Source organism: Paenibacillus sp. FSL H8-0261, assembly GCF_045040645.1.
Lineage (GTDB): Bacteria > Bacillota > Bacilli > Paenibacillales > Paenibacillaceae > Paenibacillus_AQ.
This window is the reverse complement of record NZ_CP150297.1, coordinates 1,384,116-1,441,786: the sequence shown is the minus strand read 5'-3', so window position 1 is coordinate 1,441,786 and position 57,671 is coordinate 1,384,116. Positions and strand designations below refer to the sequence as shown.

General features: G+C 44.4%; 55 protein-coding genes and 1 riboswitch (2 of these 56 cut by a window edge). Of the genes, 13 read left to right on the top strand and 42 right to left on the bottom strand.

What is annotated here, in order from left to right; genetic code table 11:
• Positions 1-2,823, bottom strand: partial view of an ATP-binding protein gene (locus MHI27_RS06345; RefSeq protein WP_405176697.1) — the 5' portion only. It extends 303 nt beyond the left edge of the window; the window shows 2,823 of its 3,126 coding nt (coding positions 1-2,823); it begins with the start codon at positions 2,821-2,823; its stop codon lies off the left edge, out of view.
• Positions 2,824-3,262: 439 nt separating this feature from the next.
• Between MHI27_RS06345 and MHI27_RS06340 the strand changes: the two genes are divergently transcribed.
• A complete protein-coding gene (locus MHI27_RS06340; protein WP_405175852.1) occupies positions 3,263-4,042 on the top strand; it encodes an alpha/beta fold hydrolase in 780 nt (259 codons plus the stop codon).
• Positions 4,043-4,201: 159 nt separating this feature from the next.
• Here the strand turns inward: MHI27_RS06340 and MHI27_RS06335 are convergent, their stop codons facing one another.
• The 10 genes from MHI27_RS06335 to MHI27_RS06290 all read right to left on the bottom strand — a co-directional run bounded on the left by MHI27_RS06335 (position 4,202) and on the right by MHI27_RS06290 (position 12,703).
• A complete protein-coding gene (locus MHI27_RS06335; RefSeq protein WP_405176696.1) occupies positions 4,202-5,167 on the bottom strand; it encodes an NAD(P)H-dependent flavin oxidoreductase in 966 nt (321 codons plus the stop codon).
• Between the two features lie 6 nt (positions 5,168-5,173).
• Positions 5,174-5,977 (bottom strand): energy-coupling factor transporter transmembrane component T family protein, encoded by an 804-nt coding sequence (locus tag MHI27_RS06330; protein WP_405175851.1) that lies wholly within the window; start codon positions 5,975-5,977, stop codon positions 5,174-5,176.
• On the bottom strand, positions 5,970-6,827 hold the full coding sequence (locus tag MHI27_RS06325) for an ATP-binding cassette domain-containing protein (RefSeq protein ID WP_076284109.1): 858 nt from the start codon (positions 6,825-6,827) through the stop codon (positions 5,970-5,972). Before MHI27_RS06325 ends, MHI27_RS06330 begins: the two co-directional genes overlap by 8 nt.
• Positions 6,812-7,612, bottom strand: coding sequence for an energy-coupling factor transporter ATPase (locus tag MHI27_RS06320; RefSeq protein ID WP_405175850.1), 801 nt, complete (start codon positions 7,610-7,612; stop codon positions 6,812-6,814). The genes MHI27_RS06325 and MHI27_RS06320 overlap by 16 nt, the downstream gene beginning before the upstream one ends.
• A complete protein-coding gene (locus MHI27_RS06315; protein ID WP_405175849.1) occupies positions 7,613-8,434 on the bottom strand; it encodes an SDR family NAD(P)-dependent oxidoreductase in 822 nt (273 codons plus the stop codon).
• A 2-nt stretch (positions 8,435-8,436) separates the two neighbouring features.
• A complete protein-coding gene (locus MHI27_RS06310) occupies positions 8,437-8,778 on the bottom strand; it encodes a MaoC family dehydratase (protein ID WP_076284106.1) in 342 nt (113 codons plus the stop codon).
• Positions 8,753-9,154, bottom strand: coding sequence for a MaoC family dehydratase N-terminal domain-containing protein (locus tag MHI27_RS06305; RefSeq protein ID WP_405175848.1), 402 nt, complete (start codon positions 9,152-9,154; stop codon positions 8,753-8,755). Before MHI27_RS06305 ends, MHI27_RS06310 begins: the two co-directional genes overlap by 26 nt.
• Positions 9,151-10,302: a thiolase family protein gene (locus MHI27_RS06300; RefSeq protein WP_339245715.1), complete on the bottom strand. Its 1,152-nt coding sequence runs from the start codon at positions 10,300-10,302 to the stop codon at positions 9,151-9,153. The genes MHI27_RS06305 and MHI27_RS06300 overlap by 4 nt, the downstream gene beginning before the upstream one ends.
• Positions 10,299-11,780 (bottom strand): AMP-binding protein, encoded by a 1,482-nt coding sequence (locus MHI27_RS06295; RefSeq protein ID WP_405175847.1) that lies wholly within the window; start codon positions 11,778-11,780, stop codon positions 10,299-10,301. Before MHI27_RS06295 ends, MHI27_RS06300 begins: the two co-directional genes overlap by 4 nt.
• 209 nt (positions 11,781-11,989) lie before the next feature.
• Positions 11,990-12,703 carry a queuosine precursor transporter gene (locus MHI27_RS06290; protein WP_042185630.1) on the bottom strand — a complete coding sequence of 238 codons (714 nt, stop codon included), beginning with the start codon at positions 12,701-12,703 and terminating at the stop codon, positions 11,990-11,992.
• 10 nt (positions 12,704-12,713) lie between these two features.
• A riboswitch (PreQ1 riboswitch) is annotated at positions 12,714-12,759 on the bottom strand.
• 343 nt (positions 12,760-13,102) lie between these two features.
• On the opposite strand from MHI27_RS06290, the gene MHI27_RS06285 reads away from it, so the two are divergent.
• Positions 13,103-14,791 (top strand): methyl-accepting chemotaxis protein, encoded by a 1,689-nt coding sequence (locus MHI27_RS06285; protein WP_042185629.1) that lies wholly within the window; start codon positions 13,103-13,105, stop codon positions 14,789-14,791.
• Positions 14,792-14,849: 58 nt separating this feature from the next.
• Here the strand turns inward: MHI27_RS06285 and MHI27_RS06280 are convergent, their stop codons facing one another.
• The 8 genes from MHI27_RS06280 to MHI27_RS06245 all read right to left on the bottom strand — a co-directional run bounded on the left by MHI27_RS06280 (position 14,850) and on the right by MHI27_RS06245 (position 22,099).
• A complete protein-coding gene (locus MHI27_RS06280) occupies positions 14,850-15,176 on the bottom strand; it encodes a YnfA family protein (RefSeq protein ID WP_042185628.1) in 327 nt (108 codons plus the stop codon).
• A 190-nt stretch (positions 15,177-15,366) separates the two neighbouring features.
• Positions 15,367-16,182, bottom strand: a complete 816-nt coding sequence (cobS, locus tag MHI27_RS06275; RefSeq protein ID WP_341061356.1) for an adenosylcobinamide-GDP ribazoletransferase — start codon at positions 16,180-16,182, stop codon at positions 15,367-15,369.
• On the bottom strand, positions 16,179-16,727 hold the full coding sequence (gene cobU / locus MHI27_RS06270) for a bifunctional adenosylcobinamide kinase/adenosylcobinamide-phosphate guanylyltransferase (RefSeq protein WP_405175846.1): 549 nt from the start codon (positions 16,725-16,727) through the stop codon (positions 16,179-16,181). The genes cobS and cobU overlap by 4 nt, the downstream gene beginning before the upstream one ends.
• Positions 16,724-17,785 carry a nicotinate-nucleotide--dimethylbenzimidazole phosphoribosyltransferase gene (gene cobT, locus MHI27_RS06265; RefSeq protein WP_405175845.1) on the bottom strand — a complete coding sequence of 354 codons (1,062 nt, stop codon included), beginning with the start codon at positions 17,783-17,785 and terminating at the stop codon, positions 16,724-16,726. The genes cobU and cobT overlap by 4 nt, the downstream gene beginning before the upstream one ends.
• A 92-nt stretch (positions 17,786-17,877) precedes the next feature.
• Positions 17,878-19,041 carry an aminotransferase class I/II-fold pyridoxal phosphate-dependent enzyme gene (locus tag MHI27_RS06260; RefSeq protein ID WP_042185624.1) on the bottom strand — a complete coding sequence of 388 codons (1,164 nt, stop codon included), beginning with the start codon at positions 19,039-19,041 and terminating at the stop codon, positions 17,878-17,880.
• On the bottom strand, positions 19,034-19,966 hold the full coding sequence (locus MHI27_RS06255; protein ID WP_076284158.1) for a D-alanine--D-alanine ligase: 933 nt from the start codon (positions 19,964-19,966) through the stop codon (positions 19,034-19,036). Before MHI27_RS06255 ends, MHI27_RS06260 begins: the two co-directional genes overlap by 8 nt.
• Before the next feature lie 19 nt (positions 19,967-19,985).
• Complete coding sequence (locus MHI27_RS06250; RefSeq protein WP_405175844.1) at positions 19,986-21,437, bottom strand: PLP-dependent aminotransferase family protein; 1,452 nt, start codon at positions 21,435-21,437, stop codon at positions 19,986-19,988.
• 125 nt (positions 21,438-21,562) lie between these two features.
• The gene (locus MHI27_RS06245; protein WP_405175843.1) at positions 21,563-22,099 is read right to left on the bottom strand and encodes an AAA family ATPase; all 537 of its coding nucleotides are present in this window, start codon (positions 22,097-22,099) and stop codon (positions 21,563-21,565) included.
• A gap of 166 nt (positions 22,100-22,265) precedes the next feature.
• Here MHI27_RS06245 and catA point away from each other — a divergent pair, with 166 nt between their 5' ends.
• A complete protein-coding gene (catA, locus tag MHI27_RS06240; protein WP_405175842.1) occupies positions 22,266-22,925 on the top strand; it encodes a type A chloramphenicol O-acetyltransferase in 660 nt (219 codons plus the stop codon).
• Between the two features lie 106 nt (positions 22,926-23,031).
• Here the strand turns inward: catA and MHI27_RS06235 are convergent, their stop codons facing one another.
• The 6 genes from MHI27_RS06235 to MHI27_RS06210 form a co-directional block, all read right to left on the bottom strand.
• Positions 23,032-23,718 (bottom strand): histidine phosphatase family protein, encoded by a 687-nt coding sequence (locus MHI27_RS06235; RefSeq protein WP_405175841.1) that lies wholly within the window; start codon positions 23,716-23,718, stop codon positions 23,032-23,034.
• Positions 23,697-24,656, bottom strand: coding sequence for an adenosylcobinamide-phosphate synthase CbiB (gene cbiB, locus MHI27_RS06230; RefSeq protein WP_405175840.1), 960 nt, complete (start codon positions 24,654-24,656; stop codon positions 23,697-23,699). The genes MHI27_RS06235 and cbiB overlap by 22 nt, the downstream gene beginning before the upstream one ends.
• A 49-nt stretch (positions 24,657-24,705) precedes the next feature.
• The gene (locus tag MHI27_RS06225) at positions 24,706-25,485 is read right to left on the bottom strand and encodes an adenosylcobinamide amidohydrolase (RefSeq protein ID WP_405175839.1); all 780 of its coding nucleotides are present in this window, start codon (positions 25,483-25,485) and stop codon (positions 24,706-24,708) included.
• A 646-nt stretch (positions 25,486-26,131) separates the two neighbouring features.
• Positions 26,132-27,220, bottom strand: coding sequence for a pyridoxal phosphate-dependent aminotransferase (locus MHI27_RS06220; RefSeq protein ID WP_405175838.1), 1,089 nt, complete (start codon positions 27,218-27,220; stop codon positions 26,132-26,134).
• 260 nt (positions 27,221-27,480) lie between these two features.
• Positions 27,481-28,227, bottom strand: coding sequence for a type I methionyl aminopeptidase (gene map, locus MHI27_RS06215; protein ID WP_076284095.1), 747 nt, complete (start codon positions 28,225-28,227; stop codon positions 27,481-27,483).
• 7 nt (positions 28,228-28,234) lie between these two features.
• Positions 28,235-28,819 carry a TetR/AcrR family transcriptional regulator gene (locus MHI27_RS06210; RefSeq protein ID WP_076298271.1) on the bottom strand — a complete coding sequence of 195 codons (585 nt, stop codon included), beginning with the start codon at positions 28,817-28,819 and terminating at the stop codon, positions 28,235-28,237.
• Positions 28,820-29,100: 281 nt separating this feature from the next.
• Between MHI27_RS06210 and MHI27_RS06205 the strand changes: the two genes are divergently transcribed.
• Positions 29,101-30,102 carry a lipoate--protein ligase gene (locus tag MHI27_RS06205; RefSeq protein WP_042185606.1) on the top strand — a complete coding sequence of 334 codons (1,002 nt, stop codon included), beginning with the start codon at positions 29,101-29,103 and terminating at the stop codon, positions 30,100-30,102.
• A gap of 84 nt (positions 30,103-30,186) precedes the next feature.
• Here MHI27_RS06205 and MHI27_RS06200 read toward each other — a convergent pair whose 3' ends face one another.
• Positions 30,187-30,900, bottom strand: a complete 714-nt coding sequence (locus MHI27_RS06200) for a metal-dependent hydrolase (RefSeq protein ID WP_405175837.1) — start codon at positions 30,898-30,900, stop codon at positions 30,187-30,189.
• Between the two features lie 229 nt (positions 30,901-31,129).
• Between MHI27_RS06200 and MHI27_RS06195 the strand changes: the two genes are divergently transcribed.
• The gene (locus MHI27_RS06195; RefSeq protein WP_405175836.1) at positions 31,130-32,077 is read left to right on the top strand and encodes a DMT family transporter; all 948 of its coding nucleotides are present in this window, start codon (positions 31,130-31,132) and stop codon (positions 32,075-32,077) included.
• Between the two features lie 12 nt (positions 32,078-32,089).
• A complete protein-coding gene (locus tag MHI27_RS06190; RefSeq protein ID WP_042124947.1) occupies positions 32,090-32,893 on the top strand; it encodes a Cof-type HAD-IIB family hydrolase in 804 nt (267 codons plus the stop codon).
• Positions 32,894-33,172: 279 nt separating this feature from the next.
• Here the strand turns inward: MHI27_RS06190 and MHI27_RS06185 are convergent, their stop codons facing one another.
• On the bottom strand, positions 33,173-34,978 hold the full coding sequence (locus MHI27_RS06185) for an ABC transporter ATP-binding protein (RefSeq protein WP_405175835.1): 1,806 nt from the start codon (positions 34,976-34,978) through the stop codon (positions 33,173-33,175).
• Between the two features lie 282 nt (positions 34,979-35,260).
• On the opposite strand from MHI27_RS06185, the gene MHI27_RS06180 reads away from it, so the two are divergent.
• On the top strand, positions 35,261-36,478 hold the full coding sequence (locus MHI27_RS06180; protein ID WP_042185600.1) for a sugar efflux transporter: 1,218 nt from the start codon (positions 35,261-35,263) through the stop codon (positions 36,476-36,478).
• A gap of 29 nt (positions 36,479-36,507) precedes the next feature.
• Here the strand turns inward: MHI27_RS06180 and MHI27_RS06175 are convergent, their stop codons facing one another.
• The 5 genes from MHI27_RS06175 to cysT all read right to left on the bottom strand — a co-directional run bounded on the left by MHI27_RS06175 (position 36,508) and on the right by cysT (position 41,576).
• Positions 36,508-37,299, bottom strand: a complete 792-nt coding sequence (locus tag MHI27_RS06175) for an MBL fold metallo-hydrolase (protein ID WP_405175834.1) — start codon at positions 37,297-37,299, stop codon at positions 36,508-36,510.
• Between the two features lie 209 nt (positions 37,300-37,508).
• Positions 37,509-38,576: a sulfate ABC transporter substrate-binding protein gene (locus MHI27_RS06170; protein ID WP_405175833.1), complete on the bottom strand. Its 1,068-nt coding sequence runs from the start codon at positions 38,574-38,576 to the stop codon at positions 37,509-37,511.
• A gap of 324 nt (positions 38,577-38,900) precedes the next feature.
• Positions 38,901-39,965, bottom strand: coding sequence for a sulfate/molybdate ABC transporter ATP-binding protein (locus tag MHI27_RS06165; protein WP_042124940.1), 1,065 nt, complete (start codon positions 39,963-39,965; stop codon positions 38,901-38,903).
• Position 39,966: 1 nt separating this feature from the next.
• A complete protein-coding gene (locus MHI27_RS06160; RefSeq protein WP_042185594.1) occupies positions 39,967-40,764 on the bottom strand; it encodes a sulfate ABC transporter permease subunit in 798 nt (265 codons plus the stop codon).
• Positions 40,761-41,576 (bottom strand): sulfate ABC transporter permease subunit CysT, encoded by an 816-nt coding sequence (gene cysT, locus MHI27_RS06155; protein ID WP_405175832.1) that lies wholly within the window; start codon positions 41,574-41,576, stop codon positions 40,761-40,763. The genes MHI27_RS06160 and cysT overlap by 4 nt, the downstream gene beginning before the upstream one ends.
• A gap of 206 nt (positions 41,577-41,782) precedes the next feature.
• On the opposite strand from cysT, the gene MHI27_RS06150 reads away from it, so the two are divergent.
• On the top strand, positions 41,783-42,184 hold the full coding sequence (locus MHI27_RS06150; RefSeq protein ID WP_405175831.1) for a secondary thiamine-phosphate synthase enzyme YjbQ: 402 nt from the start codon (positions 41,783-41,785) through the stop codon (positions 42,182-42,184).
• Positions 42,185-42,325: 141 nt separating this feature from the next.
• Here the strand turns inward: MHI27_RS06150 and MHI27_RS06145 are convergent, their stop codons facing one another.
• The 3 genes from MHI27_RS06145 to MHI27_RS06135 form a co-directional block, all read right to left on the bottom strand.
• Complete coding sequence (locus MHI27_RS06145; protein ID WP_076284085.1) at positions 42,326-42,907, bottom strand: TetR/AcrR family transcriptional regulator; 582 nt, start codon at positions 42,905-42,907, stop codon at positions 42,326-42,328.
• Positions 42,908-42,911: 4 nt separating this feature from the next.
• Positions 42,912-43,544 carry a YigZ family protein gene (locus MHI27_RS06140; RefSeq protein ID WP_042185585.1) on the bottom strand — a complete coding sequence of 211 codons (633 nt, stop codon included), beginning with the start codon at positions 43,542-43,544 and terminating at the stop codon, positions 42,912-42,914.
• A gap of 131 nt (positions 43,545-43,675) precedes the next feature.
• Positions 43,676-45,031, bottom strand: a complete 1,356-nt coding sequence (locus MHI27_RS06135; RefSeq protein WP_042185583.1) for a glucose-6-phosphate isomerase — start codon at positions 45,029-45,031, stop codon at positions 43,676-43,678.
• Positions 45,032-45,265: 234 nt separating this feature from the next.
• Here MHI27_RS06135 and MHI27_RS06130 point away from each other — a divergent pair, with 234 nt between their 5' ends.
• A complete protein-coding gene (locus tag MHI27_RS06130; protein ID WP_042185580.1) occupies positions 45,266-46,165 on the top strand; it encodes an NAD(P)-dependent oxidoreductase in 900 nt (299 codons plus the stop codon).
• A 190-nt stretch (positions 46,166-46,355) separates the two neighbouring features.
• Here MHI27_RS06130 and MHI27_RS06125 read toward each other — a convergent pair whose 3' ends face one another.
• Both MHI27_RS06125 and tkt read right to left on the bottom strand, forming a co-directional pair.
• Positions 46,356-46,673, bottom strand: coding sequence for a pyrimidine/purine nucleoside phosphorylase (locus MHI27_RS06125; RefSeq protein WP_042185578.1), 318 nt, complete (start codon positions 46,671-46,673; stop codon positions 46,356-46,358).
• Positions 46,674-46,706: 33 nt separating this feature from the next.
• Complete coding sequence (gene tkt, locus MHI27_RS06120; RefSeq protein WP_042185576.1) at positions 46,707-48,749, bottom strand: transketolase; 2,043 nt, start codon at positions 48,747-48,749, stop codon at positions 46,707-46,709.
• Positions 48,750-49,051: 302 nt separating this feature from the next.
• On the opposite strand from tkt, the gene MHI27_RS06115 reads away from it, so the two are divergent.
• A complete protein-coding gene (locus MHI27_RS06115) occupies positions 49,052-49,684 on the top strand; it encodes a hypothetical protein (RefSeq protein WP_042124922.1) in 633 nt (210 codons plus the stop codon).
• Between the two features lie 66 nt (positions 49,685-49,750).
• On the opposite strand, the gene MHI27_RS06110 is transcribed toward MHI27_RS06115, so the two are convergent.
• The 3 genes from MHI27_RS06110 to MHI27_RS06100 all read right to left on the bottom strand — a co-directional run bounded on the left by MHI27_RS06110 (position 49,751) and on the right by MHI27_RS06100 (position 53,134).
• Positions 49,751-50,530: a GNAT family N-acetyltransferase gene (locus tag MHI27_RS06110; RefSeq protein WP_405175830.1), complete on the bottom strand. Its 780-nt coding sequence runs from the start codon at positions 50,528-50,530 to the stop codon at positions 49,751-49,753.
• 529 nt (positions 50,531-51,059) lie between these two features.
• Positions 51,060-51,959: a formyltetrahydrofolate deformylase gene (gene purU, locus MHI27_RS06105; RefSeq protein ID WP_042193405.1), complete on the bottom strand. Its 900-nt coding sequence runs from the start codon at positions 51,957-51,959 to the stop codon at positions 51,060-51,062.
• A gap of 65 nt (positions 51,960-52,024) precedes the next feature.
• Positions 52,025-53,134, bottom strand: a complete 1,110-nt coding sequence (locus MHI27_RS06100; RefSeq protein WP_076284067.1) for a deoxyribonuclease IV — start codon at positions 53,132-53,134, stop codon at positions 52,025-52,027.
• 172 nt (positions 53,135-53,306) lie between these two features.
• Here MHI27_RS06100 and MHI27_RS06095 point away from each other — a divergent pair, with 172 nt between their 5' ends.
• Positions 53,307-53,771: a DUF2621 domain-containing protein gene (locus tag MHI27_RS06095; RefSeq protein WP_042124904.1), complete on the top strand. Its 465-nt coding sequence runs from the start codon at positions 53,307-53,309 to the stop codon at positions 53,769-53,771.
• A 40-nt stretch (positions 53,772-53,811) separates the two neighbouring features.
• A complete protein-coding gene (locus MHI27_RS06090) occupies positions 53,812-54,726 on the top strand; it encodes a TIGR01777 family oxidoreductase (RefSeq protein ID WP_405175829.1) in 915 nt (304 codons plus the stop codon).
• Positions 54,727-54,873: 147 nt separating this feature from the next.
• Here the strand turns inward: MHI27_RS06090 and MHI27_RS06085 are convergent, their stop codons facing one another.
• Together MHI27_RS06085 and MHI27_RS06080 are read right to left on the bottom strand one after the other, a co-directional pair.
• A complete protein-coding gene (locus tag MHI27_RS06085) occupies positions 54,874-55,473 on the bottom strand; it encodes an SLATT domain-containing protein (protein ID WP_405175828.1) in 600 nt (199 codons plus the stop codon).
• A gap of 14 nt (positions 55,474-55,487) precedes the next feature.
• Positions 55,488-56,840: a reverse transcriptase domain-containing protein gene (locus MHI27_RS06080; RefSeq protein WP_405175827.1), complete on the bottom strand. Its 1,353-nt coding sequence runs from the start codon at positions 56,838-56,840 to the stop codon at positions 55,488-55,490.
• 260 nt (positions 56,841-57,100) lie between these two features.
• Between MHI27_RS06080 and MHI27_RS06075 the strand changes: the two genes are divergently transcribed.
• Positions 57,101-57,671: the 5' portion of a PolC-type DNA polymerase III gene (locus MHI27_RS06075; protein ID WP_405175826.1), read on the top strand. The gene runs 26 nt beyond the window's last position; 571 of the gene's 597 nt are visible here — the first part of the coding sequence; it begins with the start codon at positions 57,101-57,103; its stop codon lies beyond the right edge, outside the window.

The following is a 57,671-nucleotide window of genomic DNA, read 5'->3' as shown; positions in this document are numbered from 1 at the left end:
ATTTTCAACGAGAGGCTGGATCGTAAGAAATGGGACTTTTATGTCCCCACAGTCATCTGTCTCCCAAATAACCTGTAACCTTTCTTCAAACCGAACCTTTTCAATATATAGATAAGAACGTACTAGACTTAACTCCTCTTCTATCGGAACAAGCCTATCCATGTTTTGAAATTCAAATTTATTCCTCAGAAAATTGCTGAATTCATCGAGCAAAATACGCATCTTATCCAAATTAATATCACTTAAAGCTGTTACAGCATTCAACGCATTAAATATAAAATGAGGCTGGATTTGCGCTTGCAGCCATGCAGCTTCTAATCGCAGTTGTTCTCGAACCGATTGTTTAATCGTAGCTAACGCCTCAATCCGCGATTTTATTTCTATTGCTTCCACTGGCTTCGTCACATAATCGTTTGCCCCCGCTATAAAGCCGCTCTGAATATCTTTCGGTTGGCTTCTTGCGGTAAGGAGCAATACAGGGAGCTCCGTGAGTGTAAACCGCTCACGAATCATTCGTGTCAGCTCATAACCGGACATCTGTGGCATCATGATATCGGAGATGACCAGATCCCATTCCTTAGTGTCCAGTACAGCTAATGCCTCTTTACCACTCGTTACCATCGTTAAATCATATTCGTCTGGTGGTAGTATGGCTTCAAGTACTTGAAGGTTGACAGGATCATCATCAACAACTAATAGAATCGGACGTTCACGATTCATTTCTATTAAAGTTGTTTGATTCGTAGCTGGCGGAATCTTCACTTTTTCCATATACACTGAGGAGGCTATTTCTTGAATCGGCATGGATTGTAATGGTTCAAATGAGTTGGTCAAATCATTCTCTTCCTCCTCTTCCAAACCTGCTAGCCTTAATGAAAATGTGAATTTTGAGCCCTCTCCTAAAACAGAGGACACTACTAACGTACCTCCATGAAGCTCAACCAGTTGCTTGCTTATACTTAAACCCAACCCAAAGCCACCATCAATCATAGTCTCACTCGTGCTGGCTTGCTCGTACGGACGGAATAGGCGCTTAAGCATGTTCTCATCCATTCCGATCCCGGTATCAGCAATAACGATATAGGCTCGTCCATCTTTTACAAAAGCTTGAATCGAAATGACCCCATCATTCGTATATTTCACAGCATTATGAAGTAAATTGAAAACGATTTGAACAACCCGGTTCTCATCCGCATTTACTGGAGGAAAATCTTCAGGAATTTGATTTGCAATTTTTACAGACTTCACATCTGCATTTAATTGCAGCATATCAAGTACTCCGGTCACAATTGGCTGAATATATATGACTCTTTTGTGTATGCGCGGATTGCCTTCCCGTAAACTCATCACATCAATTAAATCGTCTAATATCAATGTCATTCGACGTCCTACAGATAAACCTGTTTCAAGCTCTTTGATACTCCTTTCCTGCAACAAATGCCGCTCCCGTTTTAAAACGGATTGTGACATATTAAGAATACTATGAAGCGGATTTTTAAATTCATGAGAAGTATTTGCTAGGAATTGATCTTTATGGTCATTCATCCTTTGCAATGTTGTCGCAAGCTCTTTCGTGTTCGCATGCATGATAAAATAATCTTTAAACCATACAGAGGCTAAACAAGCTATCGCAATAATCAAATCGAACGGATAATAGACAAGACTCAAACCGCTATCCAGCAAGATTAACGACCAAAGAGCATAGTTCATCAACGCAAGAAAAGAGAAAAGGAGTAAAAGATTGCTCTTTAAATCTTTAATTACTTTTTTAAACATCGTAATCAGCGTTATAACTGCAGCAGTACCACCTAATACATAATAAATAGGGAAGAGCATGATCACCTGAGTTGGATTTAAAAACAACGTGATGCCGGCAGTCCCTAGATTCATTATTTTATAGACAGGGTACATCCTACGCCAATATGGAAGCTCGCGATGATTCGTACACTGGAGCAAAGCATAGGCTGCAATAACGAAAGCAATATTAGTCAGCCTAAAATCCCAATCAATTCCAATGTAAAATAACTGATGGAACAACTTCTCATCCGTACTAAAGACACTCGTGATCGTTACACATAATGCAAGCAAACTAAAATAAAGCAGCTTCTTTTCCTTATTTCCTATTAAATACAAAATAAGTGCATAGACAGCGTGCATAATAAAAATAATTGCTGCTAAAAACTGCATAAAAATGGAAGCCTTCATCTCTCTGGCAATGGCTTCTTCTGAACCGAATTTTATGGATCGGACAATGCCCCCGCTTCGACTATCCACATAATTTGCCGCCTGAATCACGAGTTCGATTACACCGTTGTCATCTGCTGTAAAGGTTGTAGAATAAGGTAGATCCTTCGAAATATATTCATCCTTTGTTGTCGCCACCTGTCCGGATTTAGTAAGTAATCGACCGTTTACATATAATTCTGATGCAGTGCGTACACTGGGTACACGAATACTATAATTAAGATGCTTCGCCGGGTCTACATAAAGAAGCAAACGATAAGAGCCATACCCGTATGGAGATGGCTTGTCAGCATGCAAAACTTCACTCCATCCTCCCGGTACCTGAATGTGTCTTGGCGCATTATCGCCTAACAATTGTTGCCGACTACCATCTATCAACCATTGCGAGGGATAAAACTCCCATTCCCCATCAAGTAAGTGAATGCTGCCATCTTCTGCATTCCAATTGCGTAAATCGAATTGCCCATTATGAATTGACGCCTGTTTGGGATATTGAAACGCTTCCATCCATAAAATGCGAAAACCGGTTAAAATAACTAATATGAAAACTAGCAATAATATTATATAGCTCTTTTTCATTTGATATTTGGATGAGTGAGTTTCCACGAAGTATTTCTCCCCTAGTCATTTTCTTCTAAGACATTTAAATAAGCACTCTCCATAATTTACCACAGTTAATATAGGAGAAACAGACGATAAAGACATCTTGATGTCTATTATATAGAAATACCGACTTGGAATTTCGCGAGTTTGTTGTTCACAAGAAAACTATAGCATGTTCTTTTCAACTAAACTGCCAGTTAGTTGAACAAATAAAAAAAACGGCTGCCTAAGCAACCGCTATTCCACTAACGTACCCCGTGAGCTCAATGATCTGAAGAAATTGTTTCACTCAAGCTACTCCTCAGAAATCTCTACGTACTATCTTAACCCAATTTGACGCTGAAATTAGGCATTAACCTTGCCTAGGGCGAATATCTTAACGGGGAAATACATTAAAAAAAATGAGGCGATACACTTGGGATACTTCGTTACTGTGGAACCGGGCGTAAAAGTATTTATAGAGGACATCAATCCGAAGGGAAATAAAACGATACTTTTTATTCATGGCTGGCCGCTAAACCATAACCAGTTCGAATATCAATTCAATTTCCTTCCTAAGCTCGGATATCGTTGTATCGGAATGGACTGGAGAGGATATGGCAATTCGGATAAACCATTCGATGGTTACGGTTTCGATAGATTAGCAGATGATCTTCGTATGGTCATCGAAGCGTTACAACTAAAAAACATAACACTGGCAGGACACTCTACCGGAGGAGCGATCTCAATTCGTTATATGGCTCGTTATAAAGGGTACGGGGTATCTAAACTCGTCCTGATCGACGCTGCGTCTCCATCAAGCGTTCCAAAAGAATTTACGAATAAAATCATCGAAGAGACAAACAATGACCGTCCGAAAATGCTGCAAAACCAAACGGAGATTTTTTTCTTTCAGTACATTTCTGAAGCGAAATCCGAATGGTTCTTTCTAATGGGTTTACAAGCTGCGAATTGGTCGACCTCCGCCATTATGGTCACGCTAAGAGACGAGAATGTTTACAACGATCTTGGACAAATCGATGTGCCCACATTAATTATTCATGGAATTCATGATAAAGTCGTTCCGTTTACCCAAGCTAAGGAAACAAATAAACTGATTAAAAATTCGCAATTAGTTCCATTCCAATACAGCGGCCATTGCCCTTTTTTGGAGGAGCGTGATAGATTCAACCAACTATTATCTTCTTTTGCATAACGCCTCGGATTAGCCGCACCATCGCTCCCAATAATATAGTCCGATAATGCCCGATGATTGAGCAAACCTGCCCGTTAGCTTAATAAAGCAGCGTCAATCTAATACCTAGCTTTCAGTTCATTAATTCATCTTTTGGATACAACTGCTCTGCTGACATCTTCACGCCTGCATTCCCCACATCCCGCGAATCGACTCTGCCTCTTTGACCATCCTGCCGACTAGTTCCGAGACCGTAGGGATATCATGGATCATCCCTGTCACTTGGCCTGCCCAGCCGATGCCCTCTTCTTTGATGTCATCATAAATCCAGAGTTTGTTGGCAGCGCCACTGATGTATTCTTTTAAGGCCTCATAGGTCGGTGTTACACGCTCAATCTCGAGAATTTTATCTATGAAGTCACTACGCAACACTCGCGCGGGCGCTCCGATAGAGCGTTTGATTACGACTGTATCTGACTCGGAGCTTTCTACCAGGGCTTTTTTATAAGAAGCAGCCGCATGAACACATTCAACCGTAGCAACGAATCGTGTGCCCATTTCAATTCCCTCAGCCCCCAGTGCATGGGCCGCCATCCATCCACGGCCATCCCCGATCCCGCCTGAAGCAATCACAGGAATATCAACCGCATCAACTACTTGAGGAACGAGCACCATAGTCCCTACATCATCACGTCCCAAGTGGCCTCCTCCCTCCTGCCCAACAACAATAACCGCAGAAGCGCCTAATTGTTCAGCTTTTTGGGCTTGTCTGCGTGAAGAGACGAGCACGAGCGTTTTAATATCAGTCTGCTGTAGCATTTCCAGTATAGGGGCCGGATTCCCACCGGTGAGACTCACCACGGGAACCTTCTCGTCGATGGCGACCTGCACCCGATCTTCATAACCAATACCATGCACACCGATGGCAAAATTAACGCCAAAAGGCTTGTCCGTCAAAGTACGTACCCGTTCTATTTCTGAACGTAAAGCCTCTGCGCTCGGAAGACTCATCGCTGTGACCTGACCCATTCCACCAGCATTCGAAACGGCAGCTGCGAGGTCTGCATAACCTAAATAAGCAAGCCCACCTTGAATAATAGGATACTCTATGTGTAATAACTCCGTAATACGGGTGTTCCATTTCATCTTCATCTACACCTTTCCTATCTTTAACCACAGCAGAATCACAGCAAATAAAAGAGCAATTCCCCCTGCCAGATAATCCATTTTCTGAAATTGCAAAACCCTATAAGAAGTTCTTCCTTTACCATTTCCATAAGCACGCGCATCAATCGCATAGCTCAGCTGTTCAGCACGTTGAATCGTCGTGAAGAGCAAAGGAATAATGATCGAGACATAAGCAAATATCCGTTTAGGCAGTGATAATGCTGTAAGGTCATAACCTCTAGCCTTTTGTGCGAGCAGAATACGATCCAGCTCCTCCTTGATGGTAGGAATAAACCGGATAGCAATCACTATCATTAAGGAGAATTGTTCTACGGGTACCCCCATTTTGGATAGAGGTGCAAGTAGCTTTTCAAGACCATATGCTAAGTCTAGCGGTTTAGTCGTTAACGTTAATACTGAGGCTAATAAGATGAGCAATATAATACGCCAAACAAAACGTAATCCTGTTCGCAGTCCCTCTTCAGTTACCTCAATAAAGGACCACGACCAGAGGATCGTTCCTTTGGTGAACACAGCATTATACAGAAGGGTAAACAGCAAAACAAATAATAACGGCCGCAGCCCCCGCCAGAAGAAATGAATAGGAACCTTCGACAGCAGCAAAATTCCGAATACAAAAACAGTTGCAACTGCATAGCTAAGCCATGTTCCAAGCATCAGAAAGCTAAGCATGAGAATCACGATACTAACAAGCTTTATACGAGGATCTAAACGATGGAAAATCGAATGCGTCTCCACATATTGACCCACTATTACGGAATCAGCCATGTTGACGCCCCCTCGAATGCCAAATTGGCTGAACAGCATCGAAGATATCCTGCTCTTTACAGCTAGCAACCTCTATTTTTTGGCCAGATAGTTCCTCTACTAGCTTCAAAAGCTGTACGGGTTCAGGCATGGACAAGCCCAGCTCCACCAATAATTCTTCCTTTTCCATAAATAGTGTTCTGGGGTCAAAATGTCCTTCTAGCTGACCTTTATGGAAAACCAAAACCTCATCCGAGTACTCAGCAACATCCTCCATCTGATGCGAAACGAAGAGAATGGTGCGCTGATTTTGTTGCTGCCAAGTCTTCAGTAGCTTCAGCAAAGATACTTGGCTAGCTGGATCTAGCCCCGCTGTCGGTTCATCCAAAATTAGCAGCTTCGGATTCGTCATCAGCACGGAGGCAATGGCCACACGGCGCTTTTCTCCACCGCTTAATTGGAATGGATTTAAGGGGAGAATGCCCTCTGACAGACCCACTTGCGGTAAAATCCTTTCAATCGCCTCCGTGATTTGCTGGCGTGAAGCACCCTGCAGATTCAGAGCAAAAGAAAGCTCCTTTTGCACCGTAGTTTCGAATAGCTGATGCTCCGGATATTGAAAAACAAAGCCCAGCTCCGGGACCACCTTTAATTGTCCTTTGGCATCTCTGGGAGCAGGCTGCTGATCAATCCAATACTCTCCTTTTACGGTGGGAATCAAGCCCTTCAGCACTTTGACAAAGGTAGACTTTCCTGCACCCGTTGGACCGATAATCGAAATCCATTTGCCCGCAGTTATGGTGCAGTTTATATCGTGCAAAGCCATATGATCAGCATAGTTTACACTTAAATTATCTAATTGGTAGACCATTGTGATCGAATTATCCCCTTCCAATCGGCTGTTGGCGGCGCTGCTGAATGGAGCAATGCATGTACACGCACGGCAAAAGGCAGTTGTAATTGATAGTCCGCAACAGGCATCGTTTCAAAAAAAGCCAGTGGAGCACCATCATACTCAAGTCGCCCTTGATGCAGGAGTAATAAACGTTCTGCTGAAAGCACTTCCTCCATATGGTGAGTGATCTGAATAATGGTCAGCCCTTGACGATGCAGCTCTTGCATAATGGCAAGCACCTGCTGCCTTCCCTGAGGATCAAGCATAGAGGTGGCTTCGTCAAAAATAATGACTTGCGGGCGCATCGCCAATATAGCCGCAATAGCGACACGTTGCTTCTGACCTCCAGAGAGCTGATGTGGCATAGCGTCCAGGTAATCCTCCATATGAACAGCCTGCAAGGCATGCTCCAATCGACTGCGCATTTCCTCCCTTGGCACACGAACGTTCTCCAAACCAAAAAGCACCTCATCCATAACGGTTGTGGTGATAAATTGATCCTCTGGATTCTGAAAAACAAAGCCAATTTGCTGATGAATATCTGCAAGATCAGCTGGCTTTGTGGTGTCTAGGCCCTTAAACTGTACAGCCCCTTTTCGCGGTAGAAGCAGTCCGTCCATGAGCTTTGCAATGGTGGATTTGCCAGAGCCATTCGCGCCAACAATCGCCACAAACTCTCCTGCTTCTATCGTAAAGCTGATATCCTCTAGGACAGGCTGACCCTTTTTATAATAAAAATGAACTTGATCGAAGGTAAGCATTTATTCACTCCCCTTTTGACGATGCCAAGCAGCGAAAAATGCCCCAATGCTGTTCTCGGAAAATGCAGGTGCAGGCTTCTCCCATTTCGTCACTTTTGATCCATTCACAGCAAAGATTTCACCGGTTAAATCCGCGTCAGACTCACTCAATAATGCAGTCACAAAGGAAGCAATATCCTCCGGGCCACCTATTCGCCAAAAGTCTGGGAACGGTTCATTACGACTGGCATGTTTCGCTTTCAAATGATCAATGACAGGTCTGGTCATATCTGTTAAAGCGGCTGGCGAAATCGCATTGACTCTAATTTGATCACGTTTAAGCTCCGCTGCTAGTGTCCACGTCATTCCAAGTATTCCAGCTTTGGCTGCACTATAATTCACCTGACCCACAGAACCTGTTAGTCCAGCCGTAGAGGTCATCAACAGGATATCGCCACCTGTCTGGCGCATATATGGAAGTACGCGTTGAATGCTATAGTAGGTGCCATTTAGATGTACATCCAACACAGCCTTCCACTCTTCATCCGTCATCCGTAGACATTTCTGATCCTGCAAATTCCCAGCGTTAGCTATCAATACCTCAATACGGTCATACCGTGTAATAACCTCATCCACCATTGCAGTGACCGCAACTGGATCTGCTACATTAGCAGAGTATCCTGATGCCTCACCACCCGCCTGACGAATCTCGTGGACAACCTCATCGATTAAGACTTGTTTTGTACCATTTACAACCACTACATAACCGGACTTGCCGAGCTGCACGGCAATACTACGCCCGATCCCTCTGGTTGCTCCAGTAATTAAGGCTACTTTGTTCATCACTACACCTCTTTCACTGAAAAAGCTCCCGAAGCAATAACATCGCCTGCTTCTGTTGTAAGGGTCACTTTAACCAGGCAGTCATCCTCCGAAAAATCAAAAATCACGACATTATCGACCTCTATAGGCTTATGAAATTTCATATCATATTGAGTGATCCACTGTGCCTGATGCTCCTCGATATATAAGGATTGGGCTAATCCCATTAGATACATCCCATGCGCAATGGGCCGCTTAAATCCAGCCTCAGTTGCAGCATCCTCATCTAGATGAATAGCGGCCAGATCTTGGGAAGCTGCTGCATATTGCCGGATAGCCTCAGCCGTTATGCATTTTCTCATCATGATCATCACCTACCCGAATTAACACCGTTTCTGCGGTGACTATAAGCTCGCCTTCACATTTACAAACCAGCGTATGTGTGTAAAAGGTCAGCTTGCCCTGCCGGCCATCTTTTTGCACCTTGCTCGTTAATGCTAATTCACAATCTAACGTCATCCCTGCCGTAATCGGAGCTTGATATGAGAATTTCTGAGTGCCGTGAAGCAAGGGCTCTCCCCTGCTAAGCCAAGGAATATCGAAGACCTGCCAAAAAATAATAGGCATCGTAGAAGGAGCAATCAGATTGCCATTAGTCGTCTGCACGGGTGCCTCAATACTCTGTGCGTAATCCGATATCCACTCTGCAGTCATAAGAATCTGAAGTCGGACACTGTTCATTCCGTAACCTCCACAAGCGTTGCCAGCCCCAACCCGCCGCCAATGCCCAAAGTGGCAAGTCCCCTTTGATAAGGCGTATGCTGCATTTCAGCACATAAGCGAGTCATTAAAATCGCTCCGGACGCCCCATATGGATGACCGATAGCTAATGCGCCTCCTCCAAGATTGACCTTTTCCTGTGGGATCTGAAGCTCATTCAGTGAGGCTAGAACTTGCGAAGCAAAGGCTTCATTAAACTCTACGATATCTAAATCTGCTATGGTCAGCTGTTGACGATGTAACACCTTTTGAACAGCTGGAACTGGGCCCATACCTAAATAATTCGGATCTACACCTGCTGCTTGCGCATCTACGACACGCAGGATAGGTTTAAGCTTGAGTTGCCGACATTTCTCACGGGACATCATTAATAGAAGCGCCCCACCATCATTAATAGGACAGGCATTTCCAGCGGTGACAGTACCCTTTTCTTCAAAGATTGAAGGTAGCTTTCGCAGCTTGTCCAGGCTCGTATTAGCCCTTGGACATTCGTCGGTGTTCACCCACTCCCCCTCAACCAGAAGAGGTACAATCTCCTGCTGAAACCTACCACTTTGCTGAGCATGAACGGCCTTCTGATGGCTTTTCAAGGCATATTGATCCTGCTCTTCTCGCGAAATCCCATACTTCCGCGCTACATTTTCCGCAGCAATTCCCATATCCGGATCACCGTAAGCGCTAGGTGTAAAATGAGCACGGGTATATAGCTGCGGAACCCCCATCAAGGTTTGGGGCTTAGCCATTTTCCAAGGGGCACGACTCGTGCTCTCAACACCGCCCGCTAAATAAATCTCACCAGCGCCGCTTTGAATAAGCCGTGCTGCTATATTAATGGCCTCTAGCCCAGAACCGCACTGCCGATCCACAGTAACGCCCGGAACCGAAACAGGCAGTCCCGCTTCAAGCGCAGCTACCCGGGCAATATTTCCACCCGGACCGACCACATTTCCAATAATCACATCATCGATCATATCGACGGGCAGGTTCGTCTCTGCCACAATATGCTGAATAAGCGGCGCCAGTAATGCTTCCGGCTCAAATGTACTTAATAAGCCGCCCATCCTGCCAATCGGTGTACGTTTTGCCATAACAATTACTGCTTCTATCATACCATCGCTCTTTTCACATAGTCTTTCATCGCTTGCCGGGCAATTTTGCCACTGCTTGTATAGATAAACTCATCAACTGTCAGCAGTTGCTTCGGCGCTTTGTAACTTGCTAAATACTGGCGACAATAATTCTTTATTTCGTCTATAGATAAATGCTTTGCACCATTCCATTTCACGAGGACTGCCAGCTGTTCTCCCCAATAATCGTCAGGGACGCCAAGCACCATTACTTCTTGTATTTCCGGAAGATGCTCCAGTACTCGCTCTATTTCCTCTGGATAAACGTTCAGCCCACCGGAGATGATTCTATTTTTCAAGCGACCCGCCAGATATAAATAACCAGCTTCATCCTGATAAACATAATCCTCCAACACAAGCCATCCCTCTCGAAAAGCTGCTGCGGTCTCCTTCGGCAATTGATGGTAGCCTAGAAATATCATATCACTTCGCACATATAACTGCCCAATCTCCCCCGTAGGGACTTCACGGAACTCTTCATCACGAATGGAAATTTGCACTCCGGGATAGGGCTTGCCTACAGAGTTCGGATTATGCTCTTCCAGAACATCCAAATAACTAATATAACTCGCTTCTGAGGAACCATAGGATTCATAGAGACGCGTTCCAGCGAACACTTCTATGCCCTTTTTTTTGGACAACTCCGACCACTTTGCACCTGAGCTAATAATCGCATCAATCTGCGTCTGCCCAGGAACAGCCTGCTGCATCATGGATTCAAGCATTGTCGGTACAACAAACAACACCACACCCGGAATCTGCTTGCACAGCTCTAACACCTGTGTGGCGCTAAATTTTTGCGTAATATGAAAGTTTGCTCCACCATACAGACTCTGCATTACAGCGAACAAGGACAGCGAATGCACAAACGGACCCGGTGCTAAAACATCCTTCATAGAGTCTAATTCAAAGGCAGCACTCGATACCTCAAAGCTCTTTAACCACGATAAATGGGTACGCATATATCCTTTGGGTAGCCCCGTTGTGCCTGAAGTAAAACCGATAAATAATAACTCGTTCGTCTCTTCCAATTCAGCTTCTGGCTTCTGAGCTTTCAACCACTGATCATAGGAACCTGTTCGTTCATTTGAAAAAGTCAGCGTTGGGATGGCTAGGTCCTTGAAGACCAAATTCTTTACAGCTTCCGGCTCGGCAAAAATCATTGTCGGCTGGCACTGCTCTATAATAACCTGCAGTTCATTTGCACTCCACTTGGGATCTAAAGGAATGGGAACACAGCCTGCATAAATAGCCCCCAAGAAAACCTCGACAAATTCAATGCGATTCGTAGATAAAATAGCGATTTTGTCATGCCTAAGGCCCTTTTGCTGTAGACCATTGGCAATTCTCCGCATCGCTTGCACTAATGTTGCATAGGTATGAGTTGCTTGGTCATGGGTTAAGGCAATGCTGTCGGGCTGTTCTGCTGCATGACGCAGTATAGGAACTACTAGATTCATCCTTCACCACACCTATTCGTAATTTCTGTGACTACCGATTATGTACTCTCTCTTCGCTCGGGATACAATTAGAATGGCTACGATAGCTTATTTTAGCTTTATATTAATTTTATGTACATATTTATATGGAACGATTAAGCCCTCTTACGACTAAAAAAATCAAACAGCGCGCATCGATTATGATCGGTACGCGCTGGCTGTATTGTTGTTTATTCCTTCTTATGAGCGGATGATGGTATTCCATCTTCAGCAAAAGTAAAAGTTCGGGCGATATATAAGATAGGTGTGCTTACTGCGGTTAGTAAGAATTTCGCTAGATACGTTGTAAGCAAAATTTCAAACCACACACTCCAGTTATACAACCCAGCAAATGCAATGGTACAGAAGATTAGTGTATCCACAAAGGAGCTAACCATCGTACTGCCGTTGGAACGAATCCACAACTGACTTGAGGTGCTGTAATATTTGCGAATCCAGGAGTACAACCGAACGTCTAGGAACTGACTAATGAAGTAAGCAGTTAGACTACCCAACGCTAGTCGAGGCATCAGACCAAAGATCGTCTCCAAAGAAGACTGAGCAATATCGGTCTCTTGCGGCTTAAATACTAGTACCATTTGCATAATGACTGTCGTCATAAGCAAGGTGAAGAAGCCAAACCAAACCGCTTTACGTGCTTCTGCTCTTCCATACTTCTCATTAAGCAAATCGCTGGTCATATACAAAGTGACATACATCGTATTTCCGAGTGTCATCACGATATCAAATGGCATAGCAATCGTCTTAGCTACCTGAATGTTTGCAATTACAGTAGCGATACCTACCCAGGCATACATTCCACTTTTGCCGAACAGGCGGTAACAGAGTAGAAAAAAAGCAAAATTGACAATAACAAATAAAACTCCCCACATCAAATTAAACATATTGCTTAAACTCCTCCTAGTTTTGTTTACGCGGGATGGTTACGAACCGCGGCTTACATTAAGTTTTGGAACAAAACATTAATACTCTATCACACTGTCGTCAAACAATCCATAAAAATAAACAATTTATGAAATGGGTATTTATACCCATTTTTATTAACTAAAAATAAAAGTGTCAGTAATAATTCATCTTTTTCAGAAAAATATGCTATATAAACTAAAACTTTCACTATTCATCCAGAGGTTAATTCTATAGAATAGTATCAAACACTTCATTCCCGATCCATTTAGTTGATATATTACATAACTATGGAATATATTGCAGGTTGCCAGTCACTAGCAGTCGGTAGGGATATAAAGAAATGGGGCTTCGCTGCCCATAAAAAGGGGGAGAACAATATGTTTCGTTTCAAGCAGTCGATCAGTCGCAGATTTACGCGTTTATTATTTGTAGTTCTATTACTCACGTCTCTTTTGTTAAGTACCAGCTTCTACTTTATATCAACCAGTATTTTCAACAGCTATGTCATGCCACAAATCAATCAAATTCTAACTGCAGCTGCTCAGGACGTATATAAGAATATAAATACAATGCATGCTCAGCAAGCACTAAAGAAGAACGAACAAGCAGCCACCAATCTTGAATTCTATTTTCAGGATAAGAGAAAGCAGCATGGGGTTGAGACTATTTTTCTACTCAATCTAAAAGGTAAGGAAGCTGAGGTTCTGTCCGTAGATCATGATGCAAAATTAAAGCCGGAGGAAATTGTTAAGGTATCCTCTGCAATGCAGCAAGCTCTTAAAGGAAAGAGTGGACTAAGCGATACATACAAGGACTCGCATGGTGTACATAAGTCAGCTTATATCGGAATTCCCGGAAGTACGATGGTTATCGGAATCAGCAGTGATGTAAGCTTTATTCAAGAAAAAACAGACAGTATTCTGTGGACCAGCGCGGGGATCACTCTGCTAACGCTGATTATAGGCTCAACTGGTGCCTGGTTTATGAGCATGCGGATCACTCGTCCTATCTCAAAGCTTGCAGCTTACAGTGCCCGTCTTGCAGAGGGAGATTTCACAGAGGAATTAACGGTTAAAGGCAGTGATGAGGTAGCTCAACTGTCCAGAAGCTTCCAAGCGATGACCCTGCGCCTAAAAGAAATGATTGGACATGTACTCGTCACCTCAAATACTGTGGTCACCGATTCCAATTCTTTAAGAGAACGTGTTGAGGTCCTAAATGAAATGGCAGACCACTCTAGTACATCTGTTGTAGAAATTGGTAAAGGTAGTACGACCATCGCGAGCAGCGCTCTAGATAATTCAAAAGCTATGGAAGAAATCAATTTCGGCATTCAGCATATTGCTTCAGCAGCCACCGAAGTCACTGAGCAGATCAGTGAAGCTTCCGCTGAAGCGATTGGCGGTAATGAGATTGCCCAAAGTGCCGTTCTGCAAATGCGCCATGTTGAACGTGCCTCCCTGCAGTCGCTGGAGCAATTACAAGTTATGAATGAACGTTCAGTAATGATCGGAGAAGTCGTTCATAGTATTACTGAAATTACGAAGCAAATCCAAATGCTGTCGCTCAATGCTTCGATCGAAGCAGCACGTGCAGGAGAACATGGACGCGGCTTTGCCGTGGTTGCCGGAGAAGTACGCAAGCTTTCCGAACAATCCCGTAATGCGAATGAGCAGATTCGTGATTTCCTACTCGGACTTCAGGAAGATATGAATCGCTCCGTTACTGAGATGAACCATGTGAATTCTGAGGTAGCCTCCGGGGTAGGCAAGGTGGCAGAAGCGGGCGATGCCTTCAATCACCTTCTGATTCTGATCCAAAGCATCAATCAGAATATTCAATCCGTATCTGCGGCGACGCAGCAAATCTCAGCAAGTACAGAAGAAGTTAGTGCTTCCGTTGAGGAAACCGCACAAATCACTTCAAGATCCCAAGAAAGTGCGGACACACTATCCGAGAACTCCGAGCGCCAACGTATAGAGCTTGAAGGACATGCAGTAACCGTGCAGCATCTATATGAGCAGGCTAAGAAGCTTCAGGAAGCTGTGCAACAATTTAAGATCTAAAGCTTAGGCTTAAATAAAAACAACCCGTTCACACGAAAGTGTTGAACGGGTTGTTTTGTTAGTGTCTCGGCGCCCAAAGAATGACCGAAACGCCGATCACACAAATAACAGCACCAACCCAGTCATATACATCGGGTGTTTTCTTGTCTACTAGCCAGCCCCATAACACAGCGAGCACGATAAACACCCCGCCGTAGGCTGCGTACACTCTTCCGAAGGACGGAAACTTCTGCAACGTAGGGATGATGCCATAGCTTATCAGAATCAAAGAACCTACCAAACCGTACCAGAGAGGTCTTGATTCTCTTAGCCATAACCATACTAAGTATCCGCCTCCGATCTCAGCAAGGCCGGCAATTACAAATAGTAGAATGGCAGCAACCATGTCATCCCTCTTTCCTATTAAACTCTAAAAATATCAAATGATTCGCAAAATATGATACAACGTCATCACGGTTAGCAAGTATGTGTACAAGCAAGCATCCGGGCCACCAAACAACTGGACCCACAAGCATCAGCAGTGGATATAAACAGATTGAGCCAGCTGGCTACTATGCGTCACCCGCAGGAGCCACTCACATGAAATTGTGCTGGAGCAGCACTAGTACTAGTAGGAGCACAGCCTCTAGCAGCTCATTCAGCGCGCCATACACATCGCCGGTGAGCCCGCCGAGCCGGCTGCTAATCCGCCGCGCAGCAACGGTGCCGCTGGCCAAGGCCGCAGCTGGCAGCAGTAACGCTGCCGCCAGCTGCAGCGGCCACGCGGCTATGCCCGCGCCGAGCGCCAGAGGCGCACCGGCTGCGGCAAGCGAGAGCAGCGCGGCTATCGCCAGCGCGCGCCGCTCATGCGAGGGAGCGAGGCCGGCGAAGCTCGCGGCCAGCCCCTCGTTCCCGCGGGCAATGGGATAACGCACCATTGCCCGCACCATATACCAGCGGCTCCAGATCGCTGGCAGCAAGAGCAGTGGCAGCTCGTAATAGGCGTAGCCTTCGATTAATGCTGCCACTAAAGAGGCCTTTAACAGCAAGAGCAGCACGCAGGCGAGCACACCCATCGCACCCACACGGCTGTCCTTCATAATCTCCAGGATCCGTTCCCTCGGTCGGTAGCTTAGCAGACCATCCGCAGTGTCCATCCAGCCATCGAGGTGCAGACCTCCGGTGAGTCCTACCCATAGAATGAGGGTAATGACAGCGGCTGGCCAAGCTGGTAAAATCAATCCCGTCAAAGCTGCCCCAGCAGCTACGCAAAGTCCGATAGCTGCACCCACCACAGGATAGAACAGCACACTTCGGCGCAGCAGCTCAGGAGAAAATCCAGGGTCACTCTTTACAGGAAACCGGGACAAAAACTGAAAGGCAGCCGCGGCAGCATCCCTGCGCTCCCTCATAAACGATACTCCCTGCTCTTGAGTTCAATTGGAATGCCCGCAGTCACTAAAAAAACCTGCTCGCATTGCCGAGCAAGCAGCGAGTTCATACGTCCTGCCAGATCACGGTACAATCGGCCAAACGCATACTCCGGAACAATACCGTCTCCAACCTCATTAGTGACCAAAATGAGGTTTCCTTGAAATGTGCGTACACTGTCTTCAAGTCTTGTAATCTCGCTCTCAATCAACTCTTGCCTATCCGTAAATCCTTCCATGGCTAGCAGTACATTCGATAACCACAACGTTAGACAATCTACGAGAACCGCCTTTTCACCAGATAAACGCTTAAGAAGATCTGGCAAATCATAAGGCTCCTCTAACGTCTCCCAAGCATATCCGCTTTGCGAGCGCTGTTGCTGATGCAGTGCAATCCGTTCATTCATTTCATCATCAAACGCTTGTCCGGTTGCAACATAGAAGGCCTGATCTGCCAGTGACGACATCAGTTTTTCTGCAAAACCACTTTTCCCGCTACGCGCCCCTCCCGTTACAAGAATACTCATTGTTTCCCAGCTCCAGAGATGCCTGCACTTTCAAAGGTGGCCATTTCGCTCAAAATGCGGCATATCGCCTCAATTAAATGAAGGGACAATACGCCTCCAGTTCCTTCACCCAAACGAAGACCCAGGTTAAACAACGGTTCAAGTCCAAGCCGCTCCAGCATCAGCTTATGTCCTTGTTCTCCTGATAGATGGGAGCCTATCATATAAGCAATAGATTCTGGCGCAAGCGCCTTCGCTACAAGAGCTGCCGCGCCCGAAATAAAACCATCCAAAATGACAGGTACCCTGGCAGCAGCTGCGCCAAGAATCAGACCCGTCAAACCGGCGATTTCCAGTCCCCCTACTTTGGACAATACATCCAGCGGATCTGCCCGATTCGGCTGATTCACCTTTAAAGCGCGTTCCACAACTGCAATCTTATGTAGTAAACGTTCATCATCAATTCCCGTTCCTCTTCCAACGGCTACTTCAGGTGGTATTCCTTTTAGAGCACACAGAATAGCTGCGCTAGCCGTCGTATTCCCTATGCCCATTTCACCTGTAATAAAAATCTCTGTCCCGTTCTCAATCGCTTCTTGTGCGATTCTTATACCTACAAGCACAGCATTCATCGCTTCTTCACGACTCATCGCAGGTCCCACGGCTATATTATCCGTTCCTCGGCGCACTTTACAATCAATCAGATCCTCATGACTAAGGTCGCCGTTAACACCGATATCTACGAACTTTACCTCAGCCCCAGCTTGACGTGCCAGTACATTCACAGCCGCTCCTCCGCTGAGAAAATTATAGGCCATCTGCATTGTGACTTCCTGTGGAAACGCGCTAACTCCCTCGCAGCATACACCGTGATCGGCAGCCATAACAACTACCGTTCGTTTGGTGAAACTAGGCTGCTCCGTACCCGAAATTCCGGCGAGCTTAACGGCCAGCGTCTCCAATTGTCCCAGGCTGCCCGGTGGTTTAGTTAGAATGTTCAAGCGGTGCTCCGCCTTTAGGAAAGACTGTTCATCCGCTGGTGTGATTCGTTTAATTACTTCTTGAATAGATGAAATCATATTTTAACCTCCAATTAAAGATATCCGTATAACCTATTCTATCTTATCTACACATAAAAGCCCCCATCTATGATAGATGGGGACCACTAGAATTACAACTTCACTTTCATAAATCCTTCGATTCTCTCCAGCGCTTCCGTCAATTTTTGTAGGGATGCTGCATAAGAGCAGCGAATATACCCTTCTCCACCCGCTCCAAACACATGCCCCGGAACCGCAGCAACACCAACCTCCTTGAGCAGCTGCAAAGCGAAAACTTCTGACTTCATTCCGGTATTAGCGATGGAAGGAAAGACATAAAATGCACCCTCCGGCTCGTGGCACGGTAAACCAATAGATCGAAATCCACTAACCAGCAGCTTTCTTCGCTCATCAAAGCATCGTTTCATGTGATCCTTATGCTCCATACCGTTCCGCAGTGATTCAATGGCAGCGATTTGACCTAGTATTGGAGCACACATCGCAGTGTACTGATGGATTTTGAGCATCGCAGCAATTAATTCCTGATCACCACAAGCATAGCCTACTCTCCAGCCAGTCATCGCAAAGGCTTTGGAGAAGCCACTAATGACAATCGTTCGTTCCAACATCCCAGGAAGAGAGGCAATACTTACATGCTGACTATCATAGGTTAGCTCGGCATAGATTTCATCTGAAATGACAAGTAAGTTATTCTCTTTTACAATCTGTGCAATGGGTAGCCAATCCTCGTAAGTCATTACTGCTCCTGTAGGATTAGTCGGAAAATTCACCATAAGAATCTTGGAACGCGGGGTAATCACCTGCCGCAACGCTTCAGGAGTAAGTTTAAAACCCTGCTCGGCTGAAGATTCAACCTCTACCGTAATCCCACCGTTCAAATGAGTAATCGGCGAATACGCAATATAGCTCGGAGAAGGGACGATAATCTCATCCCCGGGTGTAATAAAGGCCCGCAGAGCCAAATCCACGGCTTCACTGCTTCCCACTGTAACCATAATCTCGTTAGTTGGCTCATAGCGGAGATTGAAGCTTGTGTGCAGATAAGAGGCGATCTCTTCTCTAAGCTCCAGCAAGCCGGAATTTGGTGTATACATCGTCTCCCCATTATTCAAAGCACGAATACAGGCAGCTCTTACATGCTCCGGTGTAACGAAATCAGGCTCGCCTACACCAAGCGATATAATATCCTGATTCCCTGTACTTAGGTCAAAAAAAGCCCGAATCCCCGAGGGAGCAATCTCCCGTACACGCGGAGTAATCCATTCATTATGCATGACTGAGCACCTCTTCTTTCGGACTCTTTTCTGTTAGGGAAAGGGAAATGATCTCGTCCAGCAGTCCGCTGAAGCTGTAACCTGCCGCTTGCGCGCTTTTTGGTAAAAGACTCGCCTTCGTCATGCCCGGTAATGTGTTCACCTCCAGCACATATGGAATACCATCCTTAATGAGCATATCCACCCTTGCGTACACGCTGCATTTTAGTGCTTTGTAGCAAGTTAAGGCTGCATCACGTACTCGCTCATACACCTCAGCTGGTAGATCAATGACTCGTTCGTCTGCCCCGCCATCTTCGTATTTCGCACTGTAATCGAACCACTCCGCATGCGCCGAGGTGATTCCCAAAACGGGCAGCATCTCTCCATTTAGAATAGAGCAAGTGATTTCCTGGCCTTGAATGTAGCTCTCGATCAGAATCGACTGATCACAGGCAAAAGCCTTCTGTACTGCGCTCAACAGCTCCTCGCTACTGCTCACCTTTTCCATACCGATACTCGAACCGCCTGCACATGGCTTCACCATAACAGGATATCCAATCCGCTCTACGGCTTCTTGAGAATAATCCTTCATACTATCCCAGCACAGCCAATCCGCCGTATTGACGCCTGAGCAGCGCATAAGCTTTTTGGAAAGATCTTTATCCATACAAATGCTGCTAGACAAAACGCCACTACCCGTATAAGGAATCCCCATTGTCTCCAGCGTCCCCTGAACCGTACCGTCCTCTCCGTAAGCTCCGTGGAGCGCAAGCAGCGCGATATCGATTCCTTTTGCCTGCTCAATAAGCTCTTCACGCTTGGTAATCACTATTGGAGCAACCTCATATTTATTGGGATCTAGATTCTTCAAAATCTCTCTACCGCTATTCATGGATACCTCATACTCTGAGGACACCCCGCCCATAATTACGCCTACCTTCATCTTCATCTCAAGCACCTCTTTATCCCATTAGTTGTCGTGCTGTTCTGCCAATAATCTCGATCCCCTTGCGGATATCCTCATCCGTCACTCTGGAGAAACCGATCCGTATCGTATTTTGACCTTTACCGTCAGTGAAGAATATATCTCCTGCTGTAAAAATAACCCCTTGTTCATGACAGGCCGCTAGCAGCGTCCTTGTATTAAAGCCCTCCGCAAATGTTACAAAAAGATGCAATCCGCCATCCCCTGATAACGCCGTATAAGGAATAAACTCCTTACAGCATTGCAGGGTTAATTCATATTTTCGTTTATATTCCGCTCTGGCTTTTTTCAAATACTTCTCTAAATGGCCACCTAATAAGTACTGATACAAAATGGATTGATCCAGCGTCGAGGTATGAATGGTGCGTGCGCGCTTGACGCTTTCGAGAGAATAGATCAGCTCCTGATCTGCCAGCACCCAGCCTACGCGTAGTCCCGGAAATAATACCTTTGAGAAGCTACCTAGATAGATCACGCTGTTGCCGCTCCCTGCTGCTGCGATAAGTGGAGCCACATGTGAGCCCGAATAGCGTAACTCCTCGTTAAAACCATCCTCGATCACTGGTATTTGGTACCGGTTCATCAGCTTCATTAGCCTCTGTCTTTTCTCGGGAGACATTACAATGCCGGTCGGATTATGATAAGAGGGGACAAAGTAGGCACAGTCAAAAGCTTGCTCCTGCAATGCCTTCTCCAGCTCAACCAGATCAATCCCATCACGCTCCATAGGAATCCCGGTGATCTCAAAGCCATTCAGCTTCAGATTTTTGATCGCCGTATGATGCGTTGGATTCTCACAGATGACCGAACCATTCTTTTTGCTAAGTACTGACAATACAATATCGAATCCCTCTGTAAAGCCATTGGTGATTAATATATCCTTGCCTTTCATTTCAACGCCTTTGTGCTCCATGTACTGCTTCAAATAGTCTATTAAAGGCTTATACCCTTTGGCATATCCATAATTTAGTAAGACGTTGCCTTCCACCGACATACGATCCATAAAGGAGCGTTTCACATTATCTAGATCAAAAAGACTCTCATCAGGTGCGATGCTCGTGAAGGAGATCGTCCCCTTCTCCGCTCGTATGCCGCGCTTCATGATATCCAGATCCTCCGCCAGCCGCGCATGATCATTGATACGCGTCTTCCAGTCCATCGTCCAGGAAGAGATTGTTTCACTGCCGAGAGGTGTAGGTGCCACATAACTTCCCTGACCCTGCACGGCATACGCAAATCCATCATCCTCAAGCTCTGCATAAGCAGAGATTACGGAGTTGCGGCTAACCTTAAGCAATGTGCTGAGTTCTCGTGTAGAGGGCAGCTTTTGATTGCCTTGCAGACCGCCTTTTATGATTAAGTGCTTCATATAGTCTTTAATTTGTATATACACCGGCCGTCCGGCTATGAGCTTAAAATCCTTAAACATCTCTCAATCGCCCCCATGACTATCATGGCATAATCACTCGCTTAAAAAAAGAACCACAGCCATGGGATTTTAATCCGGCTGTGGTTCTATGAGAGGACAAATGCCCAAAAAATCAAGTTATAGATCTATGCTTCGATCACAAGCTCCCCTTCTCCAGCAGGGATCTCAAAACCATTTAAAAACCGGGTTAGTATGTCCTCAGTAATCGGAAATGCGGCATTGGCGTCAAAACGTTCACTCCGGATAAGCAGTCGCTGACGCAATTCATCTGGCTGAATTTTTAAGTGAATCAGTTCCCACACGCCACCATAACTCTCAATAAGTTGCTTGTAATCGTTCCGTCTCTGACGTTGCCAGAAGCTGAAATCGATGACAACATGATGTTTTGCCTGAAGCAGATTCACCAGCTCCTTACGTAGCTTTAATTCCGATTCTATTAAATAGGAACCATAATTCTCCTCTGGATAATCCACTCCAAAACGGCCGTAAGTGGCCCAAATGTCCTCATCTATCGAAAGCCGTACGAATCCTTCTTTCTCCAACTTTTGAGCAAAGGTCGTTTTACCCGACCCAGCTACACCGCACATCATTACAACGATGGGAACCGCGCTAGTACGCTTTTGCTGGAGTAATTTTTCGATGACCCTCTTTTCATTCAGCATTATAAAGCATCTCCCTTCCACTTGATCTAGTTTAATTACGGCGATGATGATGGTATACTCATCGTTACAAAATACTTTCTCAAAGGATTGTGATAAGGTTATGGTGAAATCAGTCCAGCAGACCTCCTAAAATGAAAAACGAAATAATTTTAGGAGGTCATAATAAATGATTTTTAACCCGATTGTCATTGATAACTGGAGTAGAAAACCCTATTTTGAACATTATTTAAACAATGTCAGATGCACCTATAGCATGACCGCAAATATTGATATCACCCTTCTACTGTCAGAGCTTAAGCATAAGGGAATTAAGCTGTACCCAGCACTAATCCACATGATAACTACGGTGGTGAACCGTCATAGTGAATTCCGCACATGCTTTGATTCTGAAGGTAGATTAGGTTATTGGGATAGCATGTCACCTAGTTTTACAATTTTCCATGATGATGATAAGACTTTTTCAAGCATCTGGACTTCGTACGGTGAAAAGTTTAATGATTTCTATAACCGTTATCTGGATGATATGAAAATGTACGGAAGCGTGAAACAATTTATCGCTAAAGCAAACGAACCACCGAACACCTTCCCTATTTCTAGTATTCCGTGGGTCAGCTTTACGGGCTTTAACCTGAACGTGTATAACGAGGGAACCTTCCTACTTCCCATCTTTACTATAGGAAAATATTTTCATCAAGACAAAAAAATACTATTACCAATATCGGGGCAATTCCACCATGCCGTGTGCGACGGTTACCATGCCAGCATGCTGTATAATGAATTGCAATCACGTGCAGATACCTATAAGGAATGGTTACCTAACATCTAATTATCCACTTTATTCTGCTGAGTGCGAACGATAGTTTAAACATAAAGGGTTCCACATATTAGGTATGGCTAATATGTGGAACCCTTTTTTTCATTTGATTTTCTCATCAATCTCCCGAAATATCTGCCGACCATTGCCCGTTCTGCCAAAATAGCCTGAGTACCATCGCTGTTCCCGGAGAAGGTGCAACTGCGCTGTAGAATGTGACACCAGGAATTAACTGTGCAAGGAAATTCCGAATAACACCACCATGTGTGACTACCAATACCCTGCTTGTTATTACCTCAGCCTTTTTTTCACTAATTGCAGCCTGCACAAATGTATCCTCAGCCCCTCGCCCCAGATCTGACAGGAAGCTACGCAACCGTTTGTCAAACTGCGCCCATGTTTCACCATCCGGTGGTGTAATTGTGGAAGGATTATCAATCAACCTTCTATACAGTGAGTTATCCTTCAATTCCTCATAAGTACAGCCTTCGAAAGCTCCAAAATTTATTTCGCGCAGACGCGGATCGTAGACAGCCACCTTCTCTAAAGAAGGAGAAATGTAAGCTAGAGTCTCCCGACATCTAAGCAAATCGCTGCAAAATACACACCAAAAATCATTCGATACTTCAGACTGCTGCTTAAGCTGAGATAGCTGCTCTACTGCACTAGATAGCAACGGGAGATCCGAATGTCCTAAGTAACGATGCTCAGCATTCCACTGAGTTTGCCCGTGGCGAACAAGTACTAATTCTAGCTCTATTGAAGGAAACGCCATATCTAGCATTAGCCCCCGATCCATATCCATGCCACAACCGCGCATAAGCCTACAAAAATTGAAGAGGAGAGCATCATCATCCGCGAGGTCTGAATAATATCGTCCGGCTCCATCGCTCGTACCGGATCACCCATATAGGCTCGGAAAGAAGCGACACCATGATAGACGTTCTCTCCTCCGAGACGGATACCAAGTGCGCCCGCAACAGCGGATTCTGGATAGCCGCTATTTGGGCTTGGATGGAGACGCGCATCCCTCTTCACCATTTGCAAACAATTGCGCCAATCCAGACGAAGCAGCCATGCACACAGTGCCAAGAGCAATGCCGTAATCCGTGCTGGAATGAAGTTGGCAACATCATCAAGCCGAGCGGATGCCCAGCCGAGATCTCGGTATTTATCATTCTTATATCCCACCATGGAATCGAGTGTGTTTACTGCTCGATAAGCCATAGCAAGCGGCGCGCCACCGATGAGCGCATAGAACAATGGAGAAATAATCGCATCGACGATATTCTCTGCTACAGTCTCTACCGTGCCGCGCACAATTTCCGGGGAATCTAGCGAAGTCGTATCACGCCCCACGATCATCCCCAACGCCTTGCGGGCAGCAGGGAAATCGCCCTTCTGCAATTCCACATACACCGCCATCCCTGCATCCTTTAGTCCCTTGGAGGCAATCGTGGTTGAAATCAACCAAGCCTCGGCTATCCAGACGAGCCATGGTGAGATATATGACAGCAGCCATAGCAGAATGGCTGTCAGTGCCCAAGCACCACCCGCCACACATAGCGGAAGTAACACCCCTGCTCTGCGCAGGCTTTGCGGGTGGGACCATAAACGACGGATCGCCCGCTCCAGAGCCGTGATTGCTTTGCCCATACCGATTACGGGATGGGGCAAGCTACGCGGATCACCTACGATCCGATCAATTACATAAGCCGCAAGCAGTACTAAAGCGATTGTCACAGGCGATCACCTCTGTACATTCTCCAGCAATTCCAGCTACCTATTCTCATTAGCTGTCCTTCCTTGCCTGAACCGATAGCAAACTCCCTGTCACAGCGCTATATACAAGACGCCCGATTGCGCCCCCAAGATCGGTAGCGGTTCCGGCGTAAACATGCTCTGCCTTGTATCGCCCACTTTGGCTCACAGCGAGCACTATCGCATCCGTAGTTGTTCCGGTAGCGATCAGGCCATTCTCGGGATCGGTAATCCCGAGGTCTGCCAGTGCAGCAGCTTTGGCTTCGACAGCTGTCTGCACAGCATTGACCATGGCCGCCGGTGTCAGGCGGCCATCAATACCTAGCATTATGTTAATCGTACCCGGGCGATAAACAGCCAGCACATTGCGTTCCACACCCGCGCGCGCAGCATTTCCTGCGGCGGCAGTAACGCAAACAAAAATACCCGCTGAGCCGATGTCTTCCTCAGCTACCGCTGCATGCTCTAGCGGTACTGCCGTCATCAGACCGGCACAGCCAGACATTGAATAACCCCACTCGCGGAGCTTATTCTCCATATCCTGAACAGGATCACTACATTCATAATTGCGGTCAACATATAAATTGACGGCCCTCTCTAGCCGATTCATTCCTCCACCATAGAACGCACTCGATAAACCATCTGCTTCAGCAGGTAGCTCTAGTAGCAGATGGTTTCCCTTCCACTGTAAAGCAAGCCCTGGCCAGATGGCCGAATGGTACTCTTTTACGCCTCCTGCGAGGTTAAATGGAATCTTTACTTGCACCATATATCGATCTTGCTCCTTCCACAGCACATTACTTTTATCCATTCATCCAACCCGCTTCGCGGTCGCGCCTGTACTTCCCCAACCGTCTCACTTAGAAACTACCTAATTCTCTATTTCACAGCAAATGACTATCTGCTCTAAAATCTACTCCAACACATGCCCCTAATTTCAGCTCTGAACACATACTCAATATCCACTCCACAGATACTCGATTTCTACTACAACACATACTCCAATATCCACCTAGAAATCCATCCCTCACCCATCTATTGCACTTTATACAACAAATTCAGCTTTATTCACTGGCAAAAGCCATTCTGCTGTATTTCTTGCAATAGAATGTCACGTAAAAACCTAATTCGCATCATTTTCCAAATTTCTATTGTACACAGTGCTATAGAATCGAATTGCTACGCCAGCAAAGCGAGTTCTGTTGTACGAAATACAACGAATGCACTTTGGAGGATGTCCATCAGAAGCTATCTCACCAAACTTTGTCACAACCCTAAGCATGCGAGCTGAAGCCTGCCATCCGGTATCAAATCGCAACTTCTGCGGTACTTGAGTCACTTATTCATTAGAATCCCTGCCTTCTCTACGCCGCGAGTGTCACTTACAGTAGACTCCCATCCCCCTGCGCTACACCTGTCACTTAGCAGCAAACCCGCTGCCCTCTAAGCTACACAGGTCACTTATCCGCCAGAATTTCCTTCATCTGTTTTAGCAGCCGGACATTATCCTCATGTCCCTTAACTGCTACTCGGATATGCTCGTCTCCTAGACCGGGGTACATAGCGCAGCTGCGCACCAGTATACCGACACGCCCAAGACGGGTCTGCATCTCAGCCGCACTCCATGGCGAAGGCAGGCCACAGAGCAGAAAGTTGGCTTCGCCTGGCGGCACATCGCAGCCTAGCTGTATAAGGCCTTGACGCAGCAGCTCCCGTTCAGTGGCGATCAGTTCGCGTGTGCGATGTCCATACTCGTGCCCACACTCAAGGCAGGCTTCGCCCGCCAGCAGCGCCAAACCATTCACGCTCCAGGTAACCTGCTTTCCGGTCATCGCCTTTGCCAGCTCGGGATGCGAAATGGCAAACCCGAGACGCAGTCCGGGAATCGCATAAAATTTCGTCATCGACCGCACCAAAATCGTATGCGGAAACTGATCCAGATCCGGCAAAAGCGTATTTCGTTCTGCTTCAGGAATAAAATCAATAAAGGCTTCATCCACAGCCAAATACGTCCCGTAGCTTTCAGCCTTCTGCGCTAACCAGCGCAGCTCATCCACAGTATACTGAACGCCATTAGGGTTGTTCGGCTGTCCAAGGAACAGCAGATCAACCTTCTCCAGCAGCCCGGAAATCTCATTCACTCCAGCTCGGAAGTGCTGTTCCCTTGTCCCCTGAACAGATAATACTTCTGCGCCGAATTGCACAGATAGCTGCCGGTACTCAGAAAAACAAGGTTCTACGATACCTACCTTTTGCGGAGCAATCGCAAGCAGCAACAATGCCATAGATTCTGCGGCTCCGTTGCCTACTGTCAACCAACTACTATGTATACCAAGGTCCTTTGCTAGCAGACTTTTGAAGCGCCGATGTCCAGGGTCAGGGTAGGCAACCACCGTAGACAATGCTGTTCTAAGTAGCTCTAAGACGGCTGGCGGAGGCCCGATAGGATTGATGTTTGCGCTGAAATCAAGAAATGTGCCACCAGCCTCCTCATAAAGTTCCGCAGCTGTTAGCAAATCACCGCCATGGCCGTATTTTTCAAGCATATTTACACTCCCTCTATCCACTTTCGTTTGTTCGATATGTATCTCATTGCCACCATTATTGCGTCTTTGCCGGGAATACGTCAATGCTCACTAAAGGAATCACCTGAATAACCGCTTGCCTCAAATCGACATTAAAATCTACGAGATGTCAAAAGATAATAAAGTTCTAGACTGGCAGCCTCATCAGATCTATGGACACGCTGTCCCAGAACCCGAAAAAAAGAAGTCGACCATTTCGTTGGTCGACTTCTAATTTTTTTCTATTGCGCGGTCAAAATTTGTGGACCTTCAGCCGTAATGGCAATCGTATGCTCGTATTGGGCGGCGAGCTTGTTGTCCATCGTCCGTGCGGTCCAGCCGTCCGGATCGATTGTCATCAAGTAGGTACCTTCGGTGATCATGGGCTCAATCGTGAACACCATACCTTCCTTGATACGTGGGCCTTTTCCAGGCTTGCCGACATGCATATAAGTCGGCTCCTCGTGCAGGTCGCGGCCGATGCCATGAGCGAGAAGGTCGCGGACGACGCCGAAACCGTGTGATTCCGCATGCCGCTGAATCGCACTCGTCACATCGCCGAGTCGATTGCCGGGCTGAGCCTGCTCGATGCCCAGATCAAGACATTCCTTCGTGACACGCATCAACTTCTCGGCCATCGGCGAGATCTGCCCTACCGCATAACTCCAGGCCGAATCGCCGAGCCAGCCATCGAGCTCAGCGACCGTGTCAATCGTCACGATATCCCCTTCCTCAAGTGGCTTATTGCTAGGGAAGCCATGCGCGATTACATCGTTGGCGGAGGCACAGGTCGCATATTGATAGCCCCTATAGCCTTTCTGGTATGGCTTTGCGCCGTGCTTCAACATAATGTCCTCGAATATGCGCTCAATCTCGTTGGTGGTAATACCCGGTTTGATAAGCGGGGCGATTGTACGATGACATTCAGCCACCACTTGGCATGCCTTGCGGATAGCCTCAATTTCATGCTTGCTTTTTAAAATGACCATGTTCGTATCAGGACCCCTTCGTAATAGCTTGGATAGCGAGTCGGGCGATTCGATCGACGTTCAGATCGGAATTGCCCGCATAGTAGTGCAGCCCACAGCAACCGACCAGCACAGCAAGCATATGGTCGACGCTGTCGTCTTCGCACTGTGCGATCGATTGGAGTGGAACGTACAGGCGTTCCATAAACCGTCTCTTGGCGTGGTGTCGATCCCTTTCAGACAAGCCTACATAATGTTCCGCCGCCATTTTGTAGACGAGATATGCGCGGGCGTCCGACTGCCACAGCTGGAGCAGTGCTTTACAATACATCAACAACTGCCTGTCATCCGGTGGGCTGCCGCTGATGTCCGCCCATTTTGCGATAACTTGCTCACATCGCTCAAAGCCGCTTTCTAACACATCTTCTATTAATAAATGCCGGTTGGGATAATAATGGTATACTGTGCCGTAACCAAGACCTGCCTCGCGGGCGACGTCGCGAATATCAAAGCTGCCGCCCGTGCGAAAGTAGGAGCGCGCGGCGACGTCCAGGATCTGTTCTTTGCGCTGTATGCGTATGAGCTCATTTTGTTCTTTGGTACGGGGGCACATAACGTGTAACCTCCTTATTTAGACCTGCAAATTTGTCAATATAAAAATAGTAACCCATGGGCTGAAGAAATGCAAAAGATTTGTTGGTGTTCGATAAAATGAAGTACTGAACAATAAGACTGAGTGCTGGAAATTCTTCAATTTAAAAATCGCGTTAAATCAATGAATCCAATCTAAGACTTTATTTTCACCGAAACACGAAGCGATCTCTTTTGTTAAAAAACTGCTTTTGGTTTAAAATGAGAACTGTAATCAATTTTGCTGCAACGGAGGAATTCACTATGATTTTTATTGATAACACAGGGATTACTGACGCTTCCATCAATTTGGCGATTGAGGAATATGCGCTGAAACACTTGCCGATGGACGAGAGTTACCTGCTTTTTTATATTAACAGCCCATCTATCATCATCGGTAAACACCAAAATACGATTGAAGAAATCAATCAGGAATATGTTAAAGAGAATGATATTAAGGTTGTACGTCGTCTGTCCGGCGGTGGCGCGGTCTATCACGATCTCGGAAATTTGAACTTCAGCTTCATTACTAAGGACGACGGCCAATCCTTCCATAACTTCTTGAAATTCACCCAGCCGGTGATCGACTACTTGCAAAGCATGGGTGTTAACGCTGAGCTTAGCGGACGGAATGATCTTCAAGTCGGCGAACAAAAAATTTCCGGCAACGCTCAATTCTCCACACGTGGACGCATGTTCAGCCATGGCACACTGATGTTTGACCTCAATTTGGACAATGTACAAGCCTCTCTAAAAGTAAATCCAGAGAAGTTCAAATCGAAGAGCACCAAATCCGTACGTAGTCGCGTAGCCAACATCAAAGAGCTGCTAGGTACAGACATGACCATTGAAGAGTTCCGCTCCGGTCTCCTACGTTCGATCTTTGGCATGGAGCCATCCGAGGTCCCTCAGTATAAGCTTCAGGAAGCAGACTGGGACAAAATCCACGAAATTTCCAAAGAGCACTACCAGAACTGGGACTGGAACTACGGTCTGTCACCAAAAAGCAATGTCAAACACACACGTAAATTCCCTGCTGGAATTATTGATATTCGTATGGATATTGAGGATTCCCTCATTAAGGACATCAAAATCTATGGTGACTTCTTTGGGGTTGGTGACGTAGTAGATGTTGAAAATGCACTTCGTGGCAAACGTTATAATGAGGCAGAGGTTAGAGAAGCATTAGCTGATCTGGATTTGAAGCATTATTTCGGACGTATTGAGCCGGAGGACTTTATCGGACTGGTTTTCTTAGAGGAATAGTTACACAAAAATAAAGGGGCCTGCTTATCCTATGCGCAATTTGCGTAAAGAATAGACAAGCCCCTCTTTCATATTCATTTTAGTTCAAGGAGAAAGTATAAATACATAGACAACGAACGCTAGAGTCAGCATGATGCAGACGTTCTCTACGGCTCCACCTTTTTTCGTGCCTGTACTCATTAGCTTTAGACGCAGCTTAAAGGGTATTGGCGGCAATGGTGTAATTCCTCTTTGAGTAAGGGAGTCTGCCAGTAGATGAAGTGCATACGACATACCGCCAGCTATCCACAGACTGCCACCATCATTTATACCCGCTGAGGCAAAATACAATAAGGCGCTCCAGCCCACAACTCCATACAAGGTATGTGTCAGTCCACGATGAGGAACAACCGATGAGACTACAAGCACGCACGCTGCAATGTAGTTCCATGGATCATAGGCTTCCCCGAAGGCAAAGAGTGCTATGGCAATCAAGATCATGACCAAATGGCGCAGCTTTCGACTAGGCAGGAAAGATACACTTCCGACTAGCAGTGCAAGCACAATATTCCAAGGACGTTCCACGATTCCGGCAAAATAGAGATAGATCGCCGCGCCTATCAAAGCAATTTGCAGCGCTCTTAATAGAAATTCTGGAATCGCCTTGCGCACAAGCAGCGAATTCGGTTCATCGATATCAGGAAGCAAAGAACTTAATGCTGCGACCGCAATAACCGGAATCGTAATCTCATGCGACATCAAACTCATTACAGATAGGGTAACCCCAGTGCTGATTATTAAATGGGATCTGCCCATCATGGTGAAACCGCTCCTTTCTAAGATGCGAAAAACAAGAACAAATGTGCGGTTATCGAAGTATATCAAGACCCTGTTTTTTTGTCTAGCCTAATCCCTTAAATCCCTTTAAATATAAGCCTTTGAGCGATTCCTATCTTGTCCTCCCCATGAATATACGATACAATTTGGACAACTTGACCTTGTCGTTCTTACAAGGACGGCATTTGCCGAAGAGAGGATGACCTAAGAAGTGAAGCGTTCCCGTATGGCCGATTTCAGCCTGCTACTTGTGGCGATGATGTGGGGATGCACCTTTCTGATTGTTCAAAATGCTGTCAAAGTGCTCCCTCCACTCGCGTTTAACAGCATCCGCTTTACAGGTGCTGCCCTGTTGCTGGCTCTAATCACTTTTATTTTTTACCGCAAGGAGTGGAAACAGCTAAGTTTCCGCATGGTACGTGATTCTCTGCTGCTAGGCCTTTTTTTGTTTATGGGCTATGGCTTCCAGACCATGGGACTTCTATATACAACCACCTCCAATACCGGGTTTATTACCGGTCTATCGGTCGTATTGGTTCCGTTTCTCTCTCTGGCGCTACTAAAGCATGCCATTTCACGTTACACTTGGTTCAGCGCGGCGCTTGCCGCAGTAGGTCTTTATCTGCTGACCTTCACCGGCTCTGCCTTGTCCCTGAATAAAGGCGACGCTTTGATCTTGCTCTGCGCCATAGCTTTTGCGCTACAAGTCGCATATACTGGCGTTTATGCACCTCATTATCCGGCGTTGCCGCTGGCATCCTTGCAGCTCGCCTTCGTTGGACTGTTCAGTATTGTCGCTTCGCTTATCTTTGAAGGAGCTGCACCGCTGGCACACAGCGCAGAGCTTATCAAGGACCCGGACGTTCTCTGGGCACTTTTAATCTCTATTGGTCCTACCAGCGCTTTTGCTTTCTGGATTCAAACCGCTTGCCAGAAGTACACTACGCCTTCCCGGGTAGCCATTATTTATGCCACAGAACCTGTATTCGCTGTTCTGACAGGCTTAGCCTTTGGCGGAGAAACGCTTGGTATGTCCGCTCTGCTCGGTTGTGGTTGTATTCTGGGAGCTATGCTTATGGCAGAGCTGAGCCCGGAACCGGGTCAGAATCAACATAAGAAGAATTATTTTTCCAAATTACATTTATTTAGAAAGAGATAAGGAGAGAGACAAATGTACAAATTGATCGCGATTGATATTGATGACACTCTAATTAACGATGACAAGGAAGTAACACCCGCTACACAGACTGCGCTTGAAGAGGCTGTAGCCGCTGGCGTTGTTGTAACCCTTGCTACAGGCCGAGCTTATGCTTCTGCACAAGCCATTGCCCGTCAAACTGGACTTAACGTGCCAATCATCACTTACCAAGGCGCACTCGTTAAGAACTTGCTCGATGAAAAGGTACTATATGAGCGTTACGTACCACAAGATGCAGTACACAAGCTGTTCACTTACTGTGTGGAGCATAATCTGCATTTGCAAACTTACATTGACGACAAGCTGTATGCCCGTGAAGACAACCAGAAGATCAAAGATTATACAGACCTGAACAAAACGCCATATTATATTGAACCAGATTGGGAGAAGCTTGTCCCACAAAAAACACCAAAAATGCTGATTATCGATGATCCTGCATTCTTGGATGAGCTGGCTCCAATTCTACGTGAATTGCTCGGCGATTCCGTGCATATTACCAAATCTAAACCACAATTCCTAGAAATCATGCATCATGAAGGAACGAAGGGAATTGCACTTGAATTCCTAGCCAATCATTTTGGTTGTGATCTCTCCGAGACTATGGCTATGGGTGACTCTTGGAACGACCATGAGATGCTGGAAGCTGCCGGTCTGGGCGTTGCTATGGCGAACGCTATTCCTGCGCTGAAAGAAATTGCTGATTTCGTAACCCTGAGCAACAATGAAGATGGCGTAAAATACGCGATTGATAAATTCATTCTCAATAAAGTGAACTAAATCGGCTGAACTTAATAGTTTTAGTGATAAAGTTCAGTTGCAACTACGGTGAATATTTGGACTTACGGTCGCTGTTAGGTTTGAATTTCATGATTTAAACCGTTGTCAACGGTAGAAATTCAAACCTAAAGGCGATCGCTTACGCTCCTACAGTTCCAAACTTTCCCCTCCATTGCTCCTTCCTTTACCTCAAGTTCTTAAGTTCAATCTATATAAATTCACTTTCTTAAGAAAAGGGTGTTGCTACGCCATATTTTATGACGTTGCAACACCCTTTTGTTATTTCAGCAAGCTCGGTATTCCTGTAGATGCAAACTCTAATGCCTCTTGCTCTTGCTCACCCTCCCCAGCCTCTTCCTCTTCCAGCTGAGAATAGTACAAGCCATGATATCTTCCTTCTGCTGCAAGTAGCTCCTCGTGGGTACCACTCTCCACAATTTCACTGTTCTCCATCACTATAATGACATCAGCGTTCTGAATCGTTGATAGACGGTGAGCGATAACGAGTGTGGTTTTGTCTCCCATTAATTTACGAATCGCTTGCTGCACCAGCTTCTCCGATTCATTATCAAGCGCAGCAGTAGCTTCATCCAGCAACAAAATTGGAGAGTTCCTAAGAATCGCTCTCGCAATCGATAGTCGCTGGCGTTGTCCACCGGACAGGCGTGAACCTTCCTCACCGATATCTGTATCGAGGCCCTCCGGTAAGTCCATTACAAAATCATAAGCGTTCGCTTGTCGCAAAGCTTCCAGAATTTCATGCTCATCTGCATCTGGATTTCCATTTCGGATGTTATCACGGATACTTCCTGTATAAAGCCCTGACTCTTGCGGCACATAAGAGAAGTGACTCCTAAGTTTAGCTAAACTCATCTCGCTTGTCTTCTCATTATTTATAAACACTTCACCCTCATCAGGTTCATACAACCCAAGGAGTACCTTAAAAAGTGTAGATTTCCCTCCACCGCTCGGTCCCACAATTGCCATTTGAGCCCCTTTGTGAAGCTCTAAGCTGATTTTGTTCAAACTACGTCTCTCCACTCCCGGATAAGAGAAGGATACCGAGGACATGACCATACGCTCAAATTCAGGCTGTTTCGTAGCTGCTTCGGGTAAAGCCTCCACTTCTACAGGGCTATCCAACACTTCAAAGATCCGTCCCGCCGCCCCAAGTGATTGCTGCATCGAATTGATCAGTCCTGGCAATGCCGAGAACGGCATCACTAAATAATTCATGAGCTGGATGAAAGCAATCATCGCACCGACCTCAAGTGATCCTTTTGCCACAAAATAACCAGCCACGACCAGCGCCAGAAGAAACGTAAAGTTTCCCAAAAAAGAGGAGAATGAGCCAGTAGCTCCCTCAATTCTTCCCCGTTTTAATTCTTCGGAAGTGATATTCTCACTATGTTCCTGATACTGCTTCATTAGTCTGCGTTCAATGCTAAAGGATTTAAACACCATACTACTGCCTAGAATGTCATGTAAAAAGGAAGTAATCTTGCTCATATTAGTCTGAATCTTCACACTGTTCTCACGCATCGCTGAACCGAAGATTTTTCCCGTAAGGAACATCAAAGGCCCCATTGCAAAACAGATCAATGCCAGTAGCCAGTTAATATAGAGCAAATAACCAAAAGCCGCAAGAGCAAGCAAAGGGTTACGGATTAAATCAATCATTACCTCGCCGGTAGCATTACCCACAGATTGATTATCATTAGTAAAGCGGGACAACAAATCTCCGGAGTGATTACGGTCAAAATAAGACTGAGGAAGAGCTAAAGCATGTCGCATCATATCTAGCCGCAGTTCATTTCTGATCTTGGCTGAGATTTTATTTTTGAGATAGCGATCGAAAAAACCGTTGATTGCACTCACTAATAAGTAGATTAATCCGAATATAACCAGCCCTTTAAAAGCTTTCACATCAAGTCTAACCGCCGCATCCGTAATTACTGAGAGCAGCCAAGCAATCGTTAAATCCAGAACAATCCCAAATAAAGTCGTAAACAATAAAACCGTATATAAGAGCTTGTGCCTTAACATGTATGTACTTAATCTTGAGAAAACACCTTTCTGCTTCAAAAAAATCAGCCCTCTCCCCTATTAGCTACTTATTACTCCCTTCCTGTCGTTGATAATTATTCTATATATGTAAATATAAGACGGCAATACTTTCTGATTATAAAGGATAAACATGATTCTGAATACCGAATGCAATAGATATCACAAAAGGAACATCAACTGTCCGAGATTGCCCGAGTGATGCCCCTTAGCCAAATCGCATATATATTGTTGCTGTCTTTTTCATGTATACTAGAACCAGTTTGACTATCTTAACAAAAAATAGAGGAGTAACTTCACAACATGATCAAAAGACTTACTGCACTATTTTCAATTCCCTCTTATGCCTTACTCTTTTTATGTATGCTACTTCAGGGAATGGGGATTTCACTCAGTTCACCCTTCTTATCCATTTATTTCACGGAACAGCTTGGCGTATCTGTCGGATTGTTTGGTGTTTTTCTAGCCACCACGTTAATTGCCGGAATATGGATCAGTACACTAATCGGGAGACGCTCTGACCTTGGTTTAAATCGAAAAAACATTTACCTTGTTGCCACACTCTGTAATGCGCTGGCATATAGCGGGTACTTGCTCATTCAGGATTTCACGATCTTGTTCATCTACATGATTGTGTTCACCGCCCTCGGTGCACCAGGGATGCCTCAATTGTTCGCCATTGCTAGAGAAGCAGTGAATAAGAGCAATTTTACGGATACTGCGTTTGCTAATTCTACCTTGCGTTCTGCTTTCTCTCTCGGCTTTATTACAGGTCCTTTAATCGGCACCCTGCTAATCGCTGCTGTTGGGTTTAAGGGGATTTTCACGGGTACGATCGGAGTATTCCTGCTTGTTGCCTTACTCGTTTTCTTCTTTCTCAAATCAAATACAGTTACAGAGCTGAGCAGCAACAAGGCTGAAGTAAAAGTGAAAACTTTCCGGCTCAGTCAGAACCGCAATATTCTGCTTCCTTTTCTGATTCTGATACTCATGTATGTAGCTCACTGGACGAGCAGCATCAATACGGCCCTCTTTATTACAAATAATCTAGGGGGATCGACAAGCGATGTCGGTCTAGTCAGCAGTATATGTGCTGCGCTGGAAATTCCGTTTATGATTATGCTCGGTCTACTCAGTGCGAAGTACAGTAACCGAGCCTTGATGATGTGTGGGGCCATTTTAGGAGGAGCATATTATCTCGTTGTCATTTTCTCAGGCGAGATGTGGCAGATGCTTGCAGCCCAAGTTCTACTAGCCGTTTTCGTTGCTGTGATATCAGCGATTGGCATTAGTTACATCCAAGATCTGCTCCCAAACATGCCTGGGTATGCTTCCACGCTTTATTCTAATTCATCCACGATCGGTAGACTGATTGGGAGTCTTGTTGGCGGGGGCTTAGCCAGTATTGTAGGTTACCGGTATTCATTTGTGCTCTGTTTTATACTCATCATTGTTTCCTTAGTCATGCTCGCGGTAAGCGGACGTCACCCTTTAAATGAACCAGAACAATTAACTGTTTAATCCGTTTATTTCTACTTGCCCATTCTCTTCTAAAGTGAAGAGAATGGTTTTTTGTATATTGGAATTCTCATACCTGTCTGGGCTAGAGTAACGTTCTCCGGTAAAATATATGCTTCTCTCATATCCACATCATGCGACATATGGGTATACACTGCCTTTTTAGGCTTCACGATTTGCAGTAGCTCCGCTGCCTCCGTCATGTCGTACACAGAACGGGTGGATAGCTCCGCCGCTTCGTAATAGAAGCTTGTACCAAGGACCAGCAAGTCCGCTCCATGCATCAGGCGTGTCTCCTCAGCCCCAAGAGATATGGAATCAGGACAATACACCCATGTATAATCCTCCTTCTCTAGCCGAAAGGCGTACGAATATCCATTCTTACCATGGTTTACTTTCCAGGTATCTATCTTCCAGCCGTCCAGTTCTATCCCTTCATCACAGGGAATCATCTCGATGTGATTTCGCAGCCAAGGGTATTGCCGATCGATAATAGGAATAACTTCTGCTGGAGTATAAAGTTCACCCTTAATGCCTGTCCATCGACAAGCATCTGCCCATTCCGGTAGCCCACCAATATGATCAAAATGAGCATGCGTTACCAGCAGTCTTCGCATATTCCGCACTCCCTGCGCCTCCATCTGACGTCGCCAATCTGGCCCACAATCAATCACTAGGAAGTCACTGCCATTATCTATAAGTACAGAGGAACGCAGCCTTGTATTGCTCCCATGCTCCCTTGCTTCTGTGCAGGTCTCGCAGCTGCAATATATCCGTGGAACACCCATGGCATCCCCAGTACCCAAAAACACCAACGTATCCATAATCTCTCTCTCCTTCAGTTCCCATCAAGGAAGTCTTAAATTATCATATGTCTATCTTAAAGATGCTCACCAAAATATCCCCACAAAGTGAAGCTTCGCTTCGATGCGTACCCAGGTACTTTGCGGGGGCCCCAAATATATACTTTCGTCAAAAAAGTCATCCCTTAAGCAGTAGCCCTGCTAGGATGACTCTATTTTTACACCTCTACCTATATTCCGGCAAGTATCTGATACCAAATTCCCCGCTTGGAATAAAGCGTGCTTCGCACCTCAGCCCAGCCCCCTAAATAATTAATATCGAAGAGACCCGCTGGATCGGGGTAGCGGCTTTTGTTCTCCGCATAGACCTGTTTATCTACGGGACGAAAGCCATATTTTGCAAAGATCTCTTGTGCCTGTGGGGTCATCAAGAAATCAACTAATGCTTCTGCTGCCGCGCGTGTCCCATGCTTATCCGCATACTTCTCTACGACAGCCGCCGGGTTCTCAATCAGCATTGTATTTTTAGGAATAATGACTTCATATTTAACACCCTGAGCAATCCGGGCCAGCAGTTCATTCTCATAGGTGACAATGACATCACCCACTCCATACTCGAAGGCAGCCATAGATGCACGTCCGCTCTTATCCAAAGACTCCACATTGGCATGTACACTTTCTAAAAAAGCTTTCGCTGCTGCTGGATCCTTAACGCCCTCTTGCTCCTCTGACAGCTTCAGACCAGCCCCATAGATCGCGTTAATATCCCACTGCGCACCACCGGATGTTTTGGGATTTGGGTATAACACTTTAATCCCTGGCTTGGCTAAGTCCGCAAAATCGTGAATTCCTTTGGGGTTTCCCTCACGGGTACCAAGTGCGACTACCGAACGTGTCACCATGCCTTGTTCACCCTGCTCTTTCCACGTTGGCGCTACGAGTCCAGCCTTAACCAGCTTCTCGACATCACCTTCCATGGCTAGCAGTGTAACATCTGCTTCGAACCCACCTACGATTGCACGTGCCTGTGTTCCGGAAGCTTCATAGGACTGCTGAAAACTAATCTCCTGTCCAGTATCCGCTTTCCACTGCGCTGCAAATAACGGCAAAATATCTTCCATCGCATCCTTAGCCACACTGTATGCGCCAACGACTAGCGTAACATCCCCTTGCTTCGAAGGATCTGCCATCGTCGTAATCGCCTTCTCATTCCCGCAACCGACTGCCGCCAGCGTGAGTATGGCCAGCATTAGGGCAGCAAAACATCCGTGCAGTTGTCTGCTCCTTTTGAAATTCATTGCGGCCCACATCCTTCGAGGTAATGATTTTAATGTTTCCTTGAAAGTAGCTCTATGGCTGAACTAAAAATTCAAGTAACCAACGTTCGGTATTTGCCGTAATTACGCGGAATGTTTGGACTTTCGGCCGCTGTTATGCTCTAATTTCTTGATTGGAACCGTATTACGGTTGAAATTAGAACATAAAGGCGGTCGCTACAACTCCTACAGTTCCAAACTTCCACTCCATTACTCTATACCAATACTTCAGTTCCTCTAATCCTAGCTCATCACATTCGCTACTCTTCAAAAAAAAAAATTGAAAATCATATTATTTATTTTATATTAAATAAATATCGGCATCGGATCTTCTTTCAGGTTGTTCTCCTGGATCCAGCTTCGCTCATCATTAAACAGGTAAGCGCGGTGCACAAGGACTGAGATATCCTGTCCCGGCTGCAATGTTTCTTTCTCCAAAGAACGGTAAGTGACCAGTTTATGACCATTAACTTCAACCTCAACGAGCCATTCACTTCCACGGAAATGCAGATGCTTTACGACACCTTTTTCCGTAGCTGAAGCCATCTTGAACTCATGCAGGTTACCAACTTCAATATACTCAGGACGAATTAGTGCTTTGGTAGGCTTACCGTCTCCAGCGCCTTTAAAGCCTTTCACCTCAGAAGCATCTTCAATCAGTGTCGACTCCCCGATAAAAGTTGCCACAAATGGTGTTTTAGGCTCCTTATAAATATCCCAAGGTGTACCCTTTTGTTCCAACTGCCCTTGGTTGATGATCATAATCTCGTCCGCGACTTCAATCGCTTCGTCTTGGTCATGTGTTACGAAGATGGAAGTGATGCCAACACGCTCAATCAGCTCACGTAGCCAAGCTCGCAGCTCCTGACGGATCTTCGCATCAATAGCTGCGAACGGCTCATCTAAGAGTAATAGCTGTGGTTCAGGCGCAAGTGCACGGGCAAAGGCTACACGTTGACGTTGTCCACCAGATAGCTGATGCGGATAACGCTTCTCGAAGCCTTTTAATCCCGTAAGCTCCACCAGTTCCATAACACGGTCACGAATGGCAGTTTTGCTGGCCTTCTTAACTTTTAATCCAAAAGCAATATTATCAAAAACAGTCATATGCTTAAATAATGCATAGTTCTGAAAAACGAAGCCGATCCCACGCTCTTGAGGAGGAAGATTGTTAACTGTCTGACCATGAAAAATGATCTCGCCATTATCCGGTGTCTCCAGCCCTGCGAGCATACGAAGAATCGAAGTTTTACCGCCACCACTCGGGCCGAGCAGTCCGATCAGATGACCTTTTGTAATGGTGAAATTGACGTCCTTGACCGCATGAAAATCTCCAAAATGCTTATTTAATCCCCGCACTTCAACATGCATATTACTGCACTTCCTTTCTTCTCTTGGTCCATTCCATCAACAACAGTAGACCTGCGGAAAATGCAGCCAAAACTAGCGCTATTCCTCCAGCAGCCGTTACATTAAAATTCTCAACATCCTGATAGACTAGCGTCGTCGCCGTCTGGGTTTTGTTCATAATGTTACCCGAGACCACGAGCACCGCCCCGAACTCACCTAGTGAACGAGCCACCGTAAGGATGACCCCATACACAACCGCCCAACGAATCGAAGGCCAAGTCACCTTCCAAAAAATTGTCCAGCCACGAGCGCCCAGTGTAGAAGCAGCTTCCTCCTGCTGTGAACCAATCTCCTGAAGCACCGGCATTACCTCACGCACCATTAAAGGAAAGGTTACGAACAAGGTGGCAATGATCATTCCAGGAATCGCATAGACGATCTTCAGCCCAATCCCTTCAAACATCGCACCCAAGGCGCTATCCGGACCCAGCAGCAGGACAATCATCAGCCCGCCAATGACAGGGGACACAGCATAAGGCAAATCAACAATACTGTTAAGCAAGCCCTTTAGACGTCTATTTATCCAGTTCGCTCGAACAAGATACAGCGCCATCATAATTCCGAACAACGTATTTAATAACGTAACTACGATCACAACAAGCCCAGTCATCATAAGCGCATGCAGCGCTTCAGGCCTAGTCAGAGCATCCCAGAAACCACCAAATCCTTCACTAAAAGCACCTATAGCCATTTTCCCTAGCGGTGCAGCGATTAGCAGAAAAAACACCAAGTAGGTGAGTCCGATCCAAAATTTTCTCATGAGCGTCTCCCCCGCATCTGCAGCATATTAATGAGCCAAAGAATGAGAAAAGATAAGGTCAAGAGAATGACAGAAACCGCTGCTGCGGAAACCGGATTATCACTTTCAACTTCACCAAAAATAAAAACAGAAGATACGAGTGTACGACCTGGAATATTGCCTGCTACGAGGACTACAGCGCCGAATTCAGCAATTGCCCGCGAGAAAGCAAGCATTCCACCGCTGATCATCCCAGGAGCCATAGAGGGGAGAATAACATGCCAGAAGACTCTAGTTCCCTTGGCACCCATTGTATATGCCGCTTCCTCTTCGGAAGGATCAAGTTCCTCCAGCAAGGGCTGAACCGCTCGAATCACGAAGGGAAAGGTTACGAAGACCATAGCAATTACGATTGCCGGTTGATGAAAAACAATTTCAAAACCAAGCGCTTCTGCAGCCTTGCCGATAAGACTACCAGGTCCGAGCAAGAGTAAAATCATCAAACCACCAACTGCCGTCGGCAGTGCAAATGGTAAATCCACAAGACTATTAAGCAATGCTTTACCAATGAATTGATAACGAATAAGAACCCAGGCAATCATTGTTCCTAAAAAGACATTAATTAAAGTAGCGATGATCGCCAGCTTTAAGGTTAACAGCACCGACTTCCAGGCAATCGGGTCGCTTATGCTTTCCACAAAATTACCGAAACCCAGTGAAAAAGAGTTGTAATAGACCCCAAGTATAGGCAGCACGATCAATACTACAAAATAGAGCAAAATTGTAGTTCGGAAACCCCAAGTCCAACCTTTGTGTCTAAGCAGCGAATTCAATGATTTTGCCCTCCCACCTCCGGATAACCGGTCGGTATACTAACCAACATCCCCATTAATTATTCCTATTTATATACTTGGTTTTATATTATTACTACTTTACCAAATCCTTCTCGTTGTCGTCAATTACTTTCAAGTGAATTTGGGGTAAAATATATATAACAAAGGTTAGGAAAAAGTGGCACATCACAGGAAGGGGAATGATTATGCTGCATACACTGGAGATTACTACAACGAAACGGGATGAATTACGGGATATTACTCGTGAAGTCATTTCTTTTGTGAAAAAAAGCGGGGTGCGTAGCGGGGTGATCGTAGTTTATTGTCCACATACCACCGCAGGAATTGCAATCAATGAGAATGCAGATCCTGATGTGAGGCATGATGTTCTGATGCGTTTGGATGAAATCTACCCTTGGGAGCATCCGAAGTATCGACATGCTGAAGGCAATACTGCCTCCCACCTTAAGTCTATTACATCCGGACCTTCCCAGAGCATAATCATCCATGATGGCGAACTATTACTTGGACGTTGGCAGGGTATTTATTTTTGTGAGTTTGATGGACCTAGACGTAGACAATGTTTCTTGAAAATTATTGAGGGATAAACGATGAATGGCCGCTTCCGTTATTGCTACGGAGCGGCCATTAAAATATAACTAGAATTAATTATTACTTTGACCAAGCAGAGAAGTAGCGTTATACCAATGCACAGCTTTAAAGTGTGAACTTATAAAAAAAACAGCATGTTAAAGGCTGCGACATAAAACCTTGATATGAGCTGATGCTGCCTCTTTTACATCCTCAAATGATACTTTATCTTGGATATAATAAGATATAAATCCGTGAGCGGATAAGAACAAGGTTAGCGGCACGTTCTGCCAATCCTCGGACACATATCCCTCTTCCTTCATATGACGGCGTACAATACTTGAGAATAAATCAAAACATCGTCCCTGCTCTGCCCTACAATAAGCCAGCAGCTCTTCATCACGAATCATGAACATAATTTCATACTGATAAGGATGATCTATTCCAAACCTTATAAACTCCATAATTAGCTGCTCTACTCGAGTCATACCCTCTTCAGGTGGCTTATTCATTACTTGACCAAGCAAAGTAGCCACATGATTAAAATCTTCGACAACAATGGCGTAGAACAATTCCGCCTTCTCTTTGAAATGATAATAGAGAGAGCCGTGGCTGTATCCCAAATGCTGACCGATGCTTCGCATTGAAATCGCTCGATACCCTTTGGTAATAAACAGATGCCTAGCGGCCTCTAATATTCTTTCCCTCGACAACTCCTGCTCCACTGCTCTCCTTGCCATATACCTAATCCCCTTCGCTGTAGTAAATCCGCCGCCCTTCTGTTACCAAGGCTTGCCCTTGGGTTAGATCTGTTATCCATGCCATAAATGCGTCTCCCTCATCATTTCGCGGTAAACATAACAACGTTACTTTATCGGTGAACAAAGTCTCGCCGGTCTGAATACCTCTTCCCCGAAGTTCGTTCTCAACCTTGCCTAGCCAAGTGTAATCAATTTCTACGAATACCTCTCGTCTTAGCACACGGGTGATTACTTCTCCTGCTTCAAGCGCAAGCACTGCCCCATCCGTATAAGCTCTAATCAGCCCTCCGGCACCCAGCATAATGCCTCCGAAATAACGGGTAACAACAATTGCGACATTTTTAACTCCCTGGTTGCGAATTACTTCCAAAATCGGTTTGCCGGCTGTTCCACTCGGCTCCCCGTCGTCCGATTGCCTCTGGATTTCGTCTCTCTCCCCAATCACATAAGCAGAACAGTTATGCGTTGCGTCCCGATGTTTCTTCTTGATGTCTTCGATAAACAACAATGCTTCTTCTTCATTCTCAACTGGCATAACATGACCAATGAAGCGAGATTTGCGGATTACGACTTCCTTAGAACCGGAAGAGCGCACCGTTCGATAATGTTCTAACATAATTATTCCAGTCCTTATATACATATGATGTCTTCATATAATGTCAGGAGCAGCCCCGGTATTGGATTACCTATGGACTGCTCCTGGTGACTTACACTAGTATGAATGGTCTCTAAATTACTGCTGCAATACTATTCTGTAAGTCTTGCTTCCAGCTCTGCCTTTTCTTTTTCGTAACCCGGTTTGCCAAGCAGCGCAAACATATTCTTCTTGTATGCTTCAACGCCTGGTTGGTCGAATGGGTTAACACCGAGCAGGTAACCGCTGATGCCGCAAGCTTTTTCAAAGAAGTAAACCAAATAACCAAATGTGTATGGTGTTTGATCAGGAATAGTAACGATAAGGTTAGGTACTTGACCATCTGTATGCGCAAGCATTGTACCTTGGAAAGCCTTCTTATTTACGAAATCCATAGTCTTTCCTGTTAAGAAGTTCAAGCCATCCAGATCATCTGGATCATTCTCAATGGTAACATGATGAGCCACTTGATCTACTTGGATTACCGTTTCAAAGATATTACGGTTACCTTCTTGTATAAATTGACCCATGGAGTGTAGATCCGTAGAGAAATCAACGGAAGAAGGATAAATTCCTTTGAAATCCTTACCTTCGCTCTCGCCAAACAATTGTTTCCACCACTCCGATACAAAGTGTAAGGAAGGCTCATAGTTAACGAGGATTTCAGTTGTCTTACCTTTGCGATACAGAGCATTACGAACTGCAGCATATTGATAAGCTTGGTTAGTAGCTACATCTGGATTATTGAACTCATCCGCAGCGGCAGCAGCACCTTGCATCATCTCTTCAATGTTAATACCTGCTACAGCGATTGGAAGCAAGCCTACAGGTGTCAATACGGAGTAACGTCCGCCTACATCGTCTGGAATGATGAAGGATTCATAACCTTCTTCAGTAGCCAATTTCTTAAGGGCACCTTTTTCCTTATCTGTAGTAGCGTAAATACGTTTGCGAGCTTCTTCCTTACCATATTTCTTCTCCAGAGCTGCGCGGAAAATGCGGAAAGCAATGGCTGGCTCAGTCGTAGTTCCTGATTTGGAGATTACGTTCACAGAGAAGTCTTTGCCTTCTACTAGATCAAGCAAATGCGTGATGTATGTAGAACTGATGTTATTACCAGCGAAATAAACTTCTGGAGTTTTGCGCTTATCTTTAGAAAGGTTATTGTAAAAAGAATGCGAGAGCGCTTCAATCGCTGCGCGTGCTCCCAGATAAGAACCACCAATACCAATTACAATCAGTACTTCGGAATCGCTCTGGATCTTCTTTGCGGCTTGCTGAATGCGTGCGAATTCTTCCTTATCATAAGCTGATGGAAGATCAATCCATCCAAGATAGTCGGAACCTACACCAGTCTTATTATGCAACTGTTCGTGCGCTAACTTAACTGGAGCGGCAAGGTTGTCAATTTCTTGTTGATTGAAGAAAGTAAGGGCTTTGGTGTAGTCAAAATTAATCTTCTTAGACATCGGTAATGGAAACCTCCTGTTTATCTCTTTAAATTTGAAACCGCTTGTTACAACTTTATAATTAGGATACTTTAATTTGCCTTGACTGGCAAGGTCTTAGGGCACATCCCGGGCTTTAGAACCAAGTTTTCGAAAGTTTCATGGAAGCGTTTCCCGCATCATTAGGCATGGCTGAGCTGTGGTGCTAGCCTAAGTGCCGTGATAGAATGAAGAAAACGGAAGGTGGCTATACAAATGAAACAAATCGGTTTTATCGGACTTGGAACAATGGGAGCGCCAATGGCTTCCAACTTGCTTCGTGGCGGCTTTCAGGTGACGGTGTACAACCGTACAGCAGCTAAATGTAAACCTCTTGAAGCAGAAGGTGCCCAGACTGCCCTTACGCCACGTGCCGCCGCTGAAGGTAAGGATGTTATTATTACCATGATCAGTAATGATGATTCGGTTCGTGAAGTGTTTTATGGTCAGGATGGTATTCTTGATGCACTTAAGCCAGGCGGCTTAATTATTGATTCCAGCACAATTTCTCCAGGACTAGTTCACGAAATTGCCACTGCTGTAGAAGCTCGAGGTGGACATTTCCTTGACGCGCCAGTGACCGGAAGCAAGCCGGCAGCTATTGAAGGAACCTTGGTGTTCATGGTTGGCGGCAGTGCTGAAGTTATAGAACAGCATCGCGATATCTTCGATACTTTGGGCAAAAAGCTGATACATATGGGTGAGAACGGCAGTGGTGCTGTAGCCAAGCTGGCTCATAATGCTATGGTCGGCATTCACAACATTGCCCTGGCTGAAGGATTCGCTATCGCTGTAAAATCAGGTGTTCCAGCTGACAAGTTCCTTGAACTAGTGCAGCTTGGTTCTGCGGGTAGCAAACAAGCAGAGCTTAAAGGCCGTAAAATCATAGAAAATGATTTCAGCAATCAGTTCTCCCTTGCATTAATGTTAAAGGATTTGAAGTTAGCCTCCGCCCACAGCGATTTCACAGGCGTCCCTTCTCCAATGCTGGGACTAGCTAAAAGCATGTTTCAAGCTGGGTTTACCCAAGGCTATGGCGACGAAGACCTCTCCGCTGTAGTGAAATGCTATGAAGAGTGGATCGGACAAAAAATGGGTTCTACTGTATCCGAATAACATTTCACTTACTCATGACCGTTTCTCACATGACTTCCAATGTGAGAGGCGGTCTTTTTTAACTAATTAATTACTTATGTAGTTAAAATACACGAACGTTTGTTTGCATTAATAATACTAAATTATTCTTTGTAGTGCAAGAAAAAAAAGAAAAAGCCCTGCTTTTCAGCAGAGCTTTCTAGTTATCTCTTTATAGAACCGGGTAAGAACAGCAATAATCAGTTACTTCAAATACTTCCAACGCAAATTTTGAGTTGCCAGGGACATTGAACGTTGCTGCTCCCTTAATCTCCTGCCATACCTCAGTGCCGGGAAGCAGCACTTTAAGATCGCCGGACAGAATCTCCATAATTTCAGGACCATCCGTACCAAATTCATATACACCAGGCAACATGATACCAAGTGTGACCTTAGTTCCATCCTGCAAAATTACCGTACGGCTTGTTACTTGTCCGCCATAATATACATTGGCTGCTTTTTCAATCGTTGCGTTGTTAAACTGACTCATTACTTGTTCTCCCCCTAATGATTATTCAGTTAATTACAGAAGTGCTTTCACACGGCTAACTACATTTTCAACAGTAAAGCCGTATTCTTTCATTACTCTGTCTCCAGGTGCGGAAGCTCCGAAAGTAGTGATACCGAGGATATCGCCTTGGTCACCAGTGTAACGTTCCCAGCCAAAGGTTTGTGCCATTTCGATTGCAAGACGAGCCTTAACTCCTGGAAGAATTACGGAATCACGGTATTCTTTATCTTGTTTTTCGAACAGATCCCAGCTTGGCAAGCTGATTACACGAACATCGATACCTTCTTCAGCCAAAGCAGCTTGTGCTTTAACAGCCAATTGTACCTCAGAACCAGTAGCGATCAGTTGTGCTTGTGGAGTGCCATTCTTGGAATCAGAAACAACATAACCACCACGTTTGATGTTTTCACGAACGCCATCAACTGTTCCAGCAAGAATTGGCAAGTTTTGACGAGTCAGAACCAAAGCAACTGGATTCTCTTTGTTTTCCATAGCATAAGCCCATGCTGCAGAAGTTTCGTTAGCATCAGCCGGACGAATAACAGTCAGACCTGGGATGATACGCAGGGAAGCCAATTGTTCGATTGGTTCATGCGTAGGACCATCTTCACCAACTGCAATACTGTCATGTGTCAGTACATAGGTTACTGGCAATTTCATGATCGAAGCCAAACGGATGGCTGGACGCAGGTAGTCTGTGAACACGAAGAATGTTCCTCCGAATACTTTAAGACCTGTGTGCAGTGCAATACCGTTCATTGCAGCAGCCATACCAAACTCACGTACGCCGAAGTAGATGTTGCGGCCATCATAAGATTCTGGTGTGAACGATGTCAAACCATTCAAATGCGTCATAGTGGAGCTTTCCAAGTCAGCAGAACCGCCCACAAGCTGAGGAACACCAGCAGTCAGACCGTTAAGCGCACTACCGGAAGCAACACGAGTCGATACTGCTTTATCTTCAGTAGTGTAAGTTGGAAGGTTAGCATCCCAGCCTTCTGGAAGATCGCCGTTGATTACTGTTTCGAACTGTGCAGCAAGCTCTGGATATGCTTTTTTGTAAGCTGCGAATTTGTCATCCCAAGCTTTATTAGCTGCGATTCCGTTTTTCTTCACTTCTGCAAAATGAGCACGCACTTCGTCAGGTACATAGAAATCTTCTTCGTATACCCATTTGTAGAAATCTTTGGTCAGCTTAGCTTCTTCTGCTCCAAGTGGGGAACCGTGAGTACCGCCATGGCCGCCTTTACCTTGTTTGTTAGGGCTACCATAACCAATTACAGTTTTCACTTCGATCAAAGTCGGTTTGCTAGTCTCAGCTTGAGCTTCAGCAATCGCTTTGGCAATAGCCGGAAGATCATTTCCGTCTTCAACGCGAAGTACTTGCCAACCATAAGCATCAAAACGTTGAGCCACGTTCTCGGAGAAGGAAAGGTTCAATTTACCATCAAGGGAAATATCATTTGAATCATACAATACAACCAATTTACCTAGTTTCAAATGACCAGCGAGTGAAGCGGACTCGGAAGAGATCCCTTCCATCAGGTCACCATCACCACAAATAGCGTAAGTATAGTGGTCAACCACTTTATGTTCATCTTTGTTGTAGGTAGCTCCCAATTGAGCTTCAGCCATAGCCATACCAACAGCCATACCAATACCTTGTCCAAGTGGACCTGTTGTTGCATCGACACCAGCGGTGTGACCTACTTCTGGGTGACCCGGAGTCAAGCTGCCCCATTGACGGAAATTTTTCAATTCTTCCATAGGAAGATCATAACCACTAAGGTGCAACAAGCTGTACAGAAGCATAGAACCATGTCCTGCGGACAATACAAAACGGTCACGGTTTACCCATGTTGGATGATCAGGGTTGTGTTTCATTGTTTTTGCAAACAATTGGTAGCCCATTGGTGCAGAACCCATTGGCATACCTGGGTGGCCGGAGTTTGCTTTTTCAATGGCGTCAATCGCCAAAGTACGAATCGTTGTAATGGACAGGTTATCTACAGTTGAGTTTTCTTCCTTTTGAATCGCTTGTTCTTGTTCACTCATTTAATAGTTCCTCCTCTGAAATCTCAAGAATGTCATTTTGACTCTTATTGTATCATTAGTGTGGAAGCAATTCCAATTGTTTTTAAAAACTCTTTATTTGAACAGCTTATCTTTTGCAATATCGACGTATTTATATACACACAAGAACTATGAGACAAGCCAGAATTGCACTAGTCTATGGTCTAGTTTTTAATTGCGACTAAAGATTGTTTTACAATGCTCAAATATACAGTAAGATGGAGTTAGTTAAGCATAATTTTCATTCATTACCCAACATTTCCTAGTGGAAAGGAACTTTGAACATGAGTTCGAATAAGGACATCTTTATTGTGCTTACCGGTACAGGTACGGCCTTTAGTGGTTTTATTAAGTGGTTTACAAAAGCCGATCTGAATCATGCTTCGATCGCCTTTGACTGTGAACTGCGGGAGGTATACAGCTTCGGAAGAAAAAAAATGCACAATCCATTTGTGGCAGGACTAATCCAGGAGAACTTTATCGACCCTTTTTATAGCAGTGCTAATTGTTCCATCTATCAGTTGCGTGTTAGCGCTGAGGAATACGATACGATGTACAATCACGTCCAAGGGATGATGCAAAATCAGGAGCGTTATAAATACCATCTTTTAGGATTAATCGGTGTGCTTCTGAATATTAAAATCGATAGAGAAAATGCTTATTTTTGTTCCCATTTCGTTGCCTCTTTATTTGAAGAAACTGCAGTTCAGCCTGTGAATAAGCCTTCCTGCTTCGTTACACCGGAAGATTTCGCGCTTTCACTCTGTGCACATAAGATTTTTACTGGCAAGCTATCCTATTATTTACGTAGAGCTCAGAGAGCCTCTGCGCGCCCATCCTCTTTACCATTACATACTACTTCGGTTGCCGCACGAATGATGCGAATGAATGAAGACCGGACTGAAGGGGTCGTATAAAAGGTTCTATGCTTGTGAAAAAGGACTAAGCGGATTTAAATCCGCTTAGTCCTTTTTCATTAACCATCAAATAACAAATTGGACCATGTACTGTTTGCACATAAGCTCAAAGCCGATGGATTGATATAGAGATATTGCGCCTACATTTTCCTCAAGGACATTCAAATACACGTTAGAGGTAACCCTTCCCCCCGCTCGGGTGAGCTCGGCACAGATCTTTTTCCCGTAGCCTTGCCTTCTCCATCTTACATCCGTTCCGATGTTCCCCAATTCAACGTAATCTTCGCTATAAATATGGTATCCACCTACCGCAATCAGCTCATGTTGTTCCATCACACCATAGAACGGATACTGTAATTCTTCTTTTGAGAACGCCATTGTATCTAAATCGGCCATTTTCGACTCAATGAGTTCAAAATAAGGGGGACCCAAATGTAAAACGCTTGTATCCACCGGTGGTAACGCTTCTTGATGGATATGCTTCATTAGAAGCAGTTTTTTGGGTGACTTAACAAGTTCAAGCTGTGAAGCGAGTACAGCCATAACTTCTTCATTCACGATTACATTACCGACAGCATTGTCAGGTAAACTCAATTGATCTTTCATAAATGCAAGCACGGACCGGAGACAGAATGACTTCTCCACAGGGAATACGGAAAAAGCATAGAATGGAAGCCCTCTTAAAAAGGCCAATACGCCGAGCAATTCTCCCTGGTCAGTAAAATGTCCATAGTGTACCGAATTATGCTTACGAGCTGTAAGGTATGAATAGTATAAAAAATGCTGTTCCCTATTAATCGAATTCAAGATTGATTTCAATTCCGCTGGTGTTAACTCTCGAATCATATCTCCTACCCCTATCAATGTTTGATGCGTGCTTCAACATTAACATGATACCGTGAAGTTACGCAAAAAAGAGATGGGGTAGGCAATATAAGCTCTTATTCTACTTAATTCGATGACTCTGGAAATACTCCGACCAATCCGATGATATAACGACTATAACTGTATCCGTTTTGGTGTTGTACGCATTTTGAGCCGTAAAGGTAAAAGTGCTTTTTTTTGCTCCACCTGTGAAATTCCCGTGATGACACTAGAAGGTATACCCTTCTCTGGACAAAATCTAGAACCCTCCTAACGATAATCAAAAAGAGACTTGCGAAGAAATAGTTGCATTTTAATAGTTCCCCGCGCTGTAATGCCAAACCTTCCATCCCTTAAAAACGATTTTGAAAACAACAAAAAGCAACTTGGCGTAAATACCCAAGTTGCTGGTAATTTTTTTACCTGTAAAGATTTAGAGAGCTATTAGATTATATCGTTCCGGTAAAAGCACTCAGATTCATACCATAGGCTCCCAACGGAAAATAACCTTTTATTTAAACACTACGGTCTTATTTTGATGGACGAGGATCCGGTCTTCGATATGCCACTTCACCGCACGAGCCAGAACAACCCGCTCAATGGTGCGTCCAATCCGCTTCAGTTCGATGACATCATCACCGTGACTAACCCGCTGTACATCCTGTTCAATAATCGGGCCACCGTCAAGCTCTTCTGTAACATAGTGAGCAGTTGCTCCGATAATCTTTACCCCGCGTTGGTACGCTTGAGCGTATGGATTACCGCCAATAAAGGCCGGCAGGAAGGAGTGATGAATATTGATAATTTGGTGGCGATAGTGCTCAATAAACGACGGTGAGATAATCTGCATATACCGAGCCAGAATTATAACATCAATATCGTCTCCGATGACCTCAAGCTGACGTTTTTCCGCCTCAGCCTTAGTATCCGCTGTAACTGGAATATGGTGAAAAGGAATGCCGAAGGACTCGACATACGATTTCATATCTAAATGGTTACTAACGACGAGCGCAATGTCGGCTTCTAGATCGCCTGCTTGCCACTGCCAGAGCAGTTCCACAAGACAATGATCTTCTTTAGAGACAAAAATGGCTAATCTTTTCTTATGACGAACATTGAATATTTTCCAGTTCATCTTGAAACGTTCAGCCACCCCGCCGAACAAAGAACGGATCTCTTCCAGACGATCTCCTAATTCGGGAAGGTCAAACTCAACTCTCATGAAGAACATTCCGCCATCTGGATCCATTGTGTACTGATCCGATTGCACAATATTCGCGCCATGCTGATACAGAAAGTGTGATACAGCCGCCACGATTCCCGGTCCGTCAGGACAAGAAATGAGCATACGCGCCCGGTTGGAATAAGACTCAACACCTGACGAATTGTTTCTTTTTACGTGTAATTCCATGATCCTCATCCCATCCTCTCATCTGCATGTGCAATCTGAAGTCTAACTTATGCGTGAACGAGCACTTACTTGCCTGCTAACCATGCAATCAAGCGATGATTAATGGCTTCCTCGCTCAATTGCGGGAACAGCTCGGCAGCGATGACTTCATCATATAGACGCTCCAGCGGTTCACGTGGATCAGCTTTTTTAGCCTTGGCATCGTTCTTCAGCATCTCCCAGACATTAAGCACAAATTGACGGGAATCGATCTCCTTATTAGCAAAAAACTCACGCAGTTTTTCAACATCCTCTATAAACTCCGGTCCAAATCGTTCCGCTACGTTACCACGGAGCAAAGCAATTTCTACCTCATACATCGGACGCTGTTTCTTCGCATCTTTACCAACCCATGGCGTCTCAAGAATGAATGGCAGACCTGTCAATTTCTCATGATGGACGATTTTGTTAATCGTATCAAAACCGATCCAACCTGAACCAATTGGAGTGTGACGGTCTTTACCTGCTCCACATGGATTTTTGCTGTCATTGATATGGATAACCCCAAGACGATTCAAGCCGATAATCTCATCAAACTTGTTTAGAACGCCATCCAAATCATTTACGATATCATAGCCAGCATCATGAATGTGACAAGTATCAAGACATACGGACAAACGCTCGTTATGTTCAACCTTATCAATAATAGAAGCAATCTCCTCGAAGCTACGCCCAATCTCCGTTCCCTTACCAGCCATAGTTTCTAGGGCGATATGAACTTCCGTTTCATTGGTTCCCCCAAGTACCTCATTAAGGCCATCTGCAATCCGCTGGATACCGTACTCAGCATCCTTATCAGTAAATGCACCTGGATGTAATACGATATGCTTGACCTCAAGCGCATGCGTACGGCGGATTTCCTCTTGTAAGAAATCAACGGCCAACTGATACGTATTCTCTTTATAGGAAGCGAGATTAATAATGTAAGGTGCGTGAACGACAATCTCCTCCACACCATTTTCTTTCATTGCTTGCTTTCCTTCAACGGGATACATGGCATCAATCGGCTTGCGGCGCGTGTTCTGTGGCGCTCCTGTATATATCATAAATGAGCTGGAACCATACTCATTTGCTTCATTTGCTGCGGTCAAAAGACCCTTGTCCGAGCAAGATACGTGTGAACCTATTTTCAGCATACTTCTTCCCTCTTTCCTTCACGAATTATCCCCTATTCTACCGTGATCAGAAAAATAAATCTAGACAAGGTCAATATGCTGGGTTCTGCTTCGCAAAACTTTGGAAATAAGCTATACTTTTATAAGAGATTAAATTATGTGAGAATACTCATTGCCAAAAGGTGGTGTATGCATGTCTATCCAATCAGGACTTGGTTTATTATCCGCAACACCGAGCAATTGGTTCATGAACTCTATCGCTTTCTGGACATTTATGCTGCTGGGTTCCATGTGTATCGGCGGTTTTTTTATGTTCCGGAAATTCCTAAAGGTATTGCCGAAAGCTGATGGAAAATCAAAGCTGGACTGGCAAAATTACTGGGTAGAACGCAGCCGTTCACTCTGGAGTGATGAATCAAAGGCTTTTTTAGACCAGCTTGTTCAACCTGTCCCTAGTCCTTTTCGCGATATCGCCAAACATTCTATTGCTGCCGAGATCGGGAAGATCGCTGTGGAAAGTAATGCAAAAGAGGTTACTCGTGATCACTGCATTAAAGGTTACATAGTTGCCACACCCCGGCGTGACAATCGTTTCCTCGTCAATTTTCTTGAAAAGAACAAAATCGACTACTCTGCTTACCAGCATTTGTTCAAGTGATTGATAATTAGATGTTGCGTTCAGAACGGAGGCCAACCTTATGAAATATGTGATATGTGGCGGCACCGGTTTTATTGGCAGCGAACTAACAAAATACTGGCTGCGAGCAGGCAATGAAGTTGCAATCGTCGGTCGCAATCTACCTAAGGCTGCACCTTATCATCCTAAGCTGAGTTACCACACATGGGACAGCCTTAACAATGATCAAGTGCCTATAGAAAATGCGGATGCCTTGGTCAATCTTGCTGGTGCTTCTCTTAGCCAGCGTTGGAGTCCAAGTGGTAAAAAGGCAATCATGCAATCCCGTCTTGCAACCGTTTCCGCTGCTGCTAAGCTACTCGACCGTTTGAAGCACAAACCGTCTGTAGTCATTCAGGCGTCCGCTGTGGCTATTTACGGAACTTCTCTACAAGATACCTTTGGTGAATCATCGCCAGCCCATGTTATGGACTTCCCTTCTGAAGTGGTTAAGACATGGGAAGAGGCTACTGATGAAGCATACACAGATATCCGTCTGATCAAGTTGCGTACCGGTGTTGTACTTGGCAATGAAAGTGGCGCTTTCCCAAAAATGAAGCTGCCTTACTTACTGGGATTTGGCGGTAACATCGGCGCGGGGAACCAGTGGATTTCCTGGATACACCTGACGGATATCGTTCGTCTGATCGATTTTTGCATTCAGAATCCCGAAATAGCCGGACCAGTTAATGCGACTGCTCCACACCCGGTTACGAACGAAGAATTTGGGAGAACGATTGGCAAAGTGTATAAACGACCACATTGGTTTCCACTACCTGCCTTTCTACTGCGAATATCGGTAGGCGAATTATCTGAAATAATGCTAAATGGTCAGCGTGTCCTTCCTTCTAGGATGCTTAACCACGGATTTACATTCACCTTTCCAACTCTTCAAGTTGCCCTAGAACAACTTGAAACTTATAGCGGAGGCGACTAATGATCGAGTTCTCTATCATTATTCTGATGGGATCGTTTGATTTTCAAATAACATTTCATCCTTTCATCACTTAAAAAAGCACGTGGTATAAAGGTTTGAGCTTCCTTTATACCACGTGCTTTTAATTTAACTCAATTATTAAAATAACTAGGTAAAGATAACTACTAATACTACTGGAATTGCAAATACAGTAATAACTATTAAATACTTAACTACCACCCTAAAGTAGTAACTTGATTTCAACTTTTCACTGCCCTCAAGTTTCCTGTCTATCATTAATTTAAAATGATCTATATTACTATGATTATCAGATAATGCAATAATCTCATTGTACTTTTGTTCAAGAGCATGAAATTCACTATTAACTTCTTTTTGGCTCTTAAATTGAATATTCCTCAACAGATTTCTCACGTCACTTTCCAATGCATCGAGTTTAAGATAAGACTCTCTGTATTGAAGCGCTTTTCCTTTATAACCTAGTGAAGACAATAGTAATGTAGCTCCAAATAAACCAACTGAAGCAATCACTGACATTAAAGTAACATTCTTCGCTTGGGTACTAGTTGGGTCAAGGATTAAAGCCCATATTGAAAAAGCCAATACCACAAATGTATAGTAATTTGTTATTAAGGTAGAGATTAAATCATTCCGATTCATACGTGACTCTGCTTCCATGCGCGTTTTTTTTGTTTTCCATATTCGATCACCAGCTAGGTATTCTATTTCCTCAACAATTGTCTTTGCCATATCCCCCTGCTCCTCTATGAAAAAGACTGCACGTCTTGTTCAAGTTCTTTTACTGCAATATATAACTTTCCTTTAAACATTTTCAAAATTTGTTCGTCTGTAAGAGAATCAATCGTTTCTTTTTTAAATTTATAAACATTAATCAGAACGCGTCGTTGTTCTGAAGGCGGAATATTCTCGGTTCTTGGTATATATTGAGATTTAGCTCTTTTTTTAACTATTTCAAAATACGCCCTTACAAATTTTTTAATATTATTTTGTAATGCAGGATTCACCTTGAAAGTCTTACACATTTCACTTACGAACCAATCAAGATGATACAGAATTGGTACATCATCAATTTGAGAATAGAAAAATAACCATCCATACTTATTTTTTTCTAGAATAAAACCTGTAATTCGTAAGTTGATTTTCCATAAGAATATTTCACTATTATTTGTATTTTTATATTCACAAAATATCTTAATTAATGAACCTTCCAATTTCTTAATACTTTTCTCTTTAACAGTAAAGCCATAAATTGATTTGTCTTTATTCAGAGATGTGTATTTATATCCAAGATAATCAAAGCCCTTTGAGATATCACCTTCATCTTTTTTGTCATTCAATGAAAGGAATAGTTTATCGCAAAGGTCTCTTTTTATTGAATTAAAAATCCTATTTTTCCCTTTCTTATCACAAAGAATCAATATATCATCTACATATCTAAAATATCTTATATTTTGTTTGTTAGAAAATTTTTTGTCGACGTCTAATAAAAAGATGTTTGCTAAAATATTTGATATTGAGATGCCTTGAGGAACTCCCCTTATATTTAAGGTATCATTTTTCTTAGTCCCTAAGGGAATGGTGGGATTCTGAATTGCTTTTTTAATAAGATCTACAATTTCAATTTTCTTTATTTTCTTCGATACATTTTTTAATAATATATTATGATCAATATTGTCATAAAAACCTTTAATATCAATTTTAATGAAGTAATTATAATTATTAGAATTAATCTCTTTTTTTACATTATCCACTATGTTTTGAGTTAATTCATTTTTTATTTGATTGGAGAATGCTGATGTTAAAATTTCATTTAATACACCAATAGTTACTTTGTCTCTTATGGAAGGAATAGAAATAACACGAGGGAATTTATCCCTTCCTTTAGAGATTAATTTTTCTTTATATGGAATGAATCTATAAGAACCATTAGTAACTTTTCTACCAATTATCTTTAGATTTTCTTCGATTTTATTTTCAAAGATGGTTCGAGAAACGCGATCAATACCAGGAGAGGCTTTATGTGAGATTTTCGTATTATAAAAACGCAATAAATTATCTTCTTTATATTTATCTTTAAATTGGAGTGATGCGTTCATAAGTACTAATACACCTACTTTATCTTACTTTGTAGAAAGTCCCTGAAGGATTAGGATTATCACCCGTAAACAGGTCAAGATTAGGTACTAAATCAATGTACCCTTTAACTAGAATTACTCCCAAAGGAGTCCGCTTAGTAAGCTAAGCACGAGGTCAGGGACTTTACTACAACTTGTATTCTCACATATAAATTGACATTTGTCACCATATTATTCACAATAGTTACCATCTATATTACAAGTAAGGAGTTTGGCACTTAATGATATACAAAAACACTACAATTTTTGACTTTGAAACTACCGGACTCGACCCTCATAGAGATAGAATAATCGAAGTCGCTTTAATAAGAATCAGAGAAGGTAAAACAATTGGGAATTTAAGCTATTTAATTAATCCAAAAATGGATATTCCCAAGAAGATAAGTGACTTAACTGGAATTACAAATAATGAGGTCATCTATTGTCCAACAATTGAGCAAATATTCCCTTGGTTAATGTCTATCATAGGTGACAGTTTACTTGTTGCCCATAATGCTTTATTTGATTTAAGTTTTTTGGAGGAAAACAACAAAAGAATAAGAGGGAAATCAATTGGTAACAACTTTATTGATACTAGAGCTATTTGTATTGATTCTTTTCCCTATGAATCTCATCGACTTGATCTTATGTGCAATAAATTCGGAATAGCACTCGAAGGTGCACATCGTGCATCAAACGATGTAATTGCAACATGGACATTACTTGAGAATTTAAATAAAAAAATAAATTTGAATGGGTATTTAAATAAAATTTACTATTTTAAAAAATACGGAGAACCTAATTGGTCACCAA

Bases quoted from the DNA above. Each gene is read 5' to 3' on its own strand.
- MHI27_RS06335 (WP_405176696.1), bottom strand. From the start codon at position 5,167: ATGAAATGGAACACCCGTATTACGGAGTTATTACACATAGAGTATCCT.
- MHI27_RS06330 (WP_405175851.1), bottom strand. From the start codon at position 5,977: ATGGCTGATTCCGTAATAGTGGGTCAATATGTGGAGACGCATTCGATT.
- MHI27_RS06325 (WP_076284109.1), bottom strand. From the start codon at position 6,827: ATGGTCTACCAATTAGATAATTTAAGTGTAAACTATGCTGATCATATG.
- MHI27_RS06320 (WP_405175850.1), bottom strand. From the start codon at position 7,612: ATGCTTACCTTCGATCAAGTTCATTTTTATTATAAAAAGGGTCAGCCT.
- MHI27_RS06315 (WP_405175849.1), bottom strand. From the start codon at position 8,434: ATGAACAAAGTAGCCTTAATTACTGGAGCAACCAGAGGGATCGGGCGT.
- MHI27_RS06310 (WP_076284106.1), bottom strand. From the start codon at position 8,778: ATGATGAGAAAATGCATAACGGCTGAGGCTATCCGGCAATATGCAGCA.
- MHI27_RS06305 (WP_405175848.1), bottom strand. From the start codon at position 9,154: ATGAACAGTGTCCGACTTCAGATTCTTATGACTGCAGAGTGGATATCG.
- MHI27_RS06300 (WP_339245715.1), bottom strand. From the start codon at position 10,302: ATGATAGAAGCAGTAATTGTTATGGCAAAACGTACACCGATTGGCAGG.
- MHI27_RS06295 (WP_405175847.1), bottom strand. From the start codon at position 11,780: ATGAATCTAGTAGTTCCTATACTGCGTCATGCAGCAGAACAGCCCGAC.
- MHI27_RS06290 (WP_042185630.1), bottom strand. From the start codon at position 12,703: ATGTTTAATTTGATGTGGGGAGTTTTATTTGTTATTGTCAATTTTGCT.
- MHI27_RS06285 (WP_042185629.1), top strand. From the start codon at position 13,103: ATGTTTCGTTTCAAGCAGTCGATCAGTCGCAGATTTACGCGTTTATTA.
- MHI27_RS06280 (WP_042185628.1), bottom strand. From the start codon at position 15,176: ATGGTTGCTGCCATTCTACTATTTGTAATTGCCGGCCTTGCTGAGATC.
- cobS (WP_341061356.1), bottom strand. From the start codon at position 16,182: ATGAGGGAGCGCAGGGATGCTGCCGCGGCTGCCTTTCAGTTTTTGTCC.
- cobU (WP_405175846.1), bottom strand. From the start codon at position 16,727: ATGAGTATTCTTGTAACGGGAGGGGCGCGTAGCGGGAAAAGTGGTTTT.
- cobT (WP_405175845.1), bottom strand. From the start codon at position 17,785: ATGATTTCATCTATTCAAGAAGTAATTAAACGAATCACACCAGCGGAT.
- MHI27_RS06260 (WP_042185624.1), bottom strand. From the start codon at position 19,041: ATGCATAATGAATGGATTACTCCGCGTGTACGGGAGATTGCTCCCTCG.
- MHI27_RS06255 (WP_076284158.1), bottom strand. From the start codon at position 19,966: ATGAAGGTAGGCGTAATTATGGGCGGGGTGTCCTCAGAGTATGAGGTA.
- MHI27_RS06250 (WP_405175844.1), bottom strand. From the start codon at position 21,437: ATGTTTAAGGATTTTAAGCTCATAGCCGGACGGCCGGTGTATATACAA.
- MHI27_RS06245 (WP_405175843.1), bottom strand. From the start codon at position 22,099: ATGCTGAATGAAAAGAGGGTCATCGAAAAATTACTCCAGCAAAAGCGT.
- catA (WP_405175842.1), top strand. From the start codon at position 22,266: ATGATTTTTAACCCGATTGTCATTGATAACTGGAGTAGAAAACCCTAT.
- MHI27_RS06235 (WP_405175841.1), bottom strand. From the start codon at position 23,718: ATGGATATGGATCGGGGGCTAATGCTAGATATGGCGTTTCCTTCAATA.
- MHI27_RS06225 (WP_405175839.1), bottom strand. From the start codon at position 25,485: ATGGATAAAAGTAATGTGCTGTGGAAGGAGCAAGATCGATATATGGTG.
- MHI27_RS06220 (WP_405175838.1), bottom strand. From the start codon at position 27,220: ATGCTTGAAAAATACGGCCATGGCGGTGATTTGCTAACAGCTGCGGAA.
- map (WP_076284095.1), bottom strand. From the start codon at position 28,227: ATGGTCATTTTAAAAAGCAAGCATGAAATTGAGGCTATCCGCAAGGCA.
- MHI27_RS06210 (WP_076298271.1), bottom strand. From the start codon at position 28,819: ATGTGCCCCCGTACCAAAGAACAAAATGAGCTCATACGCATACAGCGC.
- MHI27_RS06205 (WP_042185606.1), top strand. From the start codon at position 29,101: ATGATTTTTATTGATAACACAGGGATTACTGACGCTTCCATCAATTTG.
- MHI27_RS06200 (WP_405175837.1), bottom strand. From the start codon at position 30,900: ATGATGGGCAGATCCCATTTAATAATCAGCACTGGGGTTACCCTATCT.
- MHI27_RS06190 (WP_042124947.1), top strand. From the start codon at position 32,090: ATGTACAAATTGATCGCGATTGATATTGATGACACTCTAATTAACGAT.
- MHI27_RS06180 (WP_042185600.1), top strand. From the start codon at position 35,261: ATGATCAAAAGACTTACTGCACTATTTTCAATTCCCTCTTATGCCTTA.
- MHI27_RS06175 (WP_405175834.1), bottom strand. From the start codon at position 37,299: ATGGATACGTTGGTGTTTTTGGGTACTGGGGATGCCATGGGTGTTCCA.
- MHI27_RS06170 (WP_405175833.1), bottom strand. From the start codon at position 38,576: ATGAATTTCAAAAGGAGCAGACAACTGCACGGATGTTTTGCTGCCCTA.
- MHI27_RS06165 (WP_042124940.1), bottom strand. From the start codon at position 39,965: ATGCATGTTGAAGTGCGGGGATTAAATAAGCATTTTGGAGATTTTCAT.
- MHI27_RS06160 (WP_042185594.1), bottom strand. From the start codon at position 40,764: ATGAGAAAATTTTGGATCGGACTCACCTACTTGGTGTTTTTTCTGCTA.
- MHI27_RS06150 (WP_405175831.1), top strand. From the start codon at position 41,783: ATGCTGCATACACTGGAGATTACTACAACGAAACGGGATGAATTACGG.
- MHI27_RS06145 (WP_076284085.1), bottom strand. From the start codon at position 42,907: ATGGCAAGGAGAGCAGTGGAGCAGGAGTTGTCGAGGGAAAGAATATTA.
- MHI27_RS06140 (WP_042185585.1), bottom strand. From the start codon at position 43,544: ATGTTAGAACATTATCGAACGGTGCGCTCTTCCGGTTCTAAGGAAGTC.
- MHI27_RS06135 (WP_042185583.1), bottom strand. From the start codon at position 45,031: ATGTCTAAGAAGATTAATTTTGACTACACCAAAGCCCTTACTTTCTTC.
- MHI27_RS06130 (WP_042185580.1), top strand. From the start codon at position 45,266: ATGAAACAAATCGGTTTTATCGGACTTGGAACAATGGGAGCGCCAATG.
- MHI27_RS06125 (WP_042185578.1), bottom strand. From the start codon at position 46,673: ATGAGTCAGTTTAACAACGCAACGATTGAAAAAGCAGCCAATGTATAT.
- tkt (WP_042185576.1), bottom strand. From the start codon at position 48,749: ATGAGTGAACAAGAACAAGCGATTCAAAAGGAAGAAAACTCAACTGTA.
- MHI27_RS06115 (WP_042124922.1), top strand. From the start codon at position 49,052: ATGAGTTCGAATAAGGACATCTTTATTGTGCTTACCGGTACAGGTACG.
- MHI27_RS06110 (WP_405175830.1), bottom strand. From the start codon at position 50,530: ATGATTCGAGAGTTAACACCAGCGGAATTGAAATCAATCTTGAATTCG.
- purU (WP_042193405.1), bottom strand. From the start codon at position 51,959: ATGGAATTACACGTAAAAAGAAACAATTCGTCAGGTGTTGAGTCTTAT.
- MHI27_RS06100 (WP_076284067.1), bottom strand. From the start codon at position 53,134: ATGCTGAAAATAGGTTCACACGTATCTTGCTCGGACAAGGGTCTTTTG.
- MHI27_RS06095 (WP_042124904.1), top strand. From the start codon at position 53,307: ATGTCTATCCAATCAGGACTTGGTTTATTATCCGCAACACCGAGCAAT.
- MHI27_RS06090 (WP_405175829.1), top strand. From the start codon at position 53,812: ATGAAATATGTGATATGTGGCGGCACCGGTTTTATTGGCAGCGAACTA.
- MHI27_RS06085 (WP_405175828.1), bottom strand. From the start codon at position 55,473: ATGGCAAAGACAATTGTTGAGGAAATAGAATACCTAGCTGGTGATCGA.
- MHI27_RS06080 (WP_405175827.1), bottom strand. From the start codon at position 56,840: ATGAACGCATCACTCCAATTTAAAGATAAATATAAAGAAGATAATTTA.